The sequence below is a fragment of the Maribellus sp. CM-23 genome, from assembly GCF_021354595.1.
Lineage (GTDB): Bacteria > Bacteroidota > Bacteroidia > Bacteroidales > Prolixibacteraceae > Draconibacterium.
In genome coordinates this window covers 115,343-173,013 of sequence record NZ_JADWYJ010000001.1, presented here as the reverse complement: position 1 = coordinate 173,013, position 57,671 = coordinate 115,343, and the positions used below count along the sequence as shown (strand labels likewise).

Here is a 57,671-nt window from a genome sequence, read left to right as displayed (position 1 = left end):
CCACAATATTGGCAGTGGTGCCTACTTGTCAACCTTCGGAAACGGTGGTTATTACACATTTGGAAATCCGCGTATGCCCTACCTGAGTGGAGGCCGTAACAGTGTGGGTAATCCAAACATCAAATGGGAAACTACCCGTCAGATTGATATAGGAGTAGATCTTGCCCTTTTTGATAGCAGATTTACCGTAACCGCAGATTACTTTGTAAAAACAACCGACGACATGTTGGTTCAGGTACCACTTCCGAGTTCGTTCGGCTATCCGAATACGCCTTGGACCAATGCCGGTAGTATTGAAAACAAAGGGCTTGAACTGGAACTTGGATTCAAGGAGTCAATCCGCGATTTCAACTTCTCGATTGATGCCAACTTGTTTACCTTTAAAAACAAGGTGATTAGTTTGGGTGGCGGCGAACCAATTAACGGATCCACTCACCTCGGAAATATGACACATACCCGGACAGAGGTAGGTATGCCAATTGGTTATTTCTACGGATGGAAAACAGATGGAATTTTCCAGACACAAGCCGAAATTGATGCCTATGCCAATAACGAAGGGGAGTTGATTCAGCCTACCGCTCAACCTGGTGACCTGAAATTCCAGGACCTGAATGGCGTGGACGCAGATGGAAATATTGTTAAAGGACCTGATGGCGTATTGAATGATGCCGACCGCGTGATGGTTGGAAACCCATTTCCTGATTTTACCTACGGTTTTACGCTTGCTGCCGATTATAAGGGTTTTGACGTATCCTTGTTCTTCCAGGGATCAGTTGGAAATGACATCCTGAATATCCTGAAATACGATATTCGCTCGGGAGCCGGTTGGTACAACGCCCCGGATGATATGCTTGATATTGCATGGAATGGACCTGGAACTTCGAACACTCAATTTGCAATTAGCGCCAATTCACGACAAAATCTTCAAATGTCGGATTGGTATGTGGAGGATGGCTCTTACATACGTTTAAAAAACGTTCAAATAGGTTATACGATTCCTAAAACTGTTCTTAAGGCGCTGAACAACCACAGTATACGTGTGTGGGTGGGTGGTCAGAACTTGTTTACCATCACCGACTATTCCGGCTTAGACCCGGAAATTGGTTCTTCCGATCCGAAATTTATGGGAATCGACCAGGGATTTTACCCGCAGGCGAGAATATTCATGATGGGTGTTAATGCTACATTCTAACTAATGAAAACGTATTAATTATGAAAAGTAAATTCAATTTATCAATTATAATAATCCTTCTTATTGTAACAGGATGCTCCGAATCTTTTTTGGACAATCCCCCCAAAGGTTCGTTTTCTGAAGATGTTTTTTACAAAACCGAAGATGCCGGTATTAAATCCGTGATTGGTTGCTACACACCCATGTTAAACCATTGGGACTACCAGGTGATGTGGTACGATGTGGGCAATATTATTACCGACGATTCGAACAAAGGCGGATCGGATGCAGGTGATGGTATTCGTAAAACAGAAGTTGGAATTGGCAAGCCATTGCCAACCAATGCGATGTTAAATAGCTTGTGGTCTCACCGGTTCAATGCGATAGGGACATGTAACACGGCGTTGGAAAACATTACGATGGAAACTCCGCTGATTCACAAGGGAGGAACCTATGTAAGCGACGCAGAAAAAGCCCGTTACATTGCTGAAATCAAATTTTTGCGTGGTTTTTATTACTACGATTTGGTGACTGTTTTTGGAGGCGTGCCGTTGATTACCAAAACGCTTTCTCCTGAAGAAAAATCAACACTGACAAAGGCTTCGGTCGATGAAATTAAAACGCAGATTCTGAACGATGTTAAAGCCTGTATTGATGAGCCAAATATGCCTACTTCGGCATCGCTGCCCGAAGCGGAATTTGGACGCATAACCAGGGACATTGCCAATGCATTTAAAGCGCGCGTTCACCTGTTTTTTGGTGATTATGCCGACGCCAAAGATGCTTCGTGGAAAGTGATTGAAACCGGTACTTTTGAATTGCAGTCTGATTACCAGGAACTGTTCAACAGCTATGGTAACGGGTTCTTTTCGAAAGAAAGCGTGTTTACCATTTTGCGGGAATACCGTCCGGGGTACACCGGCTCAAGTGTGATTCCACAAATGAACACAGGCCGTAATAACCTTGGAGGCTGGGGAGGCGACTGCCCAACGCCGGATTTGGTGGATGAATACGAAGTGGGGGATGCCCGTTTGATTCATACAGTTATTCAGGACCAGGATGAATTCATGAAAAATGATGGAACGATTGAAGTGCATAATTACACCGGATACGATAACAACACGGGTTACCACAGCCGCAAAGCTTATGTTCCGCATCAACGCAGACCGGACGGCGGTTTCTGGCAGGTTGACTGGACTTTCTACTTGATTCGTTATTCCGATGTGTTGCTGATGTATGCTGAGTCTTTACTCGAAACAGGAGGTGACAAGCAGGATGTGGCAGACTATATCAACATGGTTCGGAAGAGGGCTTTTGTAACTACTTCGAGAGTGGATAGTTGGGCGCACAAACGCCAGATTGTTATTCCGGAAGTAACAGAAGCGGAGTTTGAAGCAAACTATGCGGTGAAGGCAACCGATGACCTGTCGGCAGCCATTAAACATGAAAGGCGGGTTGAGTTGGGAATGGAAGGCTTGCGCTATTATGACCTGATTCGTTGGGACGATTTTGTAAGCACTATGAACGCTTTCTCGAAATTGCCCTATGCGAATGGAAAAGGGTCAAAAGTAGATGATCAAACCTGGCCGTATCCAATTCCTCAAACTGAAATTGACAGAACAGGAGGTTCAATTACTCAGAACCCTGGATATAACTAAACTTGAGCTACTGGTCGAAAGGCCAGTAGCCTTTTAATACTTTAATACATGACTCTAAAAAGTAGATTATTTGCATGCGCTGCGGTACTGGGCTTATTTGGATGCCAGGCGCCGCAGAACCAATTAACAGAGCAGGAGCAGGCCGAAGGCTGGACCCTTCTGTTTGACGGAGAAACACTAAATGGCTGGCGTGATTACAACGGGGAAGGCCTGACAGGCCCCTGGGTAGTGGAAGAAGGCCAGATTAAAGCCGAAGGACATGGGAGCGACGAAAGTGGCTACATTGTTACCGACAAGCAGTATGAAAACTTTGTTTTAACCTGGGACTGGAAAATTTCTCCCGGAGGAAACAGCGGTATGCTTTACCACGTAGTGGAAAACCCGAAGTTCAACGTGCCTTATGTTACCGGGCCTGAGTACCAGTTGATTGACAACGAAGGGTTTGAACACCCATTGGAAGAATGGCAAAAATGCGGTGCTGACTATGCAATGTATCTACCCGAAAAATCAAAACTTCACATTAATCCTGCCGGTGAGTGGAATACCTCAAAAATAGTATTTGACAACGGACATGTTGAGTACTGGATGAACGGCGAGAAAACCATTGAATTTGAAGCGTGGGGCGACGATTGGTTCACACGCCGTAACAGCGGAAAGTGGGAAAATATGCCCGAATACGGTTTGGCCCGCAAAGGTGTTCTTTGTTTGCAAGACCATGGTTACCCGGCCTGGTTCCGCAACATAAAAATCAAAGAACTGCCTAAAAAAACAGAAACCGTTGACTTGTTTAACGGAATAGACCTTAAAGGCTGGGAAGCATACGGTAACGAAAAATGGTTTGTTGAAGACGGCCTGCTGGTTTGCGAAAACGGCCCTGAAAAAGGATACGGTTACCTGGCAACTACAAGCTATTTCGATGATTTTGATTTATCCGTAGAGTTCAAACAGGAAGCCAATGGCAACTCAGGAGTTTTTATTCGCTCGTTTGTTGAGCCGGTTGCAAAAGTAAATGGCTGGCAGGTAGAAGTAGCTCCTCACGGACATGGAACCGGCGGCATTTACGAATCCTACGGTCGTGGTTGGCTGATTCAGATTCCGGAAGAAAAAGAAGATTTCCTGCTTACAGGTGAATGGAATACACTCAGAATAAAAGTTGTTGGCAACGATGTACAAACCTGGTTAAATGGCCACGAGATGGTTCAGCTTAGCGATGAGAAAATCGGCAAAGGTCAGGGGCGCATTGCTCTTCAAATTCATGATGGAGGCGGTATTCGGGTATTATGGAAAAACCTGAAAGTAAAGCGTTTGTAGGATTTTATAAACCAACTAAAGAAATAACATTATAAACCAATAAAATTAAAGTATGGTAAACAGAAGAACGTTTATCAGCCGTTCGGCAGTAGCTGCGGCAGGTATTACCATTGTTCCCGGCACTGTATTCGGGAAGAAATTCGGGCACGTTTCGCCCAGTGATAAACTGAATATCGCCGGTGTAGGTGTAGGCGGCATGGGACGTAACAACCTTCGTAACATGAGCGGCGAAAACATTGTTGCTTTGTGTGATGTTGACTGGCGTTATGCAGCAAAAACCTTCGATGATTATCCGAAGGCCAAAAAGTTCAAAGACTGGCGCGAGATGCTGGATAAGTTCGGCAAATCGATTGATGCCGTACTGGTGGCAACTCCGGACCATACCCATGCCGGAGTAACCGCACACGCCATGACTTTAGGGAAACACGTTTACACACAAAAACCCCTGACTCACTCGGTATACGAATCACGCTTGTTGACAAAACTGGCTGAAAAATATGGTGTTGCCACACAAATGGGTAACCAGGGAAATTCAGGCGACGACATCCGTCGTGTTTGCGAATGGATCTGGTCGGGCGCCATTGGCGAAGTAACCGAAGTTCATGCCTGGACCGACCGTCCGATCTGGCCACAAGGTCTTCAAAAGCCGGAAGGATCGATGGATGTGCCGAAAACGCTGGATTGGGACCTGTTTATCGGGCCTGCTAAATTCCGTCCTTACCATTCGGTTTACACACCTTGGAACTGGCGTGGCTGGTGGGATTATGGAACAGGAGCATTGGGCGATATGGCTTGCCACGTGCTGGATCCGGTGTACTGGGCACTGAACCTGAAATACCCGTCGAAGGTGGAAGCTTCTTCCACTTTGGTAAATACAGAAAGTGCTCCTCATGCTGAAAAAGTAACGTATACTTTCCCGGCCCGCAAAAACATGCCCGATGTAGGTATGCCTGAGGTAAAAGTAACCTGGTACGACGGCGGTTTCCTTCCTGAGCGCCCGATCGAACTTCCGGATGGCGAGATTTTGGGTAAAGACAGTGGCGGCGGTTTGTTGTTTGTCGGAACCAAAGGCAAAATCATGACCAGTTACTACGGTATGCAACCCACACTGTTGCCTTACGAAAAAATGGAAGACTTCAAAGAGCCTGCTCCGATTATCCCACGTATTCCGGGTTCGGAAGAAGGACCATGGAAAGGTGCGCACGAACGCGACTGGATCCGTGCTTGTAAAGAGCCTGCCGAAAGCCGCGTAGAAGGATCGGCCAATTTTGCTTACTCAGGACCGTTTAACGAAATGGTGGTGATGGGAGTTCTGGCCGTGCGTCTTCAATCGCTGAACCGTACGCTTCACTGGGACGGTGAAAACATGGAGTTCACCAATATCTCTGATTCTGACAAGGTAAGCATTGTATCGGTTGATAAGTTTGAAGTGGTGGACGGCGATCCTCGTTTTGATCGTCAGTTTGCAGAATTCAACGCCAAAGAGCTGGCAAAGGAATGGGTTAACCATACGTACCGCGATGGTTGGTCACTGCCTGCAATGCCCAAATAGCAGATAGTTTAGTTTAACCAAAAGGGGCAGGAGTAATCGCCTGCTCCTTGTTTTATTTAACCAACAATAAGAATCAGAATATGAACCAAATGAAAAAATATGCCAGCCTGATGCTGGTACTGTTTTTACTGTGCGGAATAAGCAGTATGGGAGCAGAAAAATCAAAAAAGAAAGATTGGAAGCTGGGTGTTCAAACCTATAGTTTTCATCGTTTTACTTTTCAGGAAGCCATTGACAAGGTGGCTGAACTGGGGCTGGGATACGCCGAAATTTACTACGGACAAACATTGGGTGGCGACATGGAAGGAGTGATGGACTTCCGGATGGATAAAGCCAAACAAAAGCAGGTATTGGCTTATGCCAAGTCGAAAGGCGTAAAACTGATGGCCAGCGGAGTGGTAATCTGTAAAGATGAAGCCGAGTGGGAGCAATTGTTCCAGTTTGCCAATGCAATGGGAATTGAAATTATTACCTGCGAGCCGGAATACAAACACCTGAAGTATGTGGACGAACTGGCCAACAAATACAAGGTTGATGTGGCGATTCACAACCACCCGAAACCATCGAATTACTGGAAACCCGAGATGTTCCTGGAGGCTGTTGAAGGCTTGAGCGATCGCATTGGCGCGTGTGCCGATGTTGGTCACTGGAAACGCATGGGTGTTGATCCGGTGGAAGGCCTGAAACAATACGGGAGCCGTTTGAAATCGCTTCACTTTAAAGATGTGAAAGAAAAAGAAGAGGGCGAAGCTGAACAACACGATGTAATTTGGGGACGTGGTGTGTGTGATGTGGAAGGGATGTTAAAAGAACTGGACCGCCAGGGATTCAAAGGCCTTTTCTCGATCGAGTACGAATACAACTGGGATAACTCAGTGCCTGATATCAAGCAAAACATCGCTTACTTTAACCAGGTAGTTGATGGGCTTTAGAAAAGAGGTAAGTTGGGGGAGGATGAGGTGCTTGCTGCTTGCTCTGGCTTTATGCGCCGGGCTGTTTGCAAAAGCCACTGAACCCCTGTGCCCGCAAAATACAAAACAAGATGCAATCCGGGTATTGAGCTACAATATCCGGATTGCTCATCCTCCTTCGGGAGGTTGGGATCTGATTGATTTACCCGCTATCGGAGAGGCAATTAATCGCATAAAACCCGACTTGGTGGCCCTGCAGGAAGTGGATGTATTTACCGAACGCTCGGGGAAAACCGTTCATCAGGCGAAAGAATTGGCGAAAATGACGGGGATGAACTATTTCTTTGCCAAGGCAGTCGACCGTTCGGGGGGCGACTATGGTGTGGCTGTGCTTTCACGCTTCCCGATTGTGGAGGCTCAGGGATATCGCCTGCCTGTTCGCGACAGCATCAAATCTGAAATCAGGGCATTGGCCTTGGTAAAAGTGCAGTTGCCTGACGGTAGCCTGATGGCTTTTGGCTCTGCTCATCTTGATCATCTGTCAGATGATGACCGCTTGCTCCAGGTAAAAACCATGATCGATGTAATAGAGGCTTATCAACAATATCCGTTGGTAATTGGTGCCGATCTTAATATGAAACCGGACAATCCGGTGATGAGTAAGTTAAAAGAATCTCTTATTTTCGGCTGCGAAAATTGTCCGTTGACTTTTCCTGCTGATAATCCGGATCGTACACTGGACTACATCCTGTTGAACGAACAGGCAAGTGGTCAATTTAAAATGCTGGATTATCAGACTGTAAATGAAACGTATGCTTCAGATCATCTGCCTCTCGAAGCAATTTTGAAAAAGAACTAGTTGGTTCGTTTTTAAGGCAGAGTAAAACTTATTTTTCCTTTTGGTTGGAGGACCATTATGGATACAGGGTTCAAAAATAGAACGAAACTCCGTGTATTTGGAAAATTGTTTTCTGAAAGGCGTCTGCTTTTACTTGTCGCCGGCATTTTCTTTGCGCTTTACGGCTTATTTCTCGGGGGCAGTACGCCCTATCTCTTATGGCATTTTGAACAAACCCAGCTTTTTTCTTTTAGTGTCGACTACCTGGCTGGTTTTCTGGGGCGCCCGGGAAAACCGCTTGAATATGCCGGTTCTTTTTTGGTGCAGTTTTTTTATTATCCCCGGCTTGGCGCTTTTTTACTTACCGCAGTCGGAGTTCTGTTGTTTATTCTGATCCGAAGCAATCTGAAAAAGCTGAATGTTCATGGTTTATTTTGGTCCTTTTTGCCGGTACTCGGGATATTGATGCTTCAAACCAACCTGCATTACTCGCCGGTTTATTCATTTCACTTCATTGTGGTTTTGCTTGGCTTTCGCCTTTATTTAGAGGTGGAGAACAAATGGTGGCGTTTGGCAGGGTTTGCCTTCGGCTGGCCATTACTGTTTTGGTTGGCTGGCGCTTATGCGTTTGTCTTCCTGATCTTATGTCTGTTAGTTACATTGAACGAGGTCCGGAAATTGTCCGATATATTGCTCCCTTTGGGTTACTGTTTGCTTGGCTTTGCTTGGTTGGCAGTAGGCTATTGGGGCGTTTTTCTCTTGCCTTTCGATGTGTTTCTGGGCTATCCTTTTATTCAGATAGATCAATCGCTTTATCGCTGGGGGCTTGTGAACTTACTTTATTTGCCGGCTTTGTTGATTGTGGCCTGGCTTTTTCCTCTTCAAATACGTAAAGCCTGGTCGGGCTGGAATTTCAAAACGATTGGATTGACAGTTGTTCTGTTGAGCGTTGGCTTTTGGGGTGTTGATCATTACGGATTAAACAAAAAGCAGGAGTTGATTCTGAAAATGGATTACTACGTACAGCACGAGCAATGGGAAAAGGTGCTTGAGCTGGGCAAAAGCTACCCGGGAGTCAATCAGCTGGTTATATATTACTCCAATCTCGCACTAGCCAAACAAGGGCTTTTGACGGAGCAGCTTTTTGAATATCCGCAAATTGGGAGCAAAGGCCTTCGCCTGCGTTGGGAGCGAAACCGGCTGGCCTCTCTTGTGGGAGGAGAAGTGTTTTATCAGCTTCATTACTACAACGAGGCATTTCGCTGGGCTTTTGAATCATCCGTATCGCATGGGCTGAACCCGCGGGCAGTAAAGCGAATGGCCCAAACCAGTCTGGCAAACGGACACTTGGTGTTGGCCGAAAAATACGTATCGCTGTTGGAAGAAACCCTTTTCTACAAGGATTGCGCTTCCCGGTTTCGTGAGCAAATGGAGCAGGCTGCATCGGCTCCCGAGTTTAAAACGGTCAACTATCCTTTTCAGGTGCACTCGGATTTTACATCCGATATTCGTGGCTTTGATTTGAAGGCGGATGAGCTGTTGCAAAATTGCCCGGAGAACGACGCTGCTTTTGATTATTATACGGCCAGTTTGTTGCTCGACAAGAAGTTGGAGAAACTGACAGAACTTGTGTTGAATAACCCGGATCGCTTTCCCGGGCAACTTAGTGGTTCGCTTGCCGAAGCCGTACTCTTGTATCAAAATCTGAGCGGAAAATCACTGGATGAAATTCAGGTGGAACCTGCTGTTTTTCATCGGTTCGAGGAGTTTGCACAGGCTTTAAGCAGGAATAGGGGTAGCCAGGCTGCCTATCAGTTAGAAGCTGCCTTTGGCACTACATTTTGGTATTACTTTTATTTTTATTGAAATGGGAAAGGGTGAAAGATACATTTTATTTGAGGTAGTTTGGGGGTTGATGATTTTACTCTTTAGTGCCTGCCAGCAACAGTTGCCAAAAGCAGATGTTCGGATTGACCGTATTCCGCAACTATTCCCCGACTATGCGGAGGTGACCATTCCTGAAAATATTGCTCCGTTAAACTTTCAGATACAAGAAGATTATGACGAATTTATAGCTTGCTTTTTTGTTGAAAAGGAATTGCTGTTTTCCATTCATTCCAATTCAGGAAAAATTGAATTGGATATGAAGCAGTGGAAGCAGCTTGCTGCAAAAAGTACAGGAGGCAAATATTCCGTTGAAATTCTGGCCCGGAAAGAGGGACGCTGGGCGCGTTTTCAGCAGTTTGAAAACCGGGTGGTTGCGGACCGGATTGATTCGTACCTGGTTTACCGCCTGATTGAACCGGGATTTGAAACCTGGAAAAGCATGGGGATTTACCAGCGCTGCCTCGAAAATTTTGAAGAAAGCCCCATTATTACCAACGAGGTAAACCATGGTGGCTGTGTTAATTGCCATTCTTTTCGGATGAATGATCCGGACAATATGCTTTTTCACATGCGTGGCGGATCGGGAGCAGGAACTGTATTTTGGCAGGAACAGGAACTCTCGAAAGTGGAGACCAAGACGGCAAAGACACTGTCGTCTGCAGTTTATCCGGCCTGGCATCCGGGTGGTGATTTTGTGGCATTCTCGGTCAATAACATTGTACAAAGCTTTCATGCGCTGCCCGAGAAGCAAGTGGAAGTGTTGGATACCTTGTCAGACCTGGTTTTGTACGATACCCGAAAGCAGGCAATCAGTCAGCCAAAACAGCTTGCTACCAAAGAACTTTTGGAAACCTTCCCTACCTGGGCACCGGATGGAAAGACTTTGTTTTATTGCGCCGCAAAAGCGTTGCCCCCCGATCAATACGATGAAATCCGCTACGATTTGTACCGGGTGGCTTTTGATCCGGAAAGCAGGCAGTTTGGGCAGCCGGAGCTTATGGTGAATGCTGCCGATAGTGGGAAGAGCATTTCTTTTCCGCGCGTGTCGCCGGATGGAGGTTACCTGGTTTATTGCCAATCGGATTATGGAAACTTCTCGATCTGGCACTGCGAAAGTGACTTGATACTTTTGGATCTGGCAACCAAAGAAATCAGCCGTCCGGAGTTAAATAGTGCGCAGGCCGACAGTTATCATTCCTGGTCTTCAACCGGACGCTGGATGGTTTTTAGCAGTCGCCGTCAGGACGGGCTTTACACACGTTCGTACATCGCCTTTTTTGACAAAGTCGGGAAATTTCACAAGCCATTTTTGCTCCCCTTTAAGGATCCGCTTTTTAGTCAGAAGTTTACCAAAGCATTCAATGTTCCGGAGCTGGTGAAATCAAAAGTGCAGCTGGATCCGCGGAGTTTTGAGCCGATCCGGGATAAAGAGGCTACACCGGCGCTTTTCCGGTGATTTCAACCAACTAACATAAACTCAACCATATCAATAAGCTAATAACTAAACAAATGAGACTAAACTTACTAAAACTGGCAAAAGAGAAGCAAACTCAATTTTCTGTCATTTCCATCGGGCAACTTCGGTTGCTTGTTTGTTGGGTCGGATCGCACTAAAATGAAGGACGTGAAGCCAGTAATTTCGATTGATTATAACGCCGTAAAAAGCTTAAAATCGGGAGATGTAAAGTCGTTTGATCACTTGTTCAGAAAGTATTCTCAACGACTGTACAAATTCTCCATGAGCTACCTGAAATCCGAAGAAGAGTCGCGGGAAATTGTGCAGGACGTGTTCCTGTACATTTGGGAATCTCGCGAAAATCTGAAACCGGAATGTTCTTTCAATGCCTATCTTTTTACCATTGCATACAGCCGGGTCAAAAAATACTTTCTCCGAAAACTGCGTGATAACCATGCACGGGACGAACTGATTTATTCCCTGCTAAAACAGGAAAACAACCTGGACCGGGTGGTGGATTTCCGGTCTTTGCTGGAAAAGGTTGAACAAATAATTCTGCAATTTCCTGAACGTCGTCAACAAATCTTCCTGAAGCGAAAATACGAAGGCTGGCCGGTAAAACAGATCGCCGAAGAATTTGGTATTTCGCCCAATACCGTTGAAAATCATTTGGCTGCGGCAATGAAACAACTCAGGGAAGAGCTAAGGCGCAATAACATTTCAGAGCTTCTTTTTTGGATGTTTTTCTTGCCTGACAACGAGTAGCGGAAGACTCAAAAAAAAATATTTCATTTTTTTCAATTTCCCGGTAGTGGAAAAATCAAGTTAAAGGATATAACGTACAAGAATGAATACTAAACAGGATAAAATAGCACGGTTTAAGACGGGGCGGTTTTCATTTAACGATTACCTGTCAGTGGCTTCCTATTTTAAAAATGAGTCGCTGGACGACGAATTAAAGCAAATGCTGAAAAAGGATTGGGATAAAGCAGGAGGAGAAGGAATGTCGGAGGAGGAGCTGGAGTTCTTGCTGGATCAGTTGCACCGGCAGATTGGAAAAGAAGAACCGTCAGCAGATCGTGGCCGGAACAGATTTCAGTTACGGTTTGCGAGAGTGGCAGTATGGCTTCTGTTGCCGGCTTTGCTGTTTGGAGCCACCTTGGCTTATTTTGGAATTAAATTCTACGGACATACCGACAGCTGGGCTGAAATTCATTCTCCGATCGGTGCCCGAACCAAGTTTCATTTACCCGATGGAACGGAGGGATGGTTGAACGGCGGTGCGGTGGTAAAGTATCCGCTTGATTTTAAAAAGAGGGAAGTGGAAGTGTCGGGAGAAGTTTGGTTTGACGTGGTCCATAACAAACGGAAAAAGTTTCGGGTGAAAACACCGTTTCTGGATGTGGATGTATTGGGAACCCGGTTCAATGTGGTGGCTTATGAAAACGAAGACATCGCCGAAGTAATTCTGGAACAGGGGCGAGTGAAAGTTTCTTGCCAGGCCACCAACGAAGAGCTTGCCCTACAGCCCGATGAACAACTGATCTACTGCAAGGAAACCCGGAAGATGGAGAAAAGAGCCATCGACTCGAAAGCTTATACCAGTTGGAAAGACGGGCTGCTGATTTTTCGGAATGTTCCGATGGCTGAACTGGCCAGACGACTGGAGCGGAAATACAATTCAGAAATTATTTTGCATGGAGACGAGCTAAAAGCCTTGATCTTCAGAGCAACATTTCAGGATGAAAGCCTGGAGAAAATATGTTCGATGTTGGCCTCGGTAGCACCCATCCGGTACGAGGTTCACAAAAGAACGAGCCGGTTGGACGGAACGTTTGACCGTGAACGGGTTGAGATATGGTTAAAAGAATAAAAGTTATAAATCAACAAAAAACAAACAGATTGCCAATGAAGTAAATCCAAAATGACAACAGGGCGGTATTCCCGTACCAGCCCTGTCTTGATGTAGAATTAATTATGCTAGGAATTAAATCCACCAATGAACAAATTTATGAAAAAAAAACACAATCTCAGGTCATGGTTGTGCCATGGTTTGATAGAACTGATTAAAATGATGCGATTCACTATTATTCTTGTGATTGTCTCAATCTCCCAGGCTTTTGCTGTAAGCTCGTATTCGCAGCAGGCAAAGCTCTCGCTGGATATGAACAAAGCCACGCTGGAGGAGGTGATTGACGAGATTGAAAAGAGGTCGGAATTCTTTTTTCTTTACAACAAAGACATGGTTGATGTAGAGCAAACTGTCAACATAAAAGTAAAAGAAAAGAAGGTTGATGAAGTATTGAAGGCAATTTTGCGGGGAACCGGAGTGGCCTACTCCATTAACGACCGTCAGATTTTTCTGTTTAAAGACGATTCTTTAGGAAAGAATGGGAGCTTGGCTGACCAGTCTTCAGGGGAAGTGAAGGGGAAAGTTGTTGATGCTCATGGAGCTCCACTTCCGGGGGTTACGGTCGTTGTGGCCGGAACCACCAATGGAACGGTAACCAATGAAACAGGGCAGTTCCGACTGAATAATATTCCGGCGGATGCCGTTTTGGTTTTTTCATTTATAGGAATGGAAACGCTGGAAGTTGCAGTAAAAGGAAAAAAAGAACTGCATGTGGTTCTAAAGGATATGGCCATTGGAGTGGACGAAGTGGTAGTTATTGGTTACGGTTCGGTAAGCAAACGCGACTTAACCGGTTCGGTTTCTTCCCTAAAAAGCGAAGACTTGATGCAAACCAACCCACAGGGAATCAACCAGGCACTTCAGGGCCGGCTGGCAGGTGTTCAGGTGCAGCAGGCTGACGGTGCTCCCGGGGCCGGAATAAATATTTTAATTCGTGGTGCCAACTCTTTTACTACCAGTAACGAACCGTTGTACATTGTTGACGGGGTTCCATTTGAGGCAGGAGAAGCACCCGCACCGGGAACTTTTGGCGACAAGCAGCGAAACAACCCGCTAAGCCTGATCAACCCCAACGATATTCAATCGATCGAAGTATTAAAAGATGCTTCGGCAACAGCTATTTATGGTTCCCGTGCGGCCAACGGAGTTGTTATTATTACTACCAAAGGGCAGGGAGTGGCGAAAGCAAAAGTTACTTTCAGTTCAAATTTTGGCGTATCCAATGTGATCAGTAAAATTGATGTGTTGGATGCTGCTACTTACGCCGAATACCGGAATGAGCAGGTAATCAATGGTTATACCTATGATGGCAAAGAATATGTTGGTGACGACTTCTTGCCGTTCCCGGTAAACGGGCGTTGGTCGTACAGCAAAGAAACCGACCCGGAAACCGGTCTGGAAATGATTGTTGACAGCACTTACTACCCGGGGCCGAATGATTTCCGGAATGGGTATGAAGGTGGCGGTACCAACTGGCAGGATCAGATTTTTCAAACTGCGGCTACCCAGGAATACAACCTGAGTTTCTCGGAAGGAAATGAAAAAGGACATTACCTGTTTTCTGCCGGTATGCTGGATCAGGAAGGGGTGATTGTAAACTCTTTCTACAAACGTTATACGGTTCGTTCCAATATCACCAAAAAGATCTCAAAATGGATCGAGGTTGGAAATAACCTGAGCATTACGAAATCGACCAACCGTTTGGCGCGGACCAACAGCGAAAACTACGGGGTAATTCCGTCGTCCATTTCGTTCAATCCAACCCGTCCGGTTTTTGATCCGGATCGCGACTCTGGCTATACCGAAGATACTTCGTCCGGGCTGGCGAACCCTTATTTGTATACCCGTACCGCTAAAAACATAGTGGGAGCGCTTAATATTTTTAACTCGGCTTTTGCTGAAATTACGTTTACTGACTTTCTGAAATTTAGACAAAACCTGGGTTACGGAAACAACAAAAATACCCGAAACGAATACTACAACCGTTGGGTGGCCGAGGGTTTGGCACCTAAAAACGGTTACGGACGACAGGCTGATAACTTTTATGAAAGCACAACCCTGGAATCGATTCTGAAATTCAACAAAGAGTTGAACGAGAATCACCGGATTGATGCTGTGCTTGCCTGGACTTATGAAAACGTGAACTGGGGTGGTAAAACAATGAGTGCGACCGGATTCCCGAATGATTTGACAGAGGAAAACGACATGGGAGCAGCGCTTCACCAGGAAACCAACACCAGTACCCGCGGAGAAAGTTCATTGATGTCTTACCTCGGCAGGGTAAACTACTCCTTGTTAGACAGGTACCTGTTTACTGTGTCTTACCGTCGTGATGGTTCGAGTCGTTTCTCGGAGGAAAACCGCTGGTCCGATTTTTCTTCAGTGGCTTTTGCATGGCGTTTATCCGACGAAAATTTTATCAAAAGCCTGGGGATTTTTGATGACCTGAAACTTCGCGCCAGTTACGGACAAACCGGAAACCAGGGGATTAGCGCCTACGCTACCCGCTCACGGATGGTGGCACTGAACTATCCGTACGACGGCCGTCTGGCCAGTGGTTATGCCGAATCGCGCTGGGGAGGTCCTGCCAACCCAAATCTGAAATGGGAAACAACCACGCAAAGCAACCTTGGTTTGGATATTACCATGCTTAATAAACGCGTAAACCTGAATGTTGACCTGTATCATAAAAAAACAGTGGATTTGCTTCAGAACCGCTTTATCCCGGCAAGTACAGGGTTTTCAACACTGGCGTCGAACTATGGCGAGGTGGAAAACAAAGGTTTGGAACTGGCCGGAAGCGTGTACATCTTTTCGCAACGGGATTTCAGCTGGAAAGTGGATGCCAATGCTTCGTTTAACAAAAACAAAGTGGATGGCCTGGAAGCCGATCAGTTCTCTGATGTTGCCTGGGGAATGGAGAGTATGTTCCTGCGGAGAAACGGCGAGCCAATTGGTTTGATTTATGGCTACAGGGAAGACGGCTTTTACGACAGTGAAGCCGAAGTGCGCGCCGATCCTCAGTTTAAGGACGAAACAGATTCCCGCATTCGAAGCATGATTGGCCAGGTGAAATACATGGATACCAACAACGATAAAATAGTGGATGACCGGGATAAGGAGATTATTGGAAATACCAATCCAAAAATTCTGTACGGACTTACCAATACGGTTACCTGGAAAGACTTTACAATGAGCTTCTTTTTGCAGGGAACTTATGGAAACGATATCCTGAACGTTAACATAAAACGCTACAGTTTGTCGGGCTTTAGTAATATGCCGCACTTTATTTACGATAACCGTTGGACTCCTGAAAACCGGGAAGGTGCAACAGCTCCACGCCCCGACGGAACGTTTACGCGAAGCATGAAAGCCTCTGACAGATACGTGGAAGACGGTTCTTACCTGCGTCTGAAAAACCTGAACTTTAGTTATCTCTTCCGTAATCCGGCTCCCTGGATTCAGTCGTTGCAACTAAACGCAAGTGTGAACAACCTTTTCACCATTACCAAATACCGCTGGTACGACCCCGATGTCAATACTTTCGGAGGCGATGTTTCGAGAAGGGGAGTTGATATGGCTTCGTACCCGAGTGCACGGACAATAACTTTTGGCTTTAAAATGGAATTTTAACCCATTAAAACCTTGACATTATGAATCGACATATAAAATATCTGGCAACCCTTGTAATTGGGCTTTTTCTGGCTTCATGTGCTGATTTGCTGGAAGAAAAGACCTATACTTTTATCGCAGGTGAAGACCTGGTTAATAACAACAATTACGATCAACTGGTGACGGGGGCATTCAACTCGCTGAATTACGGTTTTGAATGGGGAAATTACCATACCGTGGTTAACTTCGATTGCGACTATCAAAGTGGGCCGGCCTGGGCTTTTGGTACGCTTGGTGCCGGAAACTTTTACGAGCACGGATCGGTGATCAACTTTTACAACTACTACTACATTACCATTCACCGGGCGAACTACCACAAATCGCTGATTGCCAAAATGAGTATTCCTGAACATGTGAAAGCAAATGCCATGGGCGAATTGGCTTTTCTAAAAGCATGGAGTTATTTCAACCTGGTTCAGTTTTTTGGTGACTTGTGTTTGTACAAAGAATCGATTGCTGAAGGTGCCGACCTTTACAAGCCACGTTCGCCCATCAAAGAAGTGTACGAGCACATTATTGAAGAACTCAAGTTTGCTGAAGAAGCCATGTACTCAACACAGGATCCCGAATACAAAATCGGTCATGTTTCGCGGGGAGCTGCAAAAGCTTTGCTGGCAAAGGTATATGCAACCATTGGCTCGGCGTCAATGGCTTCAGGGAATATTTCGGTAATGGGCGGCCCCGGTCATTTTTACAATGAAAACGGAGCGAAACAGTTTATTCCTGTTCCGCAAAAACTTACGTTCCAGAAAACACAGGTTGCTGGCTACGAAGGTTTCAACTCTGCAGAGTATTACAAACTGGCGATGGACAAGGCCATGGAAGTTATTCAATCCAACGATTTTATGCTTTATCCTTCGCAGGAGGAGTTGTGGTCGGTGGCAAGCCGGAACCGGGGCGAATTCATTTTTACGCTTCAAACAACACCGGGAAGCACCGAAACCAGCAACTATGTGGCAACCGACTATTCGGGTTATTTTAAAGAAACAGGCGTGATGTCGTCGGGCTACTATGTGCAGCGCGATCATTGGTATCAGCTCTTCGAAGAAAACGACGGCCGGGTGAAATGGGGAGTTGTTCACCGGGTGCCGGTATCGACAAATTCTGCAGGGAAACTGATTTATTCGTATTACCCGGCCAAGGATAGCGCAAAAGTGCGTTTAGGCTTGGATGGATACGATCCGTCGGACATCCTCTATTACAGTGCACATTTGTACGGATCGAAGCTGAAGAAATTTTACCAGGTAACAGTGCCGCTGGATGGACAGCGGACCGATTTCAACTTCCCGTTCCTGCGCTATGCCGAAGTAATTTTGTTGTATGCCGAAGCGGCCAACGAAGTAAACGGTGGACCAACTCCTGAAGCAATTACCCAGGTGGAAAAACTGAATTTCAGGAACAACAGTACCCTGGCTGGGGAAATCGGGGAAACCCGGGCCTGGACCCAGGAGTCATTCCGCTCGTATATTTTGGAAGAACGCGTGAAAGAGTTTGCTGCAGAAGGGATCCGTAAGTTTGATTTGTTACGCTGGGGAATTTACCTGCAAACCATGAATGCCATTGATGTGGATGAGAAAGATGTCATTAAAAGAAGACAAAAAAGGCACTTGCTGCTTCCACTTCCGGCCAATGAGATCAACACCAACCCGTTTATCGAAACAAATAACCCGGGGTGGTAAGCCATTCATTTCACTATAAAAACACGAATTATGAATAAATTATTGACAACCATATATTTCAAAGGCCTTGTTATCGGGTGTTGTGTGCTGCTGGTTTTAGCTTGTCAGGAGGATGAACTGGTGCCCGAAGCGCCTGTATTTTCAAAAATAACATCGCTTTATGCCCTCGATTCGGTAATTGCCTCCGGAGAGATGGGCGACTGGATCGCTATCCAGGGAAAGAACATTGAGAAAGCAACCGAAATTTCCTTTAACGATGTTTTGGTAGCGATTGAAGAGGTGTATTACGAAGAGGATGTGTTGTACCTTCAGGTACCGATTGCCATGCCATCTGAAATCACAAATAAAGTGAAAGTGACCACAGAAGGTGGTTCTTTCGATTTCGACTTTACGGTAAATATTCCGGCCATCAAATTAACCGGAATGTTCAACGAGTATACAGCTCCGGGCGACACGATGAAGATTTACGGAGAGTTTTTCAATCTGTACGAAGTGGACTCGTCAAACACCGTTGTTGTTTTTGAAGGAAAAGAGCAACCGGTAATCCAGGTGGGCAGCAACTTTTTAACTGTAGCTGTTCCTGCTGATGCCAACGAAAATATCAAAATTGAACTGGTCAATAAAAAATACAATGCCAGGGCTGTTTGTCCGGGCTATTACCGCGACCGTCAGAATCTGGTAACCAATTTTGATGATGTGCCCTACAAGGGAACAAGTGGCATCGCTTACGTTGGGGGCTGGGAAGATCCGGAACCGGTAGATGGTAACTATTCTCTGCTTACGGTTGGAAGCGAAGGTAGTGGCTGGTCGTACCTGATAGGCGCTGCGTTCCCATACACAGCTGATATGAAAGACAATCCGGATAAGTATGAAGTAAAATTTGAGCTGAATATGATCCTGCCGATTATGAATACTCACTTTTATCTTTATAATTACTGGAATCATGCTCCGGCTAAGATAACACCGGCCGACTTGGTGGTGCAAAGCTTAGGTGTGTGGCAAACCGTTCGTTTCCCTCTGGAAAGGGTAATTCCGGTTGATTTTGCCGGGAACAAGGACTACATTGGCTCCTTTAATATCCGGATTGAATCGCCTGCGGGTGAACCGCTGAAGATGGGTTGGGACAATTTCAGGGTTACACTGAAAGAATAGAAATTAAAAGCGATTGAATATAAACTTTTGGAGTGAAAGGCTTTACCACACAAATGCAGTTTATGGCAGGCCTGCGGTAAAGTGTTTCACTCCTTGAAATTTTGAAAAATAACTATGAGAATGTTAAACAAGTTCGTTGGAAAAGGAAAATTATTAACTGCTGTTGTTCTTTTTACATGCATTGGTTTGAGCGTATCGGCCGGACCAGGCCTGAAGTTTAAGGATAAGAAATTCAAGATCATTCAGTTTACCGACCTGCATTATGTGCATTCAGATAAGCACAAAGCCCAGAACGATAGTACCATCGAATTGATGCGGCTTTTGATTGAAGAAGAAAAACCTGATCTGGTTGTCTTTACAGGCGATGTGGTGGTATCTTCACCTGCGGTAGCCGGCTGGGACCGCGTAACCCAACCAATGACTGAATTACGGGTACCCTTTGCGGTTAATTTTGGAAACCATGATACCGAAACGGATCTGAAAACCAGTACGATTCTGGAGCATTTGAGCAAAAATCCGATGAGTGTAACAAGCAACCAGATCAAGGAAGTTTCAGGGCAGGGAAATTGTTCTTTGCCCATTCTTTCGTCCAACGGAGACCAGGATGAAATGGTGGTTTATCTGTTTGACTCGAAAGCATATTCTGATCACGGAAAAGTAAGTGGCTACGGATGGGTGAAACACGACCAGATTGACTGGTACCGTAGAACAAGTCGGGAGTTTACCGAAAAAAACAAACGTGTAATTCCGGCGTTGGCGTTTTTTCACATCCCACTGCCTGAATATGCGGTGGTGCGCGAGCAGGAAGGTACTTTGGGAAACAATACCGAAAAAGTTCATGCTCCCACGATAAATACAGGTTTGTTATCCGCTTTTGTGGAAATGAATGATGTAAAAGGAGTTTTTGTTGGACATGATCATAACAATGATTATATCGGAGGTTTATTTGGAGTTGCTCTTGCCTACGGGAGGAAAACAGGTTACGTTCCGGCGTATACCGAGATCCTGGATCGCGGAGCCAGAGTGATTGAGCTGACGGAAGGAGCCACTTCTTTTAATACCTATATCCGTACCCGTTCAGAAAAGCTGTTCGAGTACACTTTTCCATATTAATCGGTGTTGTGCAGAAAGGGTAGGACAGGGATCGTTGGAAAGAGGCACATTGATTCTGGAAAAGGAGAGTAAATGAATAATTTACATTAAAATATAAGAAATGAAACGAGCATGTAAAATAATTACATTATGGAAGATGGTTATCCGTCAGTTGATGGACATGCGAGTTCCATACTATACCTTTGAAAACAAACAATCTTAATAGTATGAAAATGTTACGTGTGGGTGTTGCCGGATTGTTGCTGGCAGCTATTGGCTGTAGTTCACCCTCAGCCGAGTCTCCGTCGGGAGGCAACAAGAGTTCAACGTTTAAATTAAGTAAAGCTGAACTTCAGGACAAAATAAAAGGAGGATGGGCAGGCCAGGTTATTGGTTGTTCATATGGCGGACCGACTGAGTTCAAATGGTTGGGATCCATGATTAACGACCAGGTGCCAATTGCCTGGGACGAACACCAAATGACCATGTGGTACGATCAGTTTCCGGGTTTGTACGACGATGTGTATATGGATTTGACGTTTGTGTCAGTATTTGAAGAACACGGTATTGATGCTCCCGACTCTCTGCACGCAATGGCATTTGCTACGGCTGATTACATGCTTTGGCATGCCAACCAGGCTGCCCGTTACAACATTCTTCAGGGAATTATGCCGCCTGCATCGGGCCATTTCCTGAATAACCCGCATGCTGACGATATTGATTTTCAGATTGAGTCCGATTTTGCAGGGCTGATGTCACCCGGAATGATCAATGCCTCTTCTGGGTTGTGCGACCGCATCGGACACATCATGAACTATGGTGATGGCTGGTACGGTGGCGTTTTTGTGGCCGGTATGTATACACAGGCTTTTATTTCCGACGATATTCAGTTTGTAGTTAACGAGGCGTTAAAAACTCTACCGAAGGAAAGCCGGTTTTACCAGTTGATTGCCGATGTAATCAAGTGGCACAAAGAATTCCCGGATGACTGGAAACGAAACTGGTTTGAAATCCAGCGCAAATGGTCGTTCGAAAAAGGATGCCCCGACGGTGTGTTCAAAGCTTTTAATATTGATGCGAGCTTAAACGCTGCCTACATTGTGTTGGGTTTGCTTTACGGCGACGGCGATTATGGAAAAACCATTGACATCAGTACCCGTGCCGGGCAGGATTCGGATTGTAACCCGTCGAATGCCGCAGGAATTTTAGGCACGATGATCGGATTCAGCAATATTCCGGACTACTGGACACAAGGCCTGGACCGCGTGGAAGACCGCAACTTCAGTTATACCGATCTGGCGCTGAACGATGTTTATCAGCTGGGGTATAAGCATGCCTTGCAAATGGTTGAACGCGGAGGCGGACAGATAACCAATGACTCCGTGGTAATTGCTTACCAGGAAGTTGTGCCGGTTCGTTTGGAGCAATCCTTTGATGGTTTATATCCGCGAGAACGTGTTGAACATCAGTGGCCGCTTGCCGAAAAACAAATCACACATGCACAAAAGAACTATCAGATTGATTTTAAAGGTGCAGGTGTTGTTTTGACCGGTTATGCGCAACGAACCAATGGTGCCTTGCCCGAAAAAGATTTAAAAGTAAATGTTTTGCTGAATGGCGAACAAATAGATGTGCTAACGCTGCCAACTGAGGTAGCTGTAAGAAAAACAGATGTTTACTGGAATTACGAACTTCCGGAAGGCGATGTTCTGTTGGAGCTGGTTGCTGCCGACGTGCCCGAAGGATACAGGGTTGCAATTACTTCAGCACTTATTTATGATAAAGAAAAATAAGGTTAGTTAGAGGCTTATGGTAACAGGGCGGGTAGACCGAAAGGCTATTCGCCTTGTTTTTTGAATAAGCTTGTGCACCGGAGAGTAAACGAATCGCGAACGTTTTTTGCCTTTTGGTTGTTAATGGTAGTTACTAACAGAAAAAGAAATGCAGCATGGCAAAGCTATTTTTATTAAAACCCGGTTTTACCGATAAAGCCCTTGGCGAAGATACTTTGTATTATTGTCCGTACTCGGCGCAAATTCTGGGCGTGTTGAACTATTATCCGCGCTTGTATGATGAGTTGGAGGTAATTTTTATTGATTTCGAGCGGCCGAGAAAAGGGCTGGTTGAATTGGTGGGCGAAGCCAGCCAGGGATGCCCCAACCTGGTAATTCCCAAAGAAGAGGTAGCGGCTGATGACGATCTAAGCTATTTTGATTCGTATGCCGGTAATTACTTTGTAAATTCAGTGGAGCTGATTGCCCGTTATTTGTCGGAAAAGCACAAAATCGGGGTGCCTCATTAAAAACAAAGAGGCGGTATAAAGCGTCAAATTATTTTAAAAGAGACTTGCAATTTATGATCGACTTTCATCTTACCCGTCCATGCCTCTCCGTTAGCTGATGGAAGGCTTAAAGTCCCCTATAGGGGATCTAGGGGTGAAAATCCTTGTGATTACTTACAAATCGTAAGTTCAATCTAACACAAAAGAACTTTTTGGACAGTCTTTTTTTTTCTGACTCAATATTTCAAATGAACTACCCCGCTGCAAGCAAACGGGGTATCAAAGGCATGATATTTCTTAATTCGCCCCAAGGGGCGGTGCATCGGGATCCCCGCCTGCCGGACGGGCAGGAGTTCGACTTCATAATTTCAGTTCACTAGCGCTCCTGAAATCAGAGTCTCACTGATTTATCTGAAGCTACTTTTATTTTCGTCGTCCCCGCGCTTCCAAGAGCGGAATCAGCTTTTCGGGCTCGTCGGTCTGGATGATATTGGCACCTTTGTCCAGCAGGTTCGCAAGAGCCTGGTCGGATTCGCCTGCATTGATCAAACGGTCCTGGTCGCCGAGTGCATTGATCCAGATCCGAGCATTTTTTCCTTTTATGAGCAGAGTTAGTTCGTTGGTATAAAAGGAATCGTCGATGTGAACCACGGGCGCATCAAAGATCATTAAAGCCGTATCCGCCATTCCGAACGAACGTGCGCGTGGCATTACATTGGCGGTCGGAAAATGCGCCTGCACCTCTTTCAAAATCTCAAAATCGCTGTCGAAAAAGATGATCTGGTTCAGCGTGCCGGTCTTTTGCAGCACGTCAAAAACGGGTTTCAGGTTCGATGTTTTCAGATCGATGTCGATCATTGCTTTTCCTTTAACCCGGTTCAGGGCTTCTTCAAAAGTGGCCAGTTGCAGATCGGTTACCGTTCCGTCGGGCATTTTTAGCCTGAACTTTTGAAGCTCCGCCCACGAATAACTTTCGGGGTCACCCGTTCCGGTGGTGGTACGATCGATGGTCCGGTCATGGTTCAGAATCACAACACTGTCGGTGGTTACTTTTACATCCAGTTCAATAATGTCAACCCCGATATTAATGGCATGTTCGATTGCCGGAATGGAGTTTTCGACGTAGCCGTTGTGGCCTGCACGGTGTGCCGCTACCATAACGTAATCAGACTGGGCATTGTGAAACTCTTCCAGAATCCGGTCGATGGCGCGCTCTTCCCGGCACGAAACCAAAAGAAGAAGGGCGAAGAGAATCGTAAAGGATTGAAAAAACGACTTTTTATTCATGTGTCTGTGTTACTTATTTTTGCTGCTTAAACCGTTTCATGATTCCGGTCCAGTTGGTGAGTTCGATGTTGTTATCGGCAAAAAATTGTTTTACAACGGGGTCTGAAAACATCTCGGCTTCCCAGCCACGCTGCTGCCACGAATTGGTAATGGTTTTCATGTTGTCGGTAACAATCGACGGATGAAAAATGATTTCGGTAAGTCCCGGTTTCAGCGATTGCACCAGCTTGAAAAAGTTGTCGCGCTTCTCTTCGTACGTTTTTCCTGAAGGCACACTTGAGAAGTTATCGAGCTTGGGTAAACGGTATTCTTTGAGGATGTCTATTACGTCATCGGTAATCGGGTAGCCTGCCTTTTTATAATAAGCCACCACTTCCGGATCCGACAAATCAATTGCGTTGGCCGGGATACCATATTCTTCTGCAATTTTCATAAAAACGCGCACATATTCGGCCGAACCGTACAAAGTTCCCATGTGCGTATCGATGTGCGAAGGACGGTGACCGAGTTCAATCATTTTGTCGATTTGTGCGCGGATTTCGATTTCCACTTCGTTGGGCGAAGCATGTGTAACCACGTCCCGCACTTCGGGCCACATTTTTCCCTGGGGATCGATCAGACCCGGAACTTTTTCGGCTTGGGTGAGTGGCCCCCAGCGGTAAGTTTTCCATTCCGATGTCAAGGTCAGGTGAACGCCAATATCGGCTTGCGGGTGTGTTTTGGCCCACTCTACCATTTCTTCTGCATCAGGGCAGGGCATCATTACGGCGGCAGAAGTAATGTCGCCTTTCAGCACATACGCCTGAACCGCAATGTTGGCTTCTTCACACATCCCCGCATCGTCGCAATGGAGCAGCAGCACTTTCTTGCCTTTTGGGAAACCCAGTTTTTCTGCATTGGTAGTTTTTTCCTGTGCACTTGTTGTTGTCACACAAAAAAGAGAAATGAGCAGAAGCCCAAGCACGAAAATCGTTTGTGTATTTCTTTTGTTCATCTGAAATCTTTTCATTTCCATTGATTTAGAATTATTACTTGTTTTCAGGAGCGCTGATCACTCCTAAATATCGCCCCATCCAATAGGGGAGCAGCCATACATCTCCCGCGCTGATGAGTGTTTGTCCGTTGCCCTCCCGGTCCAGTTCAAAGATCTGTCCGTTATGGCGGTACAATGGAATTTCTCCGAGCGGAAGGAGTTCAGTTGTGGTTTGTCCGCGAAAGTTATCGGGAATTAGTTCAATGTCTTTCCGTTGCGAGTTTTCCACTTTCCAGTTGCGTAAATCCATTGGATATTGCTGTAAAAATTCAATGGATTGAGTGAGATCAAAATCCGGGGCACCGGTCATCGCATAGGTGAAATTCCAGAGTGCATTTTTTTCCGGGCGCTCCATTTCCCAATGGTCTTTTATGGCCGTGTTGAATTGCTCCTTTAGTTCGGGTGTGAAAGCGTACGGGTAAAGCCCCCAATAGGCCAGAAAATACATTTCGTCGTCGGAGTGGTTCCATTCGTGCGAAAGGATGGCACTCAGTTCGTCGTCTTTCGAGGGGCCGATCTCGGAAAACGGGCGAAGCAGGTTTTCGAGGTAGCCGTGCTTCTCCATTAACCCGTAAGCGGCCGTTTTGTATTTCTCGTTTCCTGTAAATTGGTAGGCCGTTTGTAAAAATGCAACGATGTTGGAACTGTACAATTTCCGGTCGCCTACGTTGGTGGGAAAGCTATTTACATAGTCAGGATTCCATTTACCCCACATGGTTGGTTGCCCGTCCACATCAATAATGTACATATCGTTGTCAACGATGTAGGTCATCAGGTGGTCGAGCATGTTGAGTGCCCGTTGTTTCCAAAGTGAGTCGTCGGCCAGTTCCAAAACCGTTGTGAGGGCAAAAATCTGCCCGACGGTTTGGTCGCTGCTGGCCGTCGAACGCCAGGTCCAGTTGGGATGATCGTTGGCCCGAAGCCACAGAGTAGCCGGGCTGCCCGATTGCAACTCTCTTTTTTGCCACCCTTCGGTTTTTGTATTTTCAATTTTGTAGTCGCGCTCAAAACTGCGTGCAAAAAGCCCCTCAATGCCGGTAACGGTGTGCAGCCGCTCCATGGCTTCAAAGGCTTCCAGTGCGTTTTGCCGGGCTTCGGCTTCTCCGGTAACTTTGTAGCGGAATAGCTGGCTGGCCAGGTACATTCCTGTCCACAAATTATCGCTGGGCTGAACATTCATGGTGGCAGATGAATAATCCGGATTGAGCGTGCTCTGGCTACAGTTAAAGCCGTAGCGGATGTTTTTTGCGCGCACTTGCTTCTCAAAAAAACGGGCTTTTTCTTCCAGCGTCATCGGCTGAAAAAAGATTTGTCCGAGGCCTTTGTCGGTAGCCACCAAAAGGCTGTTTTCGGGCCCTTTCTGAATGTCTTTTACATCATTACCCGGAATCCAGCGTTCGCCGGCATAGTAGCTGTTTTCGCCGTTGGAGCTGAGTTTCCAGGCTCCGTTAGCAGAACCGAACCAAAGCGTTCCGTCTATTTCGGTAATGCAATTGATTTCGGGGCAAGGCACCCGGGTGATCCTCGTTTTTTCAGGAAATAAAAAATAGCCGTTAGTGGTTCCGATGGCGATCTGGTCGGTATTTTTGATAGGTTCGGCATAGGTTATTCCACTTTCTTCAAAAAGCGAGTGAATAGGCCCACCGGGAATAAAGGCAGCGACTTCGTTGGCAGAAACCAATAGAAAACGGTTTTTTCCGGGCTGGAATTTGATCTGTTTTAACCCGGGGAAAGTTCCTTCCCAAATAATCTCGCTGTTTTTATCCAGGTAACGCAGGGAGTTTCCATCAGAGACCAGAAAATGAAAGTCGTTGCCGGGAGCAAAAATCCTGGCGCCGGGCAGTTGATGATCGATTTGCAGGCTGCCCGCCCATCCGTTACTGAATACTTGCGCGTTATCCAAATAAACGGTATGGTTTTGATAAGTTGCCATGGCCCGGATGTTTTTGGGCAACATTTGGGTATAGGCTTTATCGGGAACCAGTTTTCCCGGGTACATCAAACTGCCGTTTCCGGGAACTAAAATTCCCTTATCGGAAAGTACATGAATGTGGTAATTGCGATCGGCCGAAACCGCGAAAAGTTCGGTTACCGGCGCATTAGGTTCAAGATAATACCTGATGCTGTAATCCTGAATAAAAGGGCGGTCGGTATAAACCGGCTGACCGTGTTCATTCTCCGCTTTTGGGGCGCTTGTTTCCCCTTTTTGCTGACAGGCGATCATTGCTACACAAAAGCACGCCAGAATAAGCTTCCGAGGTGTTTTGCTGAGTATGGAAGCAGGGTTAAATTTCATTATTCTAGTTGTTATTTTTCAAAAAATAAAAGTGTCCGTCTTCAGCACCTATCAGCAGATCGGGAACTCCGTTTTTGTCCCAGTCAACAATGGTGGGTGACGTAGAATGACCAGCCAGCCGCGTTTTGCTGAGTGGTCCCATATCCTCCAAAATAACAAGCCCGTTTTTTTCGCCTTTGTTCCGAAGAAAGTTGATGTTCTCAGTATTTACCAGAATGTCCGGTCTTCCGTCGCGGTCCCAATCCACAATGCATATTTTACGTCGTCCGGAACCACCCGCATTTTTGGTGTTCAGACGAAGCAATCCGTTGGCGTCGTTTTCAAATTTATCGGAAAACCCCCTGGTACTTTCACCGGTGAAAATGCGCTGGCCGGGTTTGAGCTTTAGTACTCCGTTTTCACGGTATCTTTCCCAAAAAGACAGGTAGCCTTCGTGGTCGAGCATGATCAGGTCCATGAGCCCGTCGTTGTTCCAGTCGTAGCCCAGCGGAGTAGTACGCCACTGGGTAACCAGGTTCTTCCCTTCAGGATTCCACCAGTTCCATGCCGGTTTTGGATTTTTTCCTTCCCATTCCACTTCAATGGGTTTTGCTGCCGCCAGTTTCGGACGGCCTTTTTTACCAATGTTCTCCAGCCATTCAATTTTTCCCCAGATGGAATTGTAAACAATGTCATTCAAGCCGTCGCCGTTCCAGTCGACCACTGAGAGGGTGGTGTAGCCCCATTTGCGTTCGGCAGGTCCCTGGATCGATCCGTTTTCTCCGGCCAGGATCATAATGCTTTCTCCACCGGCTTCGAGGTAAACAGGTTTTGCCCATTTTGGGAAATCGCTGTTGCCAACATTTTCAATAAAACCAATGTGACCGGCTGTATTTCCGCAAATCAGGTCTTCATCGCCGTCGTCGTCCCAATCTACCGAGTAGGGAGTAACCAGGGCGCCAAATTTTAAATACCGGGCTTCCTGCTGTATATATTTAGGCGATTGGAAAATGATCCCGTCTTTGTTTTTCTGCCCGGTATTTTTCATAAAAACCACACGGCCGTCTTCAATCCCCACCACCAGGTCAACGTGGCCGTCACCGTCCCAGTCGGCGGCAGAGGGAACAACCATTTCAAGGTCGAGGTGCAGCACTTCACCGTTTATTTTTATGAATGTACCTTTGGCATATTCGGGCGTTTTTCTTGTCCCGATGTTTTCAATCCAGGTCAAACGGTCCACAAATTCACTGATGATGATATCCAGGTCTCCATCGCCGTCAAAATCCTCAAAAACGGCTCCCGAAATTCCAAAGTTGTCAATCTCTTCACCACCGGCTTTTAACGCCACCGGCTGGCTGTAAACACCCGGCGACGTTTGTTCCACCCAGTAAATCCGGGCATGAAGCGGCCCGTTGGTCCATTCGCCTTTTTCATTAAATGCATTGTCCCAGCCGTATTCGCTCCAGTCGTCGATGGCAATCGCGATGTCAAGGTCCCCGTCACCGTCGTAATCCACCTGCCTCCACAAATTAAAACGTGCTTTTTTTAGGAGTGGCTGGTAAAAGTCTTTGGTAAACAAGGTGTCGGGCTCCGCAAAAAAGGAGGTAAGGAAATTGGGGTAGACAATCCCCGGTGTCATTACAATATATTCTCCGTTGACGTAGGTAATTTGCAGGTTTCTCTGGCTTTCGGCGAGTTTTACAGGCGCTTTCATCACCGGATTTTTCCCGCCACCGGCATTTTCAAACAACCAAAGTCCGTTAAACGGTTTATCGGGGCAGTTCACCAGCAAATCCAGGTCCCCGTCCTTGTCGTAGTCAACCGGGAAAGGCCAGGCCCAAAGTCCCACGCCCAGATCGGAATGCATTCCCGGCTGGTTGTATTGAATACGCACCAGATCGCCGGAGTTTTTATCCTGCGCCATGGCGTTATGGACAAAGAGAATACTAAAGATCAGAACTAAATAATTACGTCGGGTTTGCATTTCTTTTGGTTTAAAATTTTGAATGCCGTTTGGCTTTCTGAAAATCAGTTTTGATAAATATCTAATTCTCAATTTTGAATGCAAAATATCCAACAAAATCCGGAAAATTGAATATTGGAAATTTTACATTGGATATTCTGCATTAAAAAATAAAAACAAATCCCGGATAGGAATACATCTTAACTTTCATTTCTGTTAATGATGCTCCGGAATCATGATTGTTTTATTCCGCGGGCCAGTTGCCGTTTTTATACGGGCGTACCTTAATTTTTGCCGGATCTACTACCACGTGTTTCACCAATTTCCGGTTCCAGGTGTAGGTGATGTGAATCATTCCGTCGCTGGTCTGAATAACGGCAGGATAGGAGTATTCACCTTCTTTATCCGGATCGTTTTCAAGTAAAACGCCTGCTTCCCAGTGAATGCCGTCGTTTGAAACAGCCATGTTCAGAATGTTGCGGTCGCCCCACGATTCTCCGGGCGTGATGTGGTTGTAGATCAGCACAAATCTTCCGTCTTTTAGAGTTACTGCGTCGATTCCTGAATTGGGGATGGGCATATCGATTGGCTCCAGCTCCGTCCATGTTCTTCCATTGTCTTCCGACCAGGTAGTGATGATCTTTTTGTTACCGCTTCTGCACAGCGCCTGTAGTTTTCCGCCTGGATGAACCAACACGGCCGGCTGAATAACGCGGTATTTTTCGCCATCGTTTAGCGGCTTGGTGCGCTCCCAGTTTTTGCCACGGTCGGGAGTGATTTCCATGTGGATTTGCCAGCCATTGTCTTCGGTGCTCGACGGGCAAAGCAGGTCGCCGTTTGCCAGCAGGATCGGCTTGTTTTTTATCGGACCGGCAATTTCTTCGGGTAGGCGAATGCTTTGCGACCAGGTTTTTCCTTCATCTTTTGAGGTAATGTATTCGCCCCACCATTCGCGCGGATTGGGGCCGTCTTTGTAAAAAAGAATGATTTCGTCGCCGTAATTGAACAACACCGGGTTCCAGGTTGGGTAGCGCAATGTTTTGTGCTGAACACCCGTGGCAACTTCCACCGGAACAGTCCATTTGCCATTTTCAAAGCGGTTGACCCAAATGCCTACATCAGGGTGTTTTTCGTGTGTGCCTCCAAACCAGGCCGCAATTAAACCGTCTTTGGTTTGTTCAATGGTTGATGCGTGGCAACTCGGAAAGGGCACATCTTCCTGTTGGTAAATGAATTCAGATTTTACTATCGCCTGGTTGCCGGTGTAGGGTTTTTGCGCCCCAAGAGAGCTTACCAGGAACATTGCTGAAATGAAAGTGATTAGTTTCATGAGTCGTATAGTTTATTTGATATTTATTTCTTTTTTGCCAGTTTCAGTGATAAAAATCCTACCAGGAAAATAGCCATGGTACCAATAACAATGGTGAGATTACTGTGGAAAGGACTTCTGAAAGCCAGCAGTTTTCCTTCTGTGAAATAAAGCGGCGATAAGCTCATCCAGATAATAACCAGAACGCCAACAATTACACCAATGGCCGCGTCCATGTTTCTTACTTTTTTGGAAAGGAAAGCCAATAGGAACAGGCCAAGCATACCTCCACTAAAGATCGATGCGAGCGACCACCAGGCATCGAGCACACTTTCGACACCCACCAGCGAAAGCGAAATAATAACGCCCAAAATTCCAAAAATGACAGAAGCCGAGTACAACACTTTCATGGATGATTTGTCGTCGGCATTTTTATTGAAATATTTCTGGTAGTAATCCGAAAGAACAATGGTGGCAGTGCTGTTGATACTGGTTGAAACGGTGCTCATTCCGGCTGCAAATATGGAAGCGATCAACAAGCCGGTTAAGCCCGTAGGCAAACCGTTAACGATAAAATGCGGAAACACTTTGTCGCCATCGATGTTTGCCGGAAGCAGATCGGGCCGTGCCGTATAATACGAGAACAACGCCGTGCCGATGTAGAAAAAAACGATGGAAACCGGCACATAAAGCAAAGCGCCAAACAATGCCGATGATTTGGCCTTTTTCTCGGAACTAGTCGTCATGTATCGTTGTACAAAGTTTTGGTCGATTCCGTAGTTCTGCAGGTTGATAAACAAACCATAAATCAGCACTACCCAGAAAGTAGATTCCGAGAGACTGGCGCTTAAGCTTCCGAGGCTGAATTTGTGGTTGGCAGCTGCAATTTCAAAAATCTGCGAGGGGCCTTCGGGCATAGAAAAAGTTAAAACGGCTGCACAAATCAGCGCTCCCACCACCAGGATGATTCCCTGGATGGCGTCGGTCCAAATCACTGCCTGTATTCCTCCCATCATAGAATATACGGTAACAGCTATTCCGGTAACGATAATGATGGTTTTGATGTTCCACCCAAAAAGTGCATTTAGCGGAAGTGCCAGTAAAAGCAAAATGGCTCCGGTTCGCATCAGTTGGGTTAAAATGTAACAGATGGAAGCATAAATCCGGGCCCAGCTTCCGAAGCGGACTTCCAGGTAATTGTAGGCGGAAACACTTCCGAGGTTGCGATACAGCGGAACAAAAAACTTGGCCGCCAGAATGGCCGCCACCGGAATGGCAAAGCTAAAGACGAGTGCGTTCCAGTCGCTCATGTAAGCTTTCCCGGGCAATGCCAAAAAGCTGATGCTGCTAACAAAGGTGGCGAAGATCGACATGCCCACTACCCAGGCGGGGAGCTTTCCTCCGCCGGTGGTAAACTGGCTCGATGTTTTGTTTCTCAGAAAAAAACTGGCGCCGAAAATGACGTTCCCTAAAGTGATGATTATAAAAACGATTAAGTCGGTTACAGGTAAGTTCATTGGATGTTGTTATACTATTGGTTTTTCGGTAACGCTGCCGGCTTTTACGTCGGCTGGGTACCGGGTTATCCTGTTTTTTAGGTGATGCTGTTTAACATACTTATTTCTTCATTCAGCTCTGGATACATTTCGGCCAACTCTTTTATGTTCACTTGCATTTGTTGCTTTTGCGCCTCTTCAAAACCACTGAAAGGTTGTGCCACATAGCCGCTGCAAATTCCCAAAACCGAAAGTGCGCATTTTATACTTTCAATGTACCTCGAACTGTCTGCACTAATATTATATATTTTTTTCTCAATCTGAATGACAATGTCTCTTAATCTGGCCACTTTATTTAAATCGCCATCCAACGATGCCTTGTACATGTCAACAAACAACCGGGGGAAAATATTGGCGCCGCCTGTGATTCCGCCGCTTCCTCCGAAGTTAACCGACTCGGGCAGAAACAACTCGGTACCACAAATGACCGCAAAATCGGTTTCGTCTTTAAATTCATCTAAAAGCGAATAAAAATAAGCAAGGTCGCCCGAGCTGTCTTTGATCCCGATTGCACCCAGTTCTTTGGCCTGTCGCACGGTTTCAACCGACATGTGCATTTTGGTGCAGCTGGGCATGTTGTACAGCAAAAATGGCAAAGGAAGTTTGGGACTGATATTCTTTAGAAAATCAACAAACTCGTTTTGAGAAATCGGTAAGTAATATGGAGAAGAGATCACCAGGGCATCGGCTCCAGCATTTTTTGAAACATGGGCCATTTCGAGTAAACCTGCGGCAGAAGTGTCTGTAACTCCCACCATTACCGGAACTCTTTTGTTGATAAAGGCACAGGCTTTCTCCACAAACTCCCTGCGTAGCGAATAGCTCAAACTGGTGGCTTCGCCCGTGGTTCCCAGCAAAAATATGCCGTGCACACCGCCGCTGATAAGGTATTCGATTAAGCGTGCCAGTCCGCTTTCGTCCAGCTCTTCCTCGTTGATCAAAGGTGTGATGATCGGAGGAATTATTCCTTTTAATGATGGATTCATTTGAATTATATTGAATTTTTTAATCAGTTAAATCGATTAGCGTAAAAACTACACATACAAAGAAAGTTCATTTTGTTGCGTCACACTTCTTGTATATTGTTTGTTTTGCATTGAATTTTGACCTTAATTTGAACTTATTAATTAATATTTGTGTTTTAGGGTTAAAAAATATTCACGGTGGAATTTGTATACGAAAAAATCTTTGTTCCTCACAAGCACTCTTTTATTACGCGGCGACTAAAGATGGATCCGAACTCCGAAAAGATTCATTCCCATAATAACTTTGAGCTGAACCTGATCACTTCGGGATCGGGAAGACGGATTGTTGGGAATAACATTTCGAGTTATACTCCGGGCGATTTGGTATTGCTGGGGCCAAACATTTCTCACTGTTGGGAAGTGCTGGAGACCAGTAATGATGAGGAGCCCGAATGCGTGGTTACCCATTTTTACGAAAACCTGATCAGTTCCGACTTCTTCAATATCCCGGAACTGGAGCAGGTGGTTGAGTTGCTGAAAGAGGCGCACAGCGGGATTCTTTTTAAAGGTCCGAAAATCGAGAAAGTGGCCTTAACGCTGAACCGCATGGTGGAACTGAAAGGCTTGGAGCGGTACATTAACCTGCTGAAAGTATTCAGCCTTTTGCTGAAAGTGGAAGACCGTGAATACCTGGCCTTACCTTCGGAACTTCCCAGTAATTATGATAAAGACCGTGATCAGATCGATAAAATCTACGAGTACGTTTTTCAGAATGTTCAGGAAGGCATCAATTTAAAGGAGGCTGCCAAGGTGGTGTACATGGAACCCAGTTCGTTTTGCCGTTACTTTAAAAAGAAAACCAGCCAAACATTTATGGAATATGTTAAAACCGTACGAATTGGAATTGCCGCCAAACTGCTGGCCGAAACCGATAAGCGGATAACCCAGATCTGCTACGAGTGCGGCTACAATAACCTCGCAAATTTTAACCACTACTTTAAAGTGATCATGGGGAAAACTCCTTCAGACTACCGGAAGGACTTTCGCTAAGTTTTTCTTTCTGAGAGGCTTTTGTTTCTTTTGATGATATTGCAGTGATACATTAATCCTTAGGGAAGTTTGTGGGTGCTAAACATATCGCTATATGGTGGTTTCGCATATTGCTTACGGCCTGTAAATTAATGTCCTAAAAGGACTAAATATGAATAACCACCGGTGCAGCCGGTGGTGCATGAAAGATATAGAATCCAGCCCCGAAAGGGGTTGAACGACGACCGTTACTTAAGAAAGTATCGCTCGTCAATTTTAATGTGGTGTTCTTCCAAAAGTCTTCGGAACTCCGCTTCAAAAGTTTCTGTTTTGTGGTGTTCCTCCTGGTTCTTAATATAGTTGATCAGTTTATCCTTATCCCAATGTGAGTAAGTTAATGCAGCATAACCCTCAGACCAGCCAATAAACTTCGGGAAATCATCGGAATCTTTTAACCAAACAGAGGAGGCAGTTTTAATATCCCTTACAAAATCAGCCAAAGCAATGGATGGATGAAGGTCGGTTAGAATATGAATATGCTCCTCCATTCCATTAATCCTGTACAAATGGCAATCTTTATTCTTTATGATTCCCCAGATATATTTAAAGAGCCTTTCTTTATGTTCCGGATTTAATGTTTTTTGACTGAGTTTGGTGCGAAAAATGATTTGATAGATAATTTGTCGATAGCAGGACATGGTGGTTAATCTTTAGATTGTAATTCAGTTTAGCCTTACTAATTTAGTGTGTTTTGTACAGACAGTAACACTTTTGCCGGGATTTATTCAACCCTGTTCAGGGCTGATAGCTAGAATCTGTTTCTTCCGTGCGTTTTACGCACGGTTATTCACATTTAGTCCTTTCAGGACTTTATGAAAGATTTGTCCTGTTTAGGAATCCATGTAAGCCAAATAAATTTAAGGATTGATCGATTTGGCTATAATTTTTGATGATCAGTGATGTTGGGATTTTCTCCAATTTTACTTCTCAAGCACTTATCTACTGAAAGTCAATATTGCATTTGTATTAGCCAACAAATGTGTGGTATTGTTTGGCCATTGTGTGTTAATTTGGTATCATGCATCGGAACCTGGTTCTCGGAATTGAGATAAACCGTCACGACTGTTGGAATTGTGCGTTTCTTGATAATCTCGGAAATCATAATAGTAAAAGATACCATGCAAATACCAGTTGAAAAGCGATTTCCCAAAGCCATCATTTTTGATATGGATGGTGTATTGGTGGATAGTGAGCCCTATCACATTGAAGTTGAAAAACGAATGTTTCAGAAAGTTGGGGTAGATGTTTCCGACGAGGAACATGCCTCCTACATGGGTACTGCCACTGATGTTATGTGGCGTCAGATCATCGAAAAGCGGCAGCTTTCGCACAATGTGGAGGAAATGACACGGCTTACCAATCTCGAAGGGATTCCTTTTTTTTCCGCCCTGGAAAAACTGGAGCCAATGCCGGGACTGAGAACATTGCTCGACTTTCTTGAAAACAAGAAAGTGCCAATGGCGGTGGCTTCTTCCTCCAATCCGGAAACTGTAAAGATTATTATCGATAAGTCGGGCCTGAGAAAGTATTTCAAACACACCATCAGCAGTGGAAGTGTTGGCAAAAGCAAACCAGCACCCGATGTATTCCTGCATGCGGCAAAATTGCTGGGTGTTGAGCCTGAAAACTGCCTGGTGATCGAAGATTCAAAAAACGGGATTAAAGCAGCCAAAAATGCCGGAATGTTTTGTGTGGCTTATGGCGGAGCAAGCTCCGAAAGCCAGGACCAGGGCGAAGCGGACATTGTGGTGGAAGATTTTGAAAAACTGACAAGACTTTTGTTTGCCGAAGATTGAAATACCAAAATGAACTGTAAAGCCAGGAATAAATGATGACAGATTGAGCAATTCTTCTGATTCTTTCAGTCAGCAGGAAACACAAAATAATATTGATAAAGTATCAAGAAAATGGAGAAAAAATTACTGGAAAAGTTGGCTGCCGGAAATCGGGTTTATGGAACCTGTATCACTTCTACGGCTCCGTTATGGATAAAAGCAGTACGCAGTGCCAGCCTCGATTTCGTATTTCTGGATACCGAACATGTTCCGCTGGAAAGGATGGAGGTGGCCGCGCTGTGTCAGCTTTATGGCGCAGCCGGAATAGCTCCTGTGGTGCGAATCCCTTCTCCCGACCCGATTGGGGCCTGTCAGATGCTGGATGCCGGGGCCGAAGGAATTCTGGCACCTTATATTGAAAGTGTGGAACAGGTTAAGGAAATGGTTGGCGCGATTAAATACCGGCCTTTGAAAGGGGAGCGACTGAAACAGCTGCTGAACAATTCTGAGCCGGTGGAACCTGAGTTGAAAGATTATCTGGCCAATTATAACCGTGGGAATATTTGTATTTTGAATATCGAAAGTGTTCCAGCATTCGAAAAACTCGATGATTTACTGGATGTGGAGGGAGTGGATGCGGTGTTTATCGGTCCGCATGATTTATCGCTGAGCCTGGGCATTCCCGGGCAGTACGATCACCCAAAATTTGAAGAAGTGGTGCAGCTTATTGTCCATAAATGCCGGTCGAAAAACAAAGCGGTGGGTATTCATTTTTCGGATCATTCCGGGCGGCCAGTCAAGTGGATAACCGAAGGCGTGAATATCATTATTTACAGTTCGGATATCATGCTCTTTACACAGAAACTTAGCGACGATTTCAATTTAATTCGCCAAAATGCCGGAGATAAACCGGATGAAGCATCCGAAGCCTTTGTGGTGTAAGCGCCGAATATTGATAACTAACCCAATGACTGACTAAATGGAAAAACGAACGCTCGAAAACTTTGAATGGATAAACAAACCGGAAAAATTTGTAGTTGACCGCAACCGTGTGCTGATTGAAACCCGGCCGGAAACCGATTTGTGGCAGCGTACTTATTATGGCTTTCAGAATGCGAATGCACCGGCTTTTCTTACAAGCTTTGCAGGTGATTTCAGCTTTGAAGTGAAGGCCGAATTTGAAGAAACTGCTTTCCGGTACGACCAGTGCGGGGTGCTGCTTTTCATCGACAACGAAAACTGGGTGAAGGTGTCGGTAGAATACGAAAATGAAATTTTTGCACGACTGGGATCGGTGGTGACCAACCTGGGGTTTTCCGACTGGGCAACCACCGATATTCCCGCTGGCATCTCAGAGATGTGGTACCGAATCAGTAGGCGCGGGCAGGATTTTTACATCGAAAATTCGGTGGATGGTACCGGATTCCGGCAAATGAGAATGCTGCACCTGCACAAAGCATCCGCAGAAATAAAAGTGGGGGTTTATGCATGCAGCCCGCTGAAATCAAGCTTTAATGCCGTTTTTTCTGAATTCAAAAGTGGTACTTGTTTATGGCCCGAATACGAAACTCACGAATAAAATCAATCATGTATCAACAGATTATTTCTTTTCCGGCAAGCAGTAAGCGCAGTCTTTCTTGTCTTGTATTGGTCTTATTGACAACGTTGTTGCTAGCCGTTGCATCGTGTCAGGAGAAAGCAGAAGTGCCGGCAGTGTCCGTCACCGAGAACTATCAGGATGTGCCTTTTGTGCAGGAAACGCACGAAGCTTTTTACATCAGTGATAAGGAAGAAGACAACGAGATCCGAAGCATTGCAGTGGACCATAATTCCAATGTTTGGGTGGCCACTGCATCGGGCATTTTCAGAAAAGATGAAAATACAAGAGACTGGCAGGAAGTAATTACCGGGGAAGATCGTGGCCCGGCTTATTCGGTACTGGTCCATCCCAACGGCGATGTATTGCTGGGTACCTGGAACGGCTTGTATCGTTTTTCTGCCGGAACACTTGCAAAAGAAGAAGGTGTAAATCCTCCTGTTTCGGTGATTTGTGCTGGCGGAGATGAAAATTACGCATTGGGGCCGCACGGAATCTGGCGATCGAACAATCAAAAATGGGAGTTACAACCCTATGCAATTGCCCGTTCGGTGCGCGATGCGATGGTTGATGCCGATGGAAACTTGTGGGTGGGAACCGACGCCGGACTTTATAAATGCAACGAGGGGAAAACTGAGTTGTTTCAAAATACGGATGAGTTGATCAGCTGTTATGTAAAGGCGGTTTCGTTTGGCCCGGAGAACAAATTGTGGGCAGGTGTTATGGGCGGTGTTTCCATTCGCGAAAACAACTTGCTGGTAAAAAATCTCCAACCCTCCAACGGCATTCCTTCCGTTTTTGTGAACAGTATAGAGCAAGCACCCGGCGGAGTGATGTGGGTAGGAACCGACGTGGGAGTGGTTCGTTTTTCGCCCGACGGTTCGGCTTCACTTCGGTTTAGCAAGCGATGGCTGACCAATGACAAGGTTACAGATATCGCTTTTGATAAAGGCGGAAATGCCTGGATTGCCACGGCAAACGGTGTAAGCCTTATCAAACAAACAGAGATGACGCTGGCGGAAAAAGAGCGGAATTTCTACACACAAATGATGCGGAAACACATGCGCGAGCCCTGGATTTGTGCGCCGCTTCGTTTGGAAGTTCCGGGAGATACTTCCACGTGGAGACATTCCGATGATGACAACGATGGTGAATACACCGGAGGCTACCTGGCCATGGAAAGTTTTCGGTATGCAGCCACCGGCGATCCGGATGCGAAAATGAAAGCGCGCAAAGCTTTTGACTTCCTGGTGAAGCTTCAATCCATTACCGGAACCGATGGCTTTTTTGCACGTACGATTGTTCCGGTTGACTGGCAGCAGGTGCACGATCCCAACCGAACTTATACCGAACGCCAGGTGGCAGATGCACAGGTTGCCGACCCCCGGTACAAACCCGTGGAAGAGCGCTGGCGAAAATCAGCCGATGGCAAGTGGCTTTGGAAAGGTGACACCAGCAGCGACGAAATGGACGGGCACATGATGGCCTATTTCTACTTTTATGAATTGGCAGCCGACGATGAAGAAAAGCAACTGGTACGCAATCATGTCAGCAAAATCATGGATTACCTGGTAAAACACAATTACAATTTTATCGATATTGACGGGGAACACACACGTTGGGCGGTTTGGTCGCCGGAACAACTAAACCGAGATCCCGACTGGTCGTCAGAACGAAGCCTGAATTCTTTTGAACTGCTGGCGTATTTGAAATTTGCGGCGCACATCACCGGGAATGAAAAGTACGAAACCGAATACCGGCGATTGATCGATGAAGAAGGTTACCTGGATAACGCTTCCCGTTTGAATCGTAAAAATCCGGCCTGGCAGATTTATTTCGACCTGACGATGGAAGGCTATCTTTTCCCGATGCTGATCAAGTATGAAACCGATCCGGAATTGAAATCTTTTTATGAAAATTTAATGGATGAATGGATGGAAAAACAAACGGAAGGAGAGAACTTGTACAATAATTTGGTGTACACTTTTGTGACCGGGAAAAAAATAAATGTGCAGCAAACCATCGATTTCCTAAAAGATGCGCCGCTTGATTTGGTGGATTGGCACATCGATCATACACTTCGGGAAGATGTGCAGGTGGTAAGAAAGCCGATTTTGGAAGAACTGCAGATCAGTGAGCTGCCACCGGCCAGTATCCGTGCTACGGTTCGCTGGGATAAAAATCCGTGGGCCGCTGTTCAGGGAAATCCGGCACAGGTGCGTGAGCCCGTATTCTGGCTTTGGCCGTATTGGGAAGCCCGTTACCTGGGAATAATTGAAGATTAGAAGAACTAAAATAAACCAACTGATGAATAGAAAAACGTACAAAACACTGGTTCTGCTGGCTGCTTTTTGGCTGGCGTTGACACCCGGAATGAAAGCCCAGGAGAACATGCTGTGCCAGGGACGGCACTGGACCGAAGACGAGGCCAATATGAAAATGAAAGAATTTGCCCAATCATGGAACGACCGCGAATCGTGGGAAAAACGGGCAAGTGTGATTCGGGAAGGGATCATCGAAGGAATAAAACTGAATCAAATGCCGGAGCGCTCTTCAAACCTGAACGTTACGATTTCAAACCCGCGAAAGATGGATGGTTACGTGGTGGAAAATCTCGTTATGGAAAGTTTTCCGGGGTTTTATATCACCGGAAATTTGTACCGCCCGCTTGAATTGAAAAGTAAGAATCCGGCCGTTTTGTGTCCGCACGGGCATTTGAAAGACAAGCGCTTAAAGGCTGATGTTCAGATTCGGTCGGCAGCGTTTGCCCGCATGGGAGCCATTGTAGTAGCTTACGATATGGTGGGTTTTGCCGATTCGAAACAAGTAACCCACGATATTCCGATTGCGCTGGTTCTGCAAACATACAACAGCCAGCGGGTGTTGGATTACCTGCTTTCCAGAGCCGATGTGGATCCGGAGAGAATTGGCGTTACCGGTGGCTCGGGCGGAGGAACACAGACTTTTATGCTCACGGCCATCGATGATCGAATAAAAGTAGCTGCTCCGGTAGTGCAGGTTTCGGCACATTTTTTTGGCGGCTGTGTATGCGAAAGCGGAATGCCGGTTCACAAAAGCAATCATCACCAAACCAATAACGTGGAAATTGCAGCCCTTTGTGCGCCACGCCCGATGTTGATCGTTTCCGATGGAGGAGACTGGACCAGCAACACCCCGCTGATTGAATATCCTTACATTCAAAAAGTGTATGCTTTGTACAACGCCGAACACAAGGCGGAGAATGTGCATCTTCCGTTGGAAAAGCACGATTACGGGCCGTCGAAAAGATTTGCCGTTTACAACTTTTTTGCCCATCATCTGGGGCTCGATAAAAACAAGCTTCCCTATAATTATGGTTACGACGAGAGTTTTGTTACCGTTCTGGAACCGGACGAGTTGCGGGTTTACAGCGGAAAAAATCAACTGCCGGCAAATGCTTTGCAAGGAAACGAAGCTGTTATGAAGTACCTGAACCTGAAATAAAATAAACCGATGAGAAAACTGAGAGCATTCTTTTGGACCTGTTTAGTAGGATGGGTATTTGCTTCGTGTGCTCCGAAGCAGGCAGATGTGGTGACATTCGGAATTTGTACCGATGTTCACCTGCCTACCATGCACGATTCGGAATACCGCATCCGCACCTTCATCGACAGTATGAAAGCTACTCAGCCTGATTTCATTATTGAACTGGGCGATTTTATAATTCCGAAAGAACAGTACGCCGGGTATTTCGCTACCTGGAATTCATTTGAAGGCGAAAAGTACCATGTAATCGGGAATCACGAAATGGATGGCGGTACCAGCCGCGAAGCGGCACTGGCTTACCGGAATATGAGAAGCAGCTATTACTCGTTTGAAAAGAACGGTTTTCATTTTATAGTGCTCGATGGTAACGACAAAAAAAATCCGGACGTAAAAGGTTACCAGCAGTTTATTGGGCCCGAACAGCTTGCCTGGCTGAAAAGCGACCTGGAAAATACAAAGCATCCGGTTATTGTTTTCTCGCACCAAGGGTTGAACCTTTATCCCGGGGTAGAAGAGAATTACGGTGTGGAAAATTATCGGGAGATACAATCCATTCTGGAAAAACACAACGCCGACCATCCGAAGCAAAAAGTGATTGCATGTTTTAACGGGCATACGCATTGGGACGTAGCCGACCAGGTAAACGGAATTTATTACATCACGCTTACCTCGATGGCTTATCATTGGTTGGGCGATGATTATGTGCACGTTCGGTACAGCGATGAGGTGGACAAAAACTTCAAATGGATAAAATACACCGCTCCGTTTAAAGAACCGCTTTGGGCCGTGGTGGAGATCTCGTCAGAAGGATACATAAAAATTAAAGGCCGGGAGTCGGAGTGGGTAGGCCCTTCGCCCTGGGAGCTGGGTTATCCCGAACAGTTCAAACAATACATGAGGCCGGCTATTTCTGACCGTTATCTCAAATTCTAATCTTAAAAACAAGCTATGTTTACCAAAAACCTTTTGACTATTTTTCTTCTTATTCTGCTTGGACAATTTGCCTTTTCACAGGCAAAAAACTTAAACTTTGAAGAAGCCGATTTTACGTTTGCTTTTCTGACCGATATTCACCTAAAACCTGAAATGGGCGCTCCCCAAGGCTTTCAAATGGCCATCGACAGGGTAAATGAACTCCATCCTGATTTTGTGCTTACGGGCGGCGACCTGGTTTTTGATGCCATGCGCGGAAACAAAGACCGGTCTGACACCCTTTTTTCGCTGTACAAAGAAATGAGTGCCGGTTTTAATATGCCGGTGTACAATTGTCTGGGCAACCACGATCTTTTTGCAATTTATGCTGAAAGTCCCGAAAGCAGCTATCATCCCGATTATAAATACGGAATGTATGAACGGTACTTTGGAAAAACGTACTACTCTTTTGATCATAAAAACTGGCATTTTATTGTACTGAACTCACTTGGCGTGACAGAAAATAAACGCTATACCGGAGTTTTCAGCGAGGAAGAGCTGGCGTGGCTAAAAACGGACATCTCAAAACTTGATACTTTAACGCCCATTGTAATTGTAACGCATATTCCCATGATCACCACCCGGTCACAGGTTACCGGATCGGATGGGAAAGGAAATGTGAGCAATGCCGCGGAAGTATTTAAAATGCTGGAATCTTACAATCTGAAACTGGTTTTACAGGGGCATATTCACTGGAAAGAGTATGGTTATGTAAACGACCGCTTTCATTACATTACCGGTGGTTCCATTGCCGGAAACGGCTGGAAAGGAAGACGGCACAACACAAAAGAAGGTTTTGTGCTGGTAAAAGTAAAAGGCGACGGGTTTTCGTGGGAATACGTCGACCATGGCTGGGAAGCCGAAAGATTAAAAAAAGCAGAGTCACTTCCTGAAGCAAAGTAAACAGAGTCGCGAAGGATCCCGGTTGAGGGTTGGGACAAAAACCTTCATCTCCACGGATGAAAATATTTTTTTACTTTTATCCGTCACTCTTTGCAGAACGTATTTCATGGGATTAGCATTTGTACCAATCAATTTTCTGAATAACAGGTTTACGCTGCTTGATCAAAAGTCAGATCGCTATCTGCTGATTCTGATTTGCCTGGTTTTTAGTGTGCTGTACATCAATGTGTTTGTTCCGTTTAATATCAATCGCTGGTTTTCCGACTCGGGTTTTATTCAGTTTCTCCGGCTTTCCAGCTACGGGCTGATTGTTTCGCTGGTGCTTTTGTTTACCCAGTTTCCCTTGCGAAGGCTTTTTAAGGCTGATTCTTTCACCATAAAAAGTTATTCGCTTTGGCTGTTGATTGAAATTTTACTGATCAGCCTGGTTTATATTTTCCTTTACGGAAACCCGTTGGGCAACTTTTTCAACGACTTTGTTTTTTCATTGAAATATACTTTGCTAGGCATTCTTCTGCCGTATTCGTTTTCGCTGTTGATTATTTTTTACAAGAACCAGCGCACTGAAATTCGCTTGTTAAAAGAGGAAATAAACAAGCCCGGGATAAAGGAAATGCTGGTTTTTAAGGATGAATACGACCGCATAAAATTCTCGGTGCGAACGCCCGATGTGCTGTTTCTGGAATCGACCGATAATTACATCTCGGTGTATTATTACGCTGAAGGGAAGGTGCAGCGGCAGCTGCTGCGCAATTCGCTGAAACGTGTGGAAGAAATGCTGGCTAAAAACAAAGTAGTTCGCTGCCATCGTTCTTTTATCGTAAACTGGAACCAAATTGAGATGGTTCAGCTGAAAGGAAAAAAACTGCAAATCAAACTACGGCATTGCGACAAAATAATCCCTGTTTCCGAAAAATATTCACCCCTGTTTTTAGAGTTTTTATCCCAGCAGGAATCTGTTTAACCCCAAATACCCCACTTAAACCCTATTTTTTTGAAATTAAATTTGGAGCATTCATTTTTGTTCAGGTTAAATTTTAAAATCAAAGAAATGAAAAAGTTACTGGTATTTGTTTTTATGATTGCTCTGCTTCCGATGGCTGGAAATAGTGCAGAACTTGCTTCCGAAAAACAGCTGGTTGGCGAATGGAACTTTAACGTGCCGTCGGCTCCTTATGGCTACGAAAAAGGGACTTTGACCATTACCGAAAAGGAAAAGAAACTTACCGGAGAAGTTAAGTTTGCCGATGGGTACAAAATTCAGCTAAAAGATGTAAGCTTTGCCGACGGTGTATTTAAGTGCGGATTGTATGTCGATTATGAATATGTAAACCTGAAGGCAAAAATCCAGGATCAGAAAATGACCGGGACCGTAATGTCGTCTGAAGGAAGTATGGAATTATCGGCCACCAAAGTAAAAGCAAAAGAATAAGCCGGGTTAATATCCTGACTTGCTTTATGAAAATGAGAAATGCGCTTAGCAGTTCTAAACTGCTTAGCGCATTTTCGCTGCTTTAGTATATTGCATTCGGTGAATTTATTGCAAAGTTCTGTCATCGGCAGAACCAGTTTTTATCTACAGAATAATCACCCCATCAATCTTATCCACTTTTTCTACGATTTCGATGATCTGATCGGCATTTTGCATTTCGGCAACGCAGGTTATTGAAACGTGTTTCAGGTCGGAAGTATGTTTGAACGCCAGTTCGCCATGAGCCGGCAACAATGCTTTGATCTGTTCCACCTTGCCGTTAATGTTGGGAGTTATAAACTTAAACATGTATTTAAGCGGCCAGGTTTCTGTTTCCATTAGCCTGTATCGTAGTGTTTTAAATTTATCTGTTTTCATGAAAAACTCTTTCTGCCAAAACTAACAGAAAAAACGTTGCATTTGTTTGGGGCGGGCTGGTTTGATGCCATTAAAAATGGAATCCGGACAATCTTTATCACAATTATTTCCTTGGATGAATCAATTCTTTGAGGTGTTCTGTTTAGGGATCAGTACAATAGGTGTTGCAAATGGCTTGTCAGGCTGAAAAGGAAGATAATTAATGTTTCTTCTGCGGTGAAGATTAGTTAGTGAAATGCGCAAAAAGTTATTATTTTCGGGCTGATCGAACCGAAGCAAACTTGAACAAGGGCAGTCAAAATACCGAGAAAAACCTGATTTACGGACTTAACAGAGGGGATCATGATTCTTTCAGGGCCTTGTTCGATTTGTACAGCAAACCCCTGTTTCAGTTTTCGTTAAACTACTTAAAGTCGAAAGATGCTGCTGAGGATGTTGTGCAAGAGGTGTTTGCGAAAGTTTGGAGCAAAAAGACGGAAATAAAGTCCGACACTTCCTTTAAATCGTACCTGTTTACAATTGCGTTAAATGCCATACGCAAACAATTCAATAAACTTTCAAAATTAAACGAAGCCACGCACGAGATTCTGTTCTCTTTATCAAGCAATAAACCCGCTTTTGATGATAAAGACGATTACCAGGCCTTGCTAAATAAACTTGAAGAGCTCATAGATCTTATGCCGGAAAAGCGTAAACAGGTTTTTGTGATGAAGAAATTACAGGAAAAGTCGCTGAACGAAATTGCCAGTGAACTCGACATTTCTTCCAAAACGGTGGAGTACCATATCACCGAGGCCATGAAATTTTTGAAGTCGGAGTTTGAGAAACTTAAAGCGGGAGGCTTGATTTTTTTTCATCTTTTTGTCAAAAAAAATAAAGCTTTTAATTGAGCCTTTTATTTAATTTCTTTCCTTTTATACTTGTTTTATAATCAGTGATTTTGTATTGGTTTTTGCTGGTACTGGTCAGGGGCGAGGTTTAAGCCTGGTAGGTTAAAATCTGTTTTTTCTGAAATTTTATTCTTTTTCAACTAGGGATATTCTACTTCCCGGGATATATAATGTACAAGTAAGGTAAGTTTAATTGAATAGTTAGCTTTAGTTAGATTAAGAGGGAGGAGAATAAGTTTGCTCCTCCTCTTTGGAGAGAAATGAAGATGAAGATAGATATAGATACACTTTTAAATTTTTCAAGAGGAAAATACTCTTACAACGATTACAAAAAAATCAGGGAGTGGTTTGAAGATATTCGCCTCAGGGAAGACATGGCAGTGCATTTGTCCGCTCAGTGGGATGAAATTACTGATCAGCACAAAGGAGCGGACGACTCATTAAATCATATTTTCGAGAAAATCCAATACAACATTTTGCTGGAAGAAAAGAAACAGAAGAAAAAAATAAGCCTTTGGCACTTTTACCGCCAGGTGGCTGCAATTCTGCTTATTCCGCTTTTGGCATTTTCTGCGTGGTATTACTCTGTAAACAGCCGGGATAGAGCAACGGAGCCATTGACTGAAGCGGTGGCACAAGCTTGGGTAAGCATAAATGCCCCCGAAGGTGCGCGTGTTGAGTTTATGCTTCCTGATAGTTCGAAGGGTTGGTTGAACAGTGGATCGAAACTGAGATACCCTAGTAAGTTTGGTGGGCAGCGAAAAGTAGAACTGACGGGTGAAGCGTGGTTCGATGTAAAACACCAGAATAATTCTGAATTTGTTGTGAGTGTTCCTGATATGGATATAAAAGTGCTGGGAACACAGTTTAATGTTTCTGCCTATACCAACGATGTTTTTACGGATGTATCCCTGGAAGAAGGGAAAATAGAGATTAACGGGAAAGGAGCCGTATTTAACCAGGTACTGGCTCCCAACGAGAAAATACTATTTAACCGCAACTCCCGCACTGTTTCCTTGTCGGAGGTAGATGCTTCCCGCTATTCGGCATGGAAAGACGGTTACCTGGTGATTGACAATGAGCCCCTGGGACAGGTTGTTAGCCGCCTGGAAAGATGGTACAATGTGGACATTGAAATACAGGATGAAGTTTTGAAGAGTTACAGGTTTAAAGCCACTTTTAAAGACGAGCTCCTAGAGGAGGTATTAAAATTAATGGCAAAAACGACGCCTATAAGATATACAATTGAGCAGCGTACAGCAGATGCTGGCGGTGTGTTTAAACAGAAAAAAGTAACGATGAGACTAAAAAACTAAAACTGCAAACAGGAAAGTGGTTCCAGCACTTTCCTGTATTAGTTGCAGAGCGAGAATCAATAAAGCTTTTATTCACTCTAACATGGTAAAACTATGAAAAAAAAACGAGACCGAATGGCCTCGATGAGTTTCCTCTTTAAAGAAACTCAGGCTATTAAAAAACTACTACTTATGACTAAACTTACAGTCCTGTTTGTCTTCCTTGGCTTTGCTCAGGTATTGGCTGTGGAATCGTATGCACAAATGACACGCTTGTCAATGAAAGTAAACGATCAGTCGATAGAAGAAGTGCTGGAAGAAATTGAAGATGCTTCTGAATTTTTCTTTTTGTACAACAAAGACTTAATCGATGTTGATCAGAAAGTGAGTGTTGATGCCCGAAATGAGACCATAAAAGCAATTCTTGATGGTATTTTTGAGGGAAAAGACATTGCTTATACAGTGCACGACAGGCAAATTGTTCTGTCCAACGTTCAGGTAATTAACGAAATGATGGCACAACAAAGGTCGGTTTCCGGAAAGGTTGCTGATTCGGATGGTTTGCCATTGCCCGGAGTAACGGTTGTTGTAAAAGGAACCTCAAATGGTACCGTAACCAATGCCGATGGAGAATATGCATTAAACAATATACCTGCCGACGCGGTACTTCAATTCTCTTTTGTAGGAATGAGAGCACAGGAGATTGAAGTAGGAAGCCAAACTGCGATTAATGTGGTGATGCAGTTGGATGCTATCGGATTGGAGGAAGTTGTTGCCATAGGTTATGGTACACAGAAAAAAGTAAACGTAACAGGTTCGGTTGATGTTGTAGCCGGAGAAAAGCTTGCAAACCGTCCTGCTTCCAACGTTTCTCTTTTGTTACAGGGAGCTTCGCCTAACTTAAATATTTCGCTTAGCAATATGGGAGGCGAGCCAGGTGCCAGTCAGAAATGGCAAATTCGTGGTGTCGGTTCCATTTCAGGGAATTCCTCTCCTTTGATTTTGGTAGATGGCGTGGAGATGGATATCAACCTGCTGGATCCTGAATCAGTTGAGAGTATTTCGATTTTGAAAGACGCATCGGCATCAGCTATTTACGGTTCCAGGGCTGCTTTTGGGGTGGTTTTGGTTACTACTAAAAAAGGAAAGAAGAATCAACCCGTACAAGTACAGTACAGCAATAACTTATCTTTTGCAGTACCCATCTATACTCCAAGTATGCTTGATTCTTACACCTATGCTATTGCCTTTAACCAGGCACGCGCCAATGCAGGATTGAGCCCTACATTTCCGGATGAGCAGGTAGAAAGAATTAAAGGATACATAGAGGGGACTTATCCTTATCCTTATGACCCGGAGAACCCGCCAACCAGTCACTGGCGTGGACGTTGGCAGGGAAATGCCAACAACAACTGGACGCAGATGTACTACAAAGATTATGCTTTCCAGCAAAAGCACAATGTGAACTTAAGTGGTAGCAGTGAAAAGACGCAGTATTATTTTACAGCTGGTTTTTTTGATCAGCCAGGGCTTTACACTTGGGGGGCTGACAGCTACAAACGATACAATATTCTGGCTAATTTATCTTCTCAGGTAACCGACTGGCTTCGTTTTGATTTTGGTACAAAATACGCCCGGACAAACGAGGATCATCCTATCGGGATGGTTGGACTGCCCAGAACTTATACCTGGTCGCAGTTTATAAACTTTTTCCCTACAATGCCAATGTATAACATTGATGGAACCATAAATAACCCGTTGGTATCGTTGCTTCAGGAAGGTGGACGCATTCTAAACGAGCGAAATGATTTATGGGTGAACTTGGGAACCGAAATAGAACCGGTAAAAGGTTGGAAAACCAACATCCGTTATAATTATAATTACCAGTCAGGTTCTGAAATTCAGAATCCTAAGCCGGTAACTACTTATGTGCCAAACGGGACCACTGGAAATATAGGAGAGTCTACTACCGGTTCAATTTCGCAGTTATTCCAGGAAAAATACACACTTTTCAGTGCTTATACTTCTTACGAGAAAAACATTAATAAGCACTATTTTAAAGGATTGGTTGGATATGAATGGGATGAAAATCAATACAGAAGTCTTTATGGTTCTAAAATGGATTTGATAACTCCCGAGGTGGTGGCAATCCGGGCAGCTCTTGGAACTACCAAAGTTGACGATCGCATCAGTCATTGGACTACACAGGGTATTTTTGGCCGTTTGAATTATAATTACGATGAGAAATATTTAGTTGAGTTCAGTGCACGCTACGATGGATCTTCGAGGTTCGCCCGAGGATCCAGATGGGGATTTTTCCCTTCTTTCTCGGCCGGGTATAACATTGCCAGGGAAAATTTCTGGGCACCGATCGAACCTTATGTAAACAATTTGAAACTCAGGGTTTCGTATGGGTCTCTTGGAAACCAGAATGTGGCAAACTACCTGTATTTGGCAACCATCCCGGTAGCTTTAAATTATAACCCGGGGAATTATTCAAATCCAGGCTACATTATTGGTGACGAGATACCGTTGTATGCTTCTACTCCTAAAATTATCAGCAACGATTTAACCTGGGAAACCATAACAACCTTAGATGTGGGTTTTGATGCTGATTTCCTGAATAACCGTTTGAGCTTGGTGTTTGACTGGTACGAGCGCATAACATCAGATATGATTGGCCCATCAAAACAACTTCCTTCAGTGTTGGGAACCAGCACTCCTGCCAGCAATAATGCTAAGCTTTCAACAAAAGGGATCGAACTTTCTATCGGTTGGAGAGACCGGGTATCTTCCGATTTCTCATACGATGTTAAAGTTGGATTGGGAGACTACAAAACCACCGTTTTGGAATATTTAAATGAAACAGGGAACATATACAGCTGGTATCCGGGGAGAGTGCATGGCGATGTGTGGGGCCTGACCACCGATGGACTTATCCAAACAGCAGGTGAAGAAATGTGGGATCAATCGTATTACTATGCGCAATGGGGGCCTGGCGACATTAAGTACAAAGATTTGAACGACGATAAGAAAATTACTCCGGGGACACAGACGCTGGACGATCATGGTGATCTCTCAGTAATCGCCAATACTACTCCAAGGTACAGCTACAATATCTCAGTTGGTGCCAATTGGAAAAATTTCGATTTTAAAATGTTTTGGCAAGGTATCGGGAAAAGGGATTTCGTACCTGGTAATTCCGAGTATTTCTGGGGACTTATCGGAACCCCTAATCGTTCAACAATATTGGAAGACGGTGTAATGCTTGATTACTGGAGGCCGGCTGATGAAACAAACTTTCTGGGCCCAAATACTGATGCCTACCTTCCTAAACCGTATTTCTCCGGAGAAGGAAATAAGAATCTTATGCCTCAATCCCGGTACGTATTGAACGCTGCCTATCTAAGATTAAAAAACCTGCAGATTGGTTATACTGTTCCCCGGAAAGTATCAGAGAAAGTATTTATCGAAAATGCACGGGTTTATATTTCCGGAGAAAACCTGCTGACTTTCTCTTCGTTGCCTAAACTTTTTGAACCGGAAACAACGGTTGCTTCAAATCCGGCAGACGGTGGAGTTGATTTGGGAGAAATATACCCTATTACACAAATGTTCTCGGTGGGGGTTAATCTTACATTCTAATCATTAGCTAAAAAATAGACGTTATGAATAATTTAAAGATATTATTAATCTTAATCGGCTTAAGTACATTGGTTGTAGGCTGTAAAGATGAAGACTTTCTTGACCGGTATCCGTTGGACCAGGTAACCGATGCTGTATTCTTCACCCAGTCAAGCGACATGGAAATTTATCTCAACCAATTTTACAACAGAAATAATTTTCCAATGATATCCTGGAGTTTGGGTGATTTTGATTCGGATCTGCAATACGACCATAGTTCCATCAACAAAAGACTGGAAGGAACATTGACGATCAATTCAGGTCCTGCTTTGGCTTATGGAAATATTAGAGCCGTTAACTACTTTTTTGATAATTATAAAAAATGCGAAGAAGACTTTAATAACTATAAACAATACGTTGGTGAAGCTCATTTCTTTCGCGCATTCTTCTATTACAAGTTATTATTGGATTTTGGAGATGTTCAATGGGTTGGAAAAGTGCTTACAACCGATTCTCCTGAACTTTTCGGGGGCCGTGATCCTAGGAATGTTGTAGCCGATAAAATCATTGCCGACCTCGATTCAGCTGCAATGTATTTGTCGCCCGAAAAAACGAATGGCTATTCGCGCATTAACAAGTGGATTGCTCTTCTGTTTCAATCAAGAGTGGCTTTGTACGAAGGAACGTGGGAAAAGTACCACGCAGGAAGTAGCTATGGAGTAAGTAACGAACAGTCGGCTAAATACCTGACCAAAGCAGTAGAAGCTGCCAGTGCAGTAATGAATTCAGAGTTGTATGATATCTATTCAACCGGACAGCCAAGCTCTGACTACGTGGATTTATTTGGCGCAATGGACTATTCAACCAACCCGGAGGTAATGTTCTGGACAAAAATGGACCTTGATCTGGGAATCTATGCCCACCGGAAATTTAGCTACCTGACCTATCCCAATGGAGCCGGTGTTACAAAAGCTTTGGTTGACGCCTATCTGTGTACGGATGGTTTGCCTATTTCGGTTAGTCCTCTCTATGAAGGTTCCAATACCATTGCAGATGAAGCTAAGAACCGGGACCCAAGGTTCTATCAAACCATTTTTACTCCGGGTACTCCCTGGTTAATTCAGAATGGAGATACGGCGCTTTGGGATGATGCGTATTCCAAATTTTTTGCGGATAATGCCTACACGGCTCCTACTGGATACCAGCGACGAAAAGATTACAATCCGAACTTTGAGTTTCATCACTTAAATTACGAAGAGTCACCTTCCATCCAGTTCAGGTATGCGGAAGTATTGCTTAACTATGCTGAAGCAAAGGCAGAATTAGGAAACATGACCCAGGAAGACATTGACATTTCAATAAAAAAACTTAGAGACCGGGTTAGTATGCCTAACCTTGTTCTAAACAATATCCCTGTTGATGCTAATCCTGAATTTCCTGGCTTGTCGCCTTTGATCAATGAAATTAGGCGTGAACGCAAAATTGAACTTGCTTTTGAACGGTTTCGTTTCGACGACATTGCACGCTGGGCGGCGGCCGATGAGTTAATCGTTGGCAAACGACCCATGGGAGCAAAGGCTGCGCAGTTCGCTAATAACCCACCTTACCCGGTTGATGATATGGGATTTATCGATCCGCTAAAGACTGCTCTTCCCAATGGCTGGGGCTTTAAGGTGAATCGCGACTATTTGTACCCGATAAAAGAAACAGAACTTGTTTTAAATCCGAACCTGGGGCAAAACCCCGGGTGGGATAACTAAACGGTTATTTATACCTTGGTAGTTAAGAATTTCAATAGCCTGTTGTTACGAATCGTTTCAATGGGTTATTGAAATTCCATAAAATATTTTAGCACGCAAAATGTGCAGAAAAGGACCCCCTGCAACTAAACTTTTAGCAAAATAGTTTTATGAGATTTTTTGAAAATAGAAATTTAGCCCGGGGATGGGGAAAATTCTGCAGCACAGTAGCGGTGTTAATCGGTTTACTGATGGCAGCAGGATGTTCAGTAAAGGATAGCGCAAAGGATAGTGCCAAGCTAAAATTTTCCTTTCAATTAAATAATAAAGAGGGATTCATCCCTTCCAATCAGATAGCCATTTGGCTGCAAAATTCGGAGGGAAATTACCTCGAAACTTTTTTTGTGTGTGATTACCTCTCATACGGTGGTTACACAATTCCCGATGTATGCCCCAATTGGGTCAGTAAGTCTGACTGGCAAAAACAATCGGGCGAAGTGGTTGACGCCGTTTCGCAGGCAACACCTGATGTTGGCGAAGTAGTACTGAAATTTGACTTCCCGGGAGATGAGTTAGCTCCCGGAAAGTACAAATATTGTATTGAAGTGCATGTGGCCGAAAATTACAATGAACTGTATGCCGGCGACATTGAGATTGAAGAGAACGGAGAACCGGGTATTAGTGATGTAGCAGTGACCTACTATCCCGGGAAGTATGAGAAAGGAAGTGGACTCTTGTCGAATGTGAAAGTGCAATTTGAAAAGTAACCTGTAAATAGCATACGTTATGAAAAAAATATCCCGTCGTAAGTTTATAGAACATTCTGTTCTCGGTACAGCCGCTGTGTCAGCCAGTGGATTTTGGGCATCCTGTTCGGGATCGGGAACCAGTAATAGGGTACCTCGCAGGGTTTTGGGTAAAACCGGGCTCGAGGTTTCGATTCTGTCTTTTGGAGGCGGCTCGCAGTTTTGCAAAAACCGTGAAGGCGAATGGGAAAAAATAGTGGAAGAAGCGATTCAAAATGGAGTAAATCTTTTTGATACAGCTCCCAGTTACAGTATCTACAAAGGGGACCAGGCTTTGGGAAGCGACGAACGTTTCGGGCTTGCTCTTCCTCCTTACCGCGATAAAGTAGCAATTGCCACAAAGCTGGAAACCCGAAAACCGGATGAAGTTCGGAAAGAAATTGAGGGAAGCCTGGCACGGCTGAACACCGATTATATCGATATTTTGCTGATACACGCCATTACAGATTCCGATTCGGTGTCGGAAATTGAAAGCGGGGTATATAAGGAGATGCAGAAATTGAAAAAAGAAGGAGTGATTCGCTTTATCGGTTTCTCCAGTATGGACAGTGCTCAACGCTCCAAAGATTTACTTGATAACCTGGATATGGATGTCGCCCTTTTGGCTATGAATGCCACACGATACGGCGATTTTGCAGAGCTGGCATTACCCGCGGCAATCAAACAAAATACCGGTGTAATTTCAATGAAAGTGATGCGAAACATTGTTGGCAAAGATGCCACACCCCGCGAGTTGCTTGAATATGCCTGGGGCCAGGATGGCGTTAGCAGCACATTAATTGCGCATTACGGAATAGAACCGCTGAGGGAAAATATTCAACTGGCAAAAGAATACCCCGGAAAGTTTATGGCAAGTGTCGACCGGCGCGAGTTGGAATACAGAATGGCTAAATATGCGGGGCCGCACGCCTTGTGCTGGGCTCAGCCGGGATATACTGACGGAGAGTACATCGCCTGATTAACGCATGAAACGACCATGACATAACTTTGCCACATACGCCTATAACTATCTGTTAGCTGACGGACATGGGACTTCTATGTTATTCCATTGAGAACTAGTAAATTTAATCAGACAAAAAAAAGTATGAAAAATAGAAACGTAGCATTTATTTTGATCTTGTTGCTGTCGGGCATTCTGTCTTCCGGAATTGTGCAGGCAAAAGAAAATGTAAAAATAGCCGTGATAGGGAGTATCCCTCCTCATTTTCCGGGAACCAATAATCCTCAGGAAATAGTGGATAAAGTGATTAAGTTTTGGGAAAAAGAGTTCCAAAAAGTTTTGCTACAAAAGCCTGACTTGATCGTTTTGCCCGAAGCCTGTGATCGTCCGAGGGGATTGTCGCCCGCCGAACAACTTGAATATTTCAGGCAACGGAAAAACCAGGTGCTTGATTTCTTTGCATCGGTGGCCAAAAGTAATCAGTGCTATATTGCCTTTAATTCAAAACACGAGGTTGGGGATAAAGAATTTTTAAACTCAAGTTTTATGTTGAATCGCCAAGGCGAAACCATTGGTGTTTATCACAAAAATTACCCGACAATAGGAGAGATGGAACTAGGCATTAAAGCAGGCGACGAAGTTCCTGTTTTTGAGTGCGACTTTGGAACTGTGGCGTGCGCCGTTTGCTTCGATCTCAATTTTGATGAGTTGCGCCAAAAGTTTGTGGCAGCAAAGCCCGATGTTATCCTTTTCTCGTCCATGTATCACGGCGGACTGGTACAAAGTTACTGGGCTTATTCTTGCCAGTCGTATTTTGTGGGCGCGATGGGATTTGTTCAGCTTCCTTCCGAAATTCGAAATCCTTTAGGACAGGTTGTTGCGTCAAGTACCAATTATTTCAATTACACCGTGGGAACAGTTAACCTCGACTACGAACTGGTTCATCTCGATTACAACTGGGAAAAGCTAGTGGATTTAAAGGAGAAGTATGGTGATGCAGTAATCATTAATGATCCCGGGCAAATTGGGGCAGTATTGGTGACGAGTGAGCATGACGAAGTTAGTGTGGCGCAAATGTTGGCTGAGTTTGAAATTGAAACGCTCGACGAATACTTTGATCGCTCCCGTGATTTTCGCGAGGAACCGGGCAACAAACATTGATATTATTTGCCGCCAAACGGTGAACAGAAATAAACCAAAAGAAGGCTGTAAAAACGTATAAAAAGATGAGACAAAACTATTCAAACCTGCAATTGACCACACTTGTGGTATTGCGATTTTTGGTTGGCTGGCATATTCTGTACGAAGGGATCGCCAAGTTGCTAAACCCGCAGTGGACTTCTGCCGGTTTTCTGAAGGAGTCAAAGTGGATACTTTCCGGATTTGCCGATTGGGTTATGTCAAACAGCGGCATTTTAGCTACGGTTGATTTTTTGAATACCTGGGGGCTAATCGCCATCGGTCTGGGCTTATTGCTCGGAATCTTTTCCCGGGTAGCTGCAATTTCCGGCGCGGTACTGGTATTTGTTTACTATTTAAATGCCCCGCCGCTTACCGGTTTGGAATACTCCCTGCCTACCGATGGGAATAATCTTATTGTTAACAAAACACTTATTGAAGCAGGTGCATTGTGTGTGCTCGCATTGTTCCCCACGAGCAAAATATTCGGGCTCGATGCATGGCTGTTAAAACGAAAATAAGAGAAAGGAGGAGCGAAATGACAGACAGAATGAAAGCTGAAAATCCAAAGGGAAGCGATAACAGATCAAACGAAGGAATACAACGCAGAACCATGTTAAAGGCACTGGCTGGCCTGCCGGTTGTCGGTTTTATGGGATTCGAGATATTTAAAAAGAATAACTATGCCATTGAAAAAAGGAATTCGGTTTTAAAAGAGCTAGGGCTTGATTCCATCGAATTTCCGGAAAGTAATTATGGCAAAAGTAAGCCTTCGGGGGAGCTGATCCGCATCGGGTTTATTGGATTTGGAACACGGGCCACACAGTTGTCCAAAGCCCTGGGATTTATGCACCCAATGGAAGTAAAAAAAGGTCAACAAAACAACACGCTGACTGACTGGATGGGACAGGAATACCTGAACGTAGCCATAACCGGGATTTGCGACGTGTTTGACCTGCATGCTCAAAAGGGAATGGCCACAGCGGGGAATGAGATTCGTCCCGGCGGGCAGGATGCGCCCAAATTACCCGTAAAAAGGTATGCCTCGTACCAGGAAATGTTGGCGGATAAAGATATCGACGCTGTGATTATTGCCACGCCCGACCATCATCATGCGCGCATAGCCACTGAAGCAGCCCGCGCCGGTAAGCACATTTATTGCGAGAAAAGCCCGGCACTGAACGAAGAAGAGCTAAACGAACTTTATACGGCCGTAAAAAACAGCCAGGTTGTATACCAGCTGGGCCATCAGATTACACAGAGTATTGTGTTTCAGCAAGCCAAAGAGATTATCAAAAAGAATATTCTGGGCAAAATTACGCTGATAGAAACCACCTCGAACCGGAATACCTCCAACGGAGCCTGGATCCGGCATTTGGATCCGAACGGAAATCCGAAACCGGGAAACGAGGACACCATCGATTGGAAACAGTGGCTGGGAAATGCTCCGGATGCACCTTTCAGTGTCGACCGATATTACAACTGGACCAAGTGGTTTGATTACGACACCGGAATGATCGGACAACTGTTTACCCACGAGTTCGATGCAGTAAATCAGCTGTTGCATATCGGTATTCCTCAGTCGGTTACTTCCTCTGGTGGCATTTATTATTGGAAAGATAACCGTGAAATGCCCGACTCGCTGCACTGTGTATTTGAATATCCGAACCGCGACTTAACCCTGCTTTACAGCGGTAATCTCGCCTCCAGTCGGGGCCGCGGACGGGTGTTTATGGGACACGATGCTTCGATGGAACTGGGCAACAATGCCATTATTATGGCTGATCAAAATTCAACCCGCTATGCTGAAGGAATCCGATCGGGGGCAATAGATCCCGGGGCGCCAATGATTTCCTTTAATCCGGGTGCCGGGCAAATTGATGCCGTAAGCTCTGCTTCCGAAAAATATTATGCATCGAGGGGACTTACGACCACCTCCATCAACGGACGGAATGTGGATGTTACACACCTTCACTTGCGCGAATGGCTGGAATGTATCCGAAACGGAGGAACTCCCAGTGCCAATATCGAAATGGCATTTCAGGAGGGAATTGCCTGTATTATGGCGCATCGCTCTTACCTCGAAAAGCGCACAATGAGCTGGGACAGCGAGAACAAGAAAATTGTATAAATGAAGGATCGATCTTCAAAATGAATAAAATATTCTAACTGCTAATCAGAGGAATAGCGATGTGGCGTCTGAAACAATTGCTATTCACTGATTTTAAACCTTATAAACTATGGATGAAAATACAAAAAAGACTACGCGTCGGGCCTTTTTGTCTCAGACCAGCATGGTGGCAGCGGGCCTTACTCTTGGCGCACAATCGGTAAGTGCGAAAAGTTATTCCCGGATACTGGGATCGAACGATAAAATCAGGGTTGGTTTTATCGGGGTTGGAAACCGGGGCACACAGGTAATGCATGAGTTTATGAACGAAGCCGATTGCGAAGTGGCAGCCCTGTGCGATGTTTACGAACCGTACATAACCCGCGACCGTTCGCAGGTAGACCCGAGGTACATCGAA

Annotated in this window: 45 protein-coding genes (2 of these 45 running past the window's edge); 36 read left to right on the top strand and 9 right to left on the bottom strand. The window is 45.0% G+C overall.

Translation table 11 applies throughout. The features are described from left to right. The 16 genes from INQ51_RS00705 to INQ51_RS00630 all read left to right on the top strand — a co-directional run. Window positions 1–1,192: the end of a SusC/RagA family TonB-linked outer membrane protein gene (locus INQ51_RS00705; RefSeq protein ID WP_233375975.1), read on the top strand. Its footprint begins 2,255 nt before the window's first position; the window shows 1,192 of its 3,447 coding nt (coding positions 2,256–3,447); its start codon lies beyond the left edge, outside the window; its stop codon occupies window positions 1,190–1,192. A 20-nt stretch (window positions 1,193–1,212) separates the two neighbouring features. After that, on the top strand, window positions 1,213–2,829 hold the full coding sequence (locus INQ51_RS00700) for a RagB/SusD family nutrient uptake outer membrane protein (RefSeq protein WP_233375974.1): 1,617 nt from the start codon (window positions 1,213–1,215) through the stop codon (window positions 2,827–2,829). A 48-nt stretch (window positions 2,830–2,877) separates the two neighbouring features. Beyond that, the gene (locus tag INQ51_RS00695) at window positions 2,878–4,140 is read left to right on the top strand and encodes a DUF1080 domain-containing protein (protein ID WP_233375973.1); all 1,263 of its coding nucleotides are present in this window, start codon (window positions 2,878–2,880) and stop codon (window positions 4,138–4,140) included. A 52-nt stretch (window positions 4,141–4,192) separates the two neighbouring features. Then, window positions 4,193–5,692, top strand: coding sequence for a Gfo/Idh/MocA family protein (locus tag INQ51_RS00690; RefSeq protein ID WP_233375972.1), 1,500 nt, complete (start codon window positions 4,193–4,195; stop codon window positions 5,690–5,692). A gap of 89 nt (window positions 5,693–5,781) precedes the next feature. Continuing rightward, entirely contained in the window at window positions 5,782–6,624 is an 843-nt protein-coding gene (locus INQ51_RS00685) for a sugar phosphate isomerase/epimerase family protein (RefSeq protein WP_233375971.1), read from the top strand. Further along, the gene (locus tag INQ51_RS00680) at window positions 6,614–7,462 is read left to right on the top strand and encodes an endonuclease/exonuclease/phosphatase family protein (RefSeq protein WP_233375970.1); all 849 of its coding nucleotides are present in this window, start codon (window positions 6,614–6,616) and stop codon (window positions 7,460–7,462) included. Before INQ51_RS00685 ends, INQ51_RS00680 begins: the two co-directional genes overlap by 11 nt. Window positions 7,463–7,567: 105 nt before the next feature. Continuing rightward, window positions 7,568–9,307 (top strand): DUF6057 family protein, encoded by a 1,740-nt coding sequence (locus INQ51_RS00675; RefSeq protein WP_233375969.1) that lies wholly within the window; start codon window positions 7,568–7,570, stop codon window positions 9,305–9,307. Then, the gene (locus tag INQ51_RS00670) at window positions 9,270–10,784 is read left to right on the top strand and encodes a TolB family protein (protein WP_233375968.1); all 1,515 of its coding nucleotides are present in this window, start codon (window positions 9,270–9,272) and stop codon (window positions 10,782–10,784) included. The genes INQ51_RS00675 and INQ51_RS00670 overlap by 38 nt, the downstream gene beginning before the upstream one ends. Window positions 10,785–10,952: 168 nt before the next feature. Then, window positions 10,953–11,549, top strand: coding sequence for an RNA polymerase sigma factor (locus tag INQ51_RS00665; protein WP_233375967.1), 597 nt, complete (start codon window positions 10,953–10,955; stop codon window positions 11,547–11,549). A gap of 82 nt (window positions 11,550–11,631) precedes the next feature. Beyond that, window positions 11,632–12,657, top strand: a complete 1,026-nt coding sequence (locus tag INQ51_RS00660) for a FecR family protein (protein ID WP_233375966.1) — start codon at window positions 11,632–11,634, stop codon at window positions 12,655–12,657. Between the two features lie 198 nt (window positions 12,658–12,855). After that, window positions 12,856–16,329 (top strand): TonB-dependent receptor, encoded by a 3,474-nt coding sequence (locus INQ51_RS00655; RefSeq protein WP_233375965.1) that lies wholly within the window; start codon window positions 12,856–12,858, stop codon window positions 16,327–16,329. A gap of 20 nt (window positions 16,330–16,349) precedes the next feature. Then, window positions 16,350–18,047 carry a RagB/SusD family nutrient uptake outer membrane protein gene (locus INQ51_RS00650; RefSeq protein ID WP_233375964.1) on the top strand — a complete coding sequence of 566 codons (1,698 nt, stop codon included), beginning with the start codon at window positions 16,350–16,352 and terminating at the stop codon, window positions 18,045–18,047. A gap of 30 nt (window positions 18,048–18,077) precedes the next feature. After that, window positions 18,078–19,199: a glycan-binding surface protein gene (locus INQ51_RS00645; RefSeq protein WP_233375963.1), complete on the top strand. Its 1,122-nt coding sequence runs from the start codon at window positions 18,078–18,080 to the stop codon at window positions 19,197–19,199. 120 nt (window positions 19,200–19,319) lie between these two features. Continuing rightward, on the top strand, window positions 19,320–20,312 hold the full coding sequence (locus tag INQ51_RS00640; protein ID WP_233375962.1) for a metallophosphoesterase family protein: 993 nt from the start codon (window positions 19,320–19,322) through the stop codon (window positions 20,310–20,312). A gap of 206 nt (window positions 20,313–20,518) precedes the next feature. Continuing rightward, complete coding sequence (locus INQ51_RS00635; RefSeq protein ID WP_233375961.1) at window positions 20,519–22,084, top strand: ADP-ribosylglycohydrolase family protein; 1,566 nt, start codon at window positions 20,519–20,521, stop codon at window positions 22,082–22,084. Window positions 22,085–22,239: 155 nt separating this feature from the next. Beyond that, entirely contained in the window at window positions 22,240–22,593 is a 354-nt protein-coding gene (locus INQ51_RS00630) for a DUF3088 family protein (protein WP_233375960.1), read from the top strand. A gap of 402 nt (window positions 22,594–22,995) precedes the next feature. Here INQ51_RS00630 and INQ51_RS00625 read toward each other — a convergent pair whose 3' ends face one another. From INQ51_RS00625 to INQ51_RS00595, 7 genes are all read right to left on the bottom strand, one after another. Beyond that, complete coding sequence (locus tag INQ51_RS00625) at window positions 22,996–23,859, bottom strand: glycerophosphodiester phosphodiesterase family protein (protein WP_233375959.1); 864 nt, start codon at window positions 23,857–23,859, stop codon at window positions 22,996–22,998. A gap of 13 nt (window positions 23,860–23,872) precedes the next feature. Next, window positions 23,873–24,853, bottom strand: coding sequence for a polysaccharide deacetylase family protein (locus INQ51_RS00620; RefSeq protein WP_233375958.1), 981 nt, complete (start codon window positions 24,851–24,853; stop codon window positions 23,873–23,875). A gap of 34 nt (window positions 24,854–24,887) precedes the next feature. Further along, window positions 24,888–27,188 carry a hypothetical protein gene (locus INQ51_RS00615; RefSeq protein ID WP_233375957.1) on the bottom strand — a complete coding sequence of 767 codons (2,301 nt, stop codon included), beginning with the start codon at window positions 27,186–27,188 and terminating at the stop codon, window positions 24,888–24,890. 4 nt (window positions 27,189–27,192) lie between these two features. Next, a complete protein-coding gene (locus INQ51_RS00610) occupies window positions 27,193–29,151 on the bottom strand; it encodes an FG-GAP repeat domain-containing protein (protein WP_233375956.1) in 1,959 nt (652 codons plus the stop codon). 223 nt (window positions 29,152–29,374) lie between these two features. Further along, window positions 29,375–30,460: a sialidase family protein gene (locus INQ51_RS00605; protein WP_233375955.1), complete on the bottom strand. Its 1,086-nt coding sequence runs from the start codon at window positions 30,458–30,460 to the stop codon at window positions 29,375–29,377. Window positions 30,461–30,483: 23 nt separating this feature from the next. After that, the gene (locus tag INQ51_RS00600; protein WP_233375954.1) at window positions 30,484–31,956 is read right to left on the bottom strand and encodes a sodium:solute symporter; all 1,473 of its coding nucleotides are present in this window, start codon (window positions 31,954–31,956) and stop codon (window positions 30,484–30,486) included. 77 nt (window positions 31,957–32,033) lie between these two features. After that, window positions 32,034–32,981 (bottom strand): dihydrodipicolinate synthase family protein, encoded by a 948-nt coding sequence (locus tag INQ51_RS00595; protein ID WP_233375953.1) that lies wholly within the window; start codon window positions 32,979–32,981, stop codon window positions 32,034–32,036. A gap of 177 nt (window positions 32,982–33,158) precedes the next feature. On the opposite strand from INQ51_RS00595, the gene INQ51_RS22590 reads away from it, so the two are divergent. After that, window positions 33,159–34,010 (top strand): AraC family transcriptional regulator, encoded by an 852-nt coding sequence (locus INQ51_RS22590; protein ID WP_147384276.1) that lies wholly within the window; start codon window positions 33,159–33,161, stop codon window positions 34,008–34,010. A 227-nt stretch (window positions 34,011–34,237) separates the two neighbouring features. Here the strand turns inward: INQ51_RS22590 and tnpA are convergent, their stop codons facing one another. Next, window positions 34,238–34,687 carry an IS200/IS605 family transposase gene (tnpA, locus tag INQ51_RS00585; RefSeq protein WP_233375952.1) on the bottom strand — a complete coding sequence of 150 codons (450 nt, stop codon included), beginning with the start codon at window positions 34,685–34,687 and terminating at the stop codon, window positions 34,238–34,240. A 480-nt stretch (window positions 34,688–35,167) separates the two neighbouring features. On the opposite strand from tnpA, the gene INQ51_RS00580 reads away from it, so the two are divergent. The 9 genes from INQ51_RS00580 (at window position 35,168) to INQ51_RS00540 (ending at window position 44,253) form a co-directional block, all read left to right on the top strand. Beyond that, window positions 35,168–35,845: an HAD family hydrolase gene (locus INQ51_RS00580; protein WP_233375951.1), complete on the top strand. Its 678-nt coding sequence runs from the start codon at window positions 35,168–35,170 to the stop codon at window positions 35,843–35,845. Window positions 35,846–35,956: 111 nt separating this feature from the next. Then, on the top strand, window positions 35,957–36,766 hold the full coding sequence (locus INQ51_RS00575; protein ID WP_233375950.1) for an HpcH/HpaI aldolase family protein: 810 nt from the start codon (window positions 35,957–35,959) through the stop codon (window positions 36,764–36,766). 37 nt (window positions 36,767–36,803) lie between these two features. Further along, entirely contained in the window at window positions 36,804–37,403 is a 600-nt protein-coding gene (locus INQ51_RS00570; RefSeq protein WP_233375949.1) for a DUF1349 domain-containing protein, read from the top strand. 8 nt (window positions 37,404–37,411) lie between these two features. After that, window positions 37,412–39,706 (top strand): two-component regulator propeller domain-containing protein, encoded by a 2,295-nt coding sequence (locus INQ51_RS00565; RefSeq protein WP_233375948.1) that lies wholly within the window; start codon window positions 37,412–37,414, stop codon window positions 39,704–39,706. Window positions 39,707–39,728: 22 nt separating this feature from the next. Further along, a complete protein-coding gene (locus INQ51_RS00560; protein ID WP_233375947.1) occupies window positions 39,729–40,904 on the top strand; it encodes an alpha/beta hydrolase family protein in 1,176 nt (391 codons plus the stop codon). Between the two features lie 9 nt (window positions 40,905–40,913). Continuing rightward, window positions 40,914–41,879 carry a metallophosphoesterase family protein gene (locus INQ51_RS00555; RefSeq protein ID WP_233375946.1) on the top strand — a complete coding sequence of 322 codons (966 nt, stop codon included), beginning with the start codon at window positions 40,914–40,916 and terminating at the stop codon, window positions 41,877–41,879. 15 nt (window positions 41,880–41,894) lie between these two features. Next, window positions 41,895–42,821 (top strand): metallophosphoesterase family protein, encoded by a 927-nt coding sequence (locus INQ51_RS00550; protein ID WP_233375945.1) that lies wholly within the window; start codon window positions 41,895–41,897, stop codon window positions 42,819–42,821. Window positions 42,822–42,927: 106 nt separating this feature from the next. Then, the gene (locus tag INQ51_RS00545; protein ID WP_233375944.1) at window positions 42,928–43,785 is read left to right on the top strand and encodes a LytR/AlgR family response regulator transcription factor; all 858 of its coding nucleotides are present in this window, start codon (window positions 42,928–42,930) and stop codon (window positions 43,783–43,785) included. A gap of 87 nt (window positions 43,786–43,872) precedes the next feature. Continuing rightward, the gene (locus tag INQ51_RS00540; RefSeq protein WP_233375943.1) at window positions 43,873–44,253 is read left to right on the top strand and encodes a hypothetical protein; all 381 of its coding nucleotides are present in this window, start codon (window positions 43,873–43,875) and stop codon (window positions 44,251–44,253) included. A 144-nt stretch (window positions 44,254–44,397) separates the two neighbouring features. Here the strand turns inward: INQ51_RS00540 and INQ51_RS00535 are convergent, their stop codons facing one another. Next, window positions 44,398–44,670: a DUF493 family protein gene (locus tag INQ51_RS00535; RefSeq protein WP_233375942.1), complete on the bottom strand. Its 273-nt coding sequence runs from the start codon at window positions 44,668–44,670 to the stop codon at window positions 44,398–44,400. A 281-nt stretch (window positions 44,671–44,951) separates the two neighbouring features. Between INQ51_RS00535 and INQ51_RS00530 the strand changes: the two genes are divergently transcribed. The 10 genes from INQ51_RS00530 to INQ51_RS00485 form a co-directional block, all read left to right on the top strand. Further along, window positions 44,952–45,560, top strand: coding sequence for an RNA polymerase sigma factor (locus INQ51_RS00530; RefSeq protein ID WP_233375941.1), 609 nt, complete (start codon window positions 44,952–44,954; stop codon window positions 45,558–45,560). A gap of 266 nt (window positions 45,561–45,826) precedes the next feature. Beyond that, on the top strand, window positions 45,827–46,876 hold the full coding sequence (locus tag INQ51_RS00525; protein WP_233375940.1) for a FecR family protein: 1,050 nt from the start codon (window positions 45,827–45,829) through the stop codon (window positions 46,874–46,876). Window positions 46,877–47,047: 171 nt separating this feature from the next. Then, the gene (locus INQ51_RS00520; RefSeq protein WP_233375939.1) at window positions 47,048–50,500 is read left to right on the top strand and encodes a TonB-dependent receptor; all 3,453 of its coding nucleotides are present in this window, start codon (window positions 47,048–47,050) and stop codon (window positions 50,498–50,500) included. Between the two features lie 23 nt (window positions 50,501–50,523). Continuing rightward, entirely contained in the window at window positions 50,524–52,239 is a 1,716-nt protein-coding gene (locus tag INQ51_RS00515; protein WP_233375938.1) for a RagB/SusD family nutrient uptake outer membrane protein, read from the top strand. A 230-nt stretch (window positions 52,240–52,469) separates the two neighbouring features. Further along, entirely contained in the window at window positions 52,470–52,985 is a 516-nt protein-coding gene (locus tag INQ51_RS00510) for a DUF2271 domain-containing protein (RefSeq protein ID WP_233375937.1), read from the top strand. Between the two features lie 19 nt (window positions 52,986–53,004). Next, window positions 53,005–53,982, top strand: a complete 978-nt coding sequence (locus tag INQ51_RS00505) for an aldo/keto reductase (protein ID WP_233375936.1) — start codon at window positions 53,005–53,007, stop codon at window positions 53,980–53,982. A gap of 126 nt (window positions 53,983–54,108) precedes the next feature. Then, window positions 54,109–55,125, top strand: coding sequence for a carbon-nitrogen hydrolase family protein (locus tag INQ51_RS00500; protein ID WP_233375935.1), 1,017 nt, complete (start codon window positions 54,109–54,111; stop codon window positions 55,123–55,125). A gap of 65 nt (window positions 55,126–55,190) precedes the next feature. Next, entirely contained in the window at window positions 55,191–55,664 is a 474-nt protein-coding gene (locus INQ51_RS00495; protein WP_233375934.1) for a DoxX family membrane protein, read from the top strand. A 17-nt stretch (window positions 55,665–55,681) separates the two neighbouring features. Then, a complete protein-coding gene (locus tag INQ51_RS00490; RefSeq protein WP_233375933.1) occupies window positions 55,682–57,274 on the top strand; it encodes a Gfo/Idh/MocA family protein in 1,593 nt (530 codons plus the stop codon). Window positions 57,275–57,383: 109 nt separating this feature from the next. Then, a protein-coding gene (locus tag INQ51_RS00485; RefSeq protein WP_233375932.1) for a Gfo/Idh/MocA family protein crosses the window boundary here: on the top strand, window positions 57,384–57,671 show its start. The gene runs 1,131 nt beyond the window's last position; the window shows 288 of its 1,419 coding nt (coding positions 1–288); its start codon is at window positions 57,384–57,386; its stop codon lies beyond the right edge, outside the window.

Coding starts and splice junctions, on each gene's coding strand:
- INQ51_RS00615 (WP_233375957.1), bottom strand. CDS start 27,188: ATGAAATTTAACCCTGCTTCCATACTCAGCAAAACACCTCGGAAGCTT.
- INQ51_RS00515 (WP_233375938.1), top strand. CDS start 50,524: ATGAATAATTTAAAGATATTATTAATCTTAATCGGCTTAAGTACATTG.
- INQ51_RS00575 (WP_233375950.1), top strand. CDS start 35,957: ATGGAGAAAAAATTACTGGAAAAGTTGGCTGCCGGAAATCGGGTTTAT.
- INQ51_RS00595 (WP_233375953.1), bottom strand. CDS start 32,981: ATGAATCCATCATTAAAAGGAATAATTCCTCCGATCATCACACCTTTG.
- INQ51_RS00495 (WP_233375934.1), top strand. CDS start 55,191: ATGAGACAAAACTATTCAAACCTGCAATTGACCACACTTGTGGTATTG.
- tnpA (WP_233375952.1), bottom strand. CDS start 34,687: ATGTCCTGCTATCGACAAATTATCTATCAAATCATTTTTCGCACCAAA.
- INQ51_RS00550 (WP_233375945.1), top strand. CDS start 41,895: ATGTTTACCAAAAACCTTTTGACTATTTTTCTTCTTATTCTGCTTGGA.
- INQ51_RS00635 (WP_233375961.1), top strand. CDS start 20,519: ATGAAAATGTTACGTGTGGGTGTTGCCGGATTGTTGCTGGCAGCTATT.
- INQ51_RS00510 (WP_233375937.1), top strand. CDS start 52,470: ATGGCAGCAGGATGTTCAGTAAAGGATAGCGCAAAGGATAGTGCCAAG.
- INQ51_RS00555 (WP_233375946.1), top strand. CDS start 40,914: ATGAGAAAACTGAGAGCATTCTTTTGGACCTGTTTAGTAGGATGGGTA.
- INQ51_RS00565 (WP_233375948.1), top strand. CDS start 37,412: ATGTATCAACAGATTATTTCTTTTCCGGCAAGCAGTAAGCGCAGTCTT.
- INQ51_RS00690 (WP_233375972.1), top strand. CDS start 4,193: ATGGTAAACAGAAGAACGTTTATCAGCCGTTCGGCAGTAGCTGCGGCA.
- INQ51_RS00540 (WP_233375943.1), top strand. CDS start 43,873: ATGAAAAAGTTACTGGTATTTGTTTTTATGATTGCTCTGCTTCCGATG.
- INQ51_RS00610 (WP_233375956.1), bottom strand. CDS start 29,151: ATGCAAACCCGACGTAATTATTTAGTTCTGATCTTTAGTATTCTCTTT.
- INQ51_RS00505 (WP_233375936.1), top strand. CDS start 53,005: ATGAAAAAAATATCCCGTCGTAAGTTTATAGAACATTCTGTTCTCGGT.
- INQ51_RS00695 (WP_233375973.1), top strand. CDS start 2,878: ATGACTCTAAAAAGTAGATTATTTGCATGCGCTGCGGTACTGGGCTTA.
- INQ51_RS00645 (WP_233375963.1), top strand. CDS start 18,078: ATGAATAAATTATTGACAACCATATATTTCAAAGGCCTTGTTATCGGG.
- INQ51_RS00500 (WP_233375935.1), top strand. CDS start 54,109: ATGAAAAATAGAAACGTAGCATTTATTTTGATCTTGTTGCTGTCGGGC.
- INQ51_RS00490 (WP_233375933.1), top strand. CDS start 55,682: ATGACAGACAGAATGAAAGCTGAAAATCCAAAGGGAAGCGATAACAGA.
- INQ51_RS00560 (WP_233375947.1), top strand. CDS start 39,729: ATGAATAGAAAAACGTACAAAACACTGGTTCTGCTGGCTGCTTTTTGG.
- INQ51_RS00570 (WP_233375949.1), top strand. CDS start 36,804: ATGGAAAAACGAACGCTCGAAAACTTTGAATGGATAAACAAACCGGAA.
- INQ51_RS00655 (WP_233375965.1), top strand. CDS start 12,856: ATGATGCGATTCACTATTATTCTTGTGATTGTCTCAATCTCCCAGGCT.
- INQ51_RS00620 (WP_233375958.1), bottom strand. CDS start 24,853: ATGAACAAAAGAAATACACAAACGATTTTCGTGCTTGGGCTTCTGCTC.
- INQ51_RS00545 (WP_233375944.1), top strand. CDS start 42,928: ATGGGATTAGCATTTGTACCAATCAATTTTCTGAATAACAGGTTTACG.
- INQ51_RS00660 (WP_233375966.1), top strand. CDS start 11,632: ATGAATACTAAACAGGATAAAATAGCACGGTTTAAGACGGGGCGGTTT.
- INQ51_RS00520 (WP_233375939.1), top strand. CDS start 47,048: ATGACTAAACTTACAGTCCTGTTTGTCTTCCTTGGCTTTGCTCAGGTA.
- INQ51_RS00700 (WP_233375974.1), top strand. CDS start 1,213: ATGAAAAGTAAATTCAATTTATCAATTATAATAATCCTTCTTATTGTA.
- INQ51_RS00600 (WP_233375954.1), bottom strand. CDS start 31,956: ATGAACTTACCTGTAACCGACTTAATCGTTTTTATAATCATCACTTTA.
- INQ51_RS00630 (WP_233375960.1), top strand. CDS start 22,240: ATGGCAAAGCTATTTTTATTAAAACCCGGTTTTACCGATAAAGCCCTT.
- INQ51_RS00680 (WP_233375970.1), top strand. CDS start 6,614: ATGGGCTTTAGAAAAGAGGTAAGTTGGGGGAGGATGAGGTGCTTGCTG.
- INQ51_RS00535 (WP_233375942.1), bottom strand. CDS start 44,670: ATGAAAACAGATAAATTTAAAACACTACGATACAGGCTAATGGAAACA.
- INQ51_RS00580 (WP_233375951.1), top strand. CDS start 35,168: ATGCAAATACCAGTTGAAAAGCGATTTCCCAAAGCCATCATTTTTGAT.
- INQ51_RS00525 (WP_233375940.1), top strand. CDS start 45,827: ATGAAGATAGATATAGATACACTTTTAAATTTTTCAAGAGGAAAATAC.
- INQ51_RS00640 (WP_233375962.1), top strand. CDS start 19,320: ATGTTAAACAAGTTCGTTGGAAAAGGAAAATTATTAACTGCTGTTGTT.
- INQ51_RS00625 (WP_233375959.1), bottom strand. CDS start 23,859: ATGAATAAAAAGTCGTTTTTTCAATCCTTTACGATTCTCTTCGCCCTT.
- INQ51_RS00685 (WP_233375971.1), top strand. CDS start 5,782: ATGAAAAAATATGCCAGCCTGATGCTGGTACTGTTTTTACTGTGCGGA.
- INQ51_RS00605 (WP_233375955.1), bottom strand. CDS start 30,460: ATGAAACTAATCACTTTCATTTCAGCAATGTTCCTGGTAAGCTCTCTT.
- INQ51_RS00650 (WP_233375964.1), top strand. CDS start 16,350: ATGAATCGACATATAAAATATCTGGCAACCCTTGTAATTGGGCTTTTT.